This is a genomic window from Pseudomonas sp. S34, assembly GCF_009866745.1.
Classification (GTDB): domain Bacteria; phylum Pseudomonadota; class Gammaproteobacteria; order Pseudomonadales; family Pseudomonadaceae; genus Aquipseudomonas; species Aquipseudomonas jessenii.
In genome coordinates this window covers 3,124,308-3,181,978 of sequence record NZ_CP019398.1, presented here as the reverse complement: position 1 = coordinate 3,181,978, position 57,671 = coordinate 3,124,308, and the positions used below count along the sequence as shown (strand labels likewise).

Here is a 57,671-nt window from a genome sequence, read left to right as displayed (position 1 = left end):
TTATTATTGTCTCCGTTTACAGTTCAGAGGCTTAGCAACAGCATGCACGTCCCCGACACGGCGAACATTGCTAAGAAGATGACGACGGTGAAGCCCATGACCCGCCCCATTCCTACCCTTGCAATGGCTAGCAATGGGATGACCCACATCGGCTGGATCATATTGGCTGCACCTTCACCCAGAGCTACGGCTATGGCGACGGCTGATTGGTGGACACCCAGGTGCTCTGCAGCCGGAACGACAAAAGGCGCCTGGACTATCCAGTGGCCGCCAGCACTCGGTACGAAGAGGCTAATCAGTACCGAAGAAGCATATGACCAGAAGGGCAGGGTCTCGGTAGTCGAGAAAGTGATGAACCATTTTGAAATCACGTCAGCGAGCCCTGTTGCGGACATGATTCCCATGATCCCGCCATACAGCGGGAACTGCAGGAGAATCGGCCCAGCGATGCGTGCCGCATTTTCGATGGCTCGCAGGTAGGCTTTCGGGGTTCTATGCAAGGCCATGCCGGAAAGTAAGAACACCAGAACCAGCATGTTCAGATCCATTTTGAAAGCACCTTCAGCTAGCTTCACGCCGATATAACCGACACCTGCCGCGATAAGAATCATGCTTATCCAGAACCCATGATCCAGGCGTCCGGCTAAGGTGTCAGGGCGCGTTTCTGGCACAACAGTATCCTCTTCGATCAATCGCTGAGGATCAGCTGCAACGGTTTGGTCTGGAGTCGGCATCATCATCCGAAGGATCATCGGAAGTAGAATTGCCAGCAGCAGCAGAGGGACAAAATTCAAAGGTGAGGTCAGGAACTCGCTCATGGGAAGCACCTTGCCGGTGACCGACTCAATGATGTTCATTGGTGATCCCGAAGTAGCGCTGACCAGAGCAATCGAGCTGGATATACCGCATACGTAGAATGACCAGCCGGCGTAGGACGCCGCCACCAGCCAGGCAAAATCGACGTGAACGCGTTTCGCCACCTCCCGTGCGAACAGCCCTGCCACGACCAATCCGACTGCCCAGTTGAGAAGTCCCGCTGCCATCGACACAAAGAAGGTCAAGGTCATCGCGCCCGCCGCAGTCTTCGGTAAAGACGCGAAGTACTTCAACAATCTGGCGATGGGCCGTGAGGTTGAGAGCGCATGGCCTGTCACCAGCGTAAGTGCAACCAGAAAGGCGAAGCTTGAGATCTTGAATACACCGTCGTACCAGCTTGTCACTACCTGCGGTGCTGAAGCGGCTGGAGCAAAAAGGAACGCGAGTAGGGCGGTTAGAAGGGTGAGAAGAATGGCGATTACGAATGGGTCAGGAACCGCTTTTTCGACAATCAAGACGCATAACCGAGTGAAACGCTTCACTCCAACAGAAAACAACACGGTGGACCTTGCATTGGTCGCGCTCAGATTTGACTTGGGCATAAGAGCCTCCACTGGCCATGAGGCCAATTTTTATTGTTGTTTTTGCGGTGCTGATCAGTCCGGCGATTAAGATATAGTCAGTAGTTGACTGGTTGTCTAGTACCTTTTGGAGGATAGTTGACTGGTTGACTATCAGCGCGTTTTGACTAAAGTAGAGGCAACAGAGGGCACTGGTTTCGGTGGGAACGCTCTCGATCACGTCAAAAATAAGCGGCCCTGAATTTGGAAACGCAAACTTTTGTACCCACTAGCGCCTCATCGTCAAGGGCGAGCAAAGCAGTCCGGACGATTGCTCTGGCACCGCGGTTTGGTGCGCCTCTATGGTTCAGTGCCGACAGCGTGATGCCTGAGGTGCAGCGTGCGCGGAGTCCCAGCGCTTTGGATATCGACGCTGGCGCGGTTGGGTGTTTGGTTGGGGGGCGGACTTCTCGTTACGTGGGGATTTCTGCCTGTGCAATATTCGTTACAACTGGCCTTTATGAATTTATGGCAGCCAACCTTCGTTGGCGATTGCTAGAAGGTTTTCTACTCGGCCAGATAGCAATGCGCCCACTATTATCCCGCAAGCCAGGATGGAAAATCCCTCTATGACTAATCTACCAGACTCCGCTTCAAGCACCGCCGCTTCTCCAGATGAGCAAAAACAACGAAATACGGGAAAACGTGCGGAACTCATTCGAATTGGTGTAGCGATTCTTACTGAGAAAGGCTTTTACAACACTCCTTTGGACGAGATCGTCAAGATCGCAGGTGTACCGAAGGGTTCGTTCTACTACTACTTCAAAAGCAAAGACATTTACACAATAGCGGTGATCGAAGCGTACTCGAACTATTTCATTAGAAAGCTCGACAAGCACCTGTACAACCACGAGCAGTCACCTTTGAATCGTATTCGTAGCTGGACGGAGGACGCAGGTGAGGGGCTGGCGAAGTACGACTTCAAGCGAGGTTGTCTTGTGGGCAACCTAGGTCAGGAGCTGGCGGCACTCGATGAGAACTATCGAGTTGTCCTTCGAGACGTTATCAATAGCTGGTGCAAGAAGATCCAGGACTGTCTGGACGAAGCTAAACAGGTTGGCGAAATCAGTCCAAACGCTGATACGGCGGCACTCAGCAAGTTCTTCTGGAATGCTTGGGAAGGTGCGGTGCTGTACACCAAGCTCGATAAGTCTCGAGCTGCTCTGGACTTGGCTCGCGACGCATTTTTTTCCCTGGTTCAAGTTCGGTCCTAAGGAGGTTGTAATGTTTAAAGCATTGCTCGTAAACAAAGATGATGCGGGCTATACGGCGACGCTGCAGGACCTTGATGATAATTCGTTGCCGGCTGGCGACGTCACCGTTAAGGTTCAATACAGCACCCTAAATTATAAGGATGCTATGGCCATCACTGGCAGAGGACCGGTTGTGCGCAAGTTTCCGATGGTGCCGGGGATTGATTTTGCCGGCATTGTGGAGCAAAGCGACAACCCCAATTACGCACCAGGCGATTTGGTCTTACTCAATGGGTGGGGGGTGGGCGAAACACATTGGGGTGGCTTGGCTTCTCGTGCACGGGTCAATGGCGATTGGTTGATCCCGATTCCGTCTGGGATTACTGCCGAACAGGCAATGGCTATTGGTACTGCAGGCTACACCGCGATGCTCTGTGTAATCGCTCTGGAACGTAACGGCGTTACACCCAGCAGCGGTCCTGTTCTTGTGACTGGGGCAAATGGCGGCGTAGGTAGTTTTGCCATCGCACTGCTGAACAAGCTCGGATACGAAGTCGTGGCCAGTACAGGTCGACCGCAAGAATTCAGATACCTTAAGGCTCTCGGGGCCTCTGAAATCATTGATCGCAATGAACTGAGTAGCCCAGGGAAACCGTTGGCGAAGGAGCGTTGGATAGGAGTGGTCGATTCCGTTGGAAGCCATACCCTTGTCAATGCCTGCGCCTCCACTCAGTACGGCGGGGTCGTCGCTGCATGCGGCCTAGCTCAGGGTATGGACTTCCCAGCGACTGTGGCGCCATTCATTTTACGGGGTGTTACCCTCGTTGGCATCGACAGTGTCATGCTCTCGCGTGAAAAACGAATCAAGGCTTGGGACCGACTTGCACAGCTTGTTGACCCTGAGCAACTCAAGCAAATTACGCGCAAGGTTAGCCTCACGCAAATCGGCCAACTAGCGCAAGAGCTGCTTGCAGGTGAAGTGCGAGGGCGCATTGTCGTGGAGGTCTGATCTACGCTTGCCCGTGTGACCCATTCCGACTTGGTCCACGATCACATACTGCGCATTTTAGTTGCGCGTTCATATCCCGGACCTCACAAACGGCTTAATGTCGTGAGGCGTGAAAGTTCAATGATAATATGAAGTTAAAACCCTGCCTGTCTAATGTCAGATCAGTCCGTGCTCTTAAGCTCTTTAGAGTTCTGTTTCCTGACTTGGCTTGAAGCGTGCTCGATACTCGCTGGGTTTGACGGCATAGTTTTTTATAAAGCTACGGATAAAGGTTGATTCGTTACCCAGGCCGCATTTTTGGGCCACTGTTTTAAGCGGGGAGTTTGAAGTGGCTAGCAAATGGCGGGCAGCTTCCAAGCGGAGCTGTTCGACCATCTTTCTCGGCGTAAAACCTGTGATTTCACTGTATTTACGCGCAAATGTTCTTTCACTCATGTTCATGAAATTTGCTAACGAAGAAACCGATAGATCGCCACCAAGGTTGTTGTTTAGCCAAGCGTGAAGGTCCGAGAATTGACTGCTTTTTGATTGTAGTGTTAATGACGAGCTGAACTGATTTTGATCCCCGGGACGCTTGAGAAAAACAACCAAGTGCCGTGCAACTTCGAGCGCAGCAGAGTGCCCCAAGTCAGCTTCAACCATTGCGAGAGCCAAGTCGATACCCGAAGTGACTCCTGCCGAAGTCCATAAGTCGCCATCGTTAATGAATATAGGCCCGCGCCTTACATTTATGGAAGGGAAGTCAAGTTCCAACTTGTCATAGGCCGACCAATGGGTCGTCACGTTGCGCCCGTTTAACTTCCCCGCCGTCGCTAGCGCAAATATCCCTGTGCAGACGGAAACCAGACGCTTGGCTTTTTCGGCGTGATTCACGAAGTTTGTAAAAAATTTTGGATCATCACAAAACTTATGTATCCCAGGCCCACCTGGAACGATAAGTGTATGCGCAGCCGGTGTTTTATCTACCAAAACCTCAGCGCTTAACGAGACGTTAGAGAGTACTTCCGTTGTTGGATTTAACGCGAGGATTGATAGGGAGTATGGCGGATGATTAGGGGGTGCAAAATAGTTAGCAGCAATAAATACATCCAGGGGGCCGGCCAGATCGAGCAGGCTAACTTCAGGGTAGGTAATGAACTGTATAGATTTAACTGGCATTTAGAGCTACTCCATCCTAAGAGAGCGCCGCTTGGATTTCGCTGATTTTGGCAGAAATCGTCAACGTTTTGGCATTTTTTTTTGTCAATTATGGTCTATTGTGATTTTAATCTGAATAGCTGTACGAGAGCACAATGGCACACAGGAGCTTCTTGGCATCGACTAAAGCAATACTTAAGCATCCTTTTGTCCTGCCTTGGTAGATAGCGCAGCTTAATCAACGGCTTTAGCTTGGAGTCAATTCGATGTCTGGTCTTATGAAAAGCGCTATGGGATTTGAAGTTAGTATGGATGATGATTTTGAGCGCAAGATCTCCAACATCCTTGGATTGGTCGAACGCAACGCTTTGGGTGTCGCCAAGTGTGAGTTGAAAAGGGTGGCTGAGACAAATAGCTGGGTCATCGAATGTTTGTGGCACGACCACCAAGCAATGCACGCTCATTTCTTGTCCTGTCAACTTCAAGATCTAATAGGCTTAGTAGTTTCGAAATCGCGTAAAATTGTGTTTAAGTGCGACAGTGAATGAGGCCCGTTGATGTCCTGGTTCAGTAGTTAGAACAGTGACAGGCAATATGTATTACTTCCCAACTATCTCAAAAGCCGCAAAATACCTACCTCCTTTGTCATCTGAGATGATGGGTGACGATTGGTACGCCACCTCACCCCCCCAAAAAAAACTGCTGAGACCAAAATGGCCTCAGCAATATCTGAATCAGAAGTCCACAGTCACTCCGGCGTAAAGCGCGCGGCCATCACCTGGGGAATGCAGGGATACCTGGGCACCGTCCGGGTCGTACCAGACGTATTCATAATATCGGTTGATGAGGTTTTTCAGCTGCAGGTCGACGCTCACTGCCTGCGTCACCTTGTACGTAGTACCAAGGTTCATCAGGACGTAACCGCCATAAGTTCCCTTCGTGTTCTCCCGCTCCAGGTAATAGTTTGTCTGGCCGTTCATCCAGGCAGTCAGCTTTAACGCAGGTGTAGCGTCATAGCTGATGCCGGCGTTGTAAAGGTGATGCGGAATGTGATCGATTTCCTGACCTTTGCTGTTGGGCAGCGTGGCACTCGGCTGGAGTATTTTCGAATACTGCCACGAGTAGGCCATCCATAGGTCAGTGCGGTCGTTAGGGTGCAGGTTCATCTGCAAGTCATAACCCCACCGCCGGGTTTCCCCCACGTTATCGGACTCGCCGCTCGGGTCGTTCAGCCTGCGACTGACTTCCCCTGAGGCCTCTTGCTGCCAATAGGCAACACGTCCATCTATCCAGTCAGCCGGCGTGAACTTGATCCCGGTTTCCCAGCCTTCGTTTATCGAAGCTGCCAAATCGGTATCCCTGGGCGGAATTTTATAAGCCGCGGCACCAGCGCCCACTTGAAAGGTACGTCCCCAGTTCGCGTAGAAGCTGGCGACGTCCCATGGGGAATAGACAACGCTAATCTTCGGCTGCTTGATCGGACCGTAGTCGTTGATGTCGTAGTCCGTGTCGGTGAGTTCATTGGTGAAGTCGCCCTGAATCTTGTCGACCCGGTAGGCCGGTACGATCTTCAGCGACTCGAAAGGTTTGATTTCTGCCTGAACGTAAGCGCCGTAGGTATCGAAATCGAACTGCTGGTCGCGGGTCGCTGCCAGGCGCGCACGGTCTTTGGTGCGATAGCGCTCGCTCGTGTTCTGCTGCTGTTGGACGTCTGCTCCGCCTTCCAGTGCGAAGTCATACAACCAGCTGACCTCCGGTCGCCATGTCAGGGAGGAGAGGGCGCCGTATTGGGTTTCATAGGCATCGCGTTCCTGCTGGGCGCTGATGCGCCAATACTGTGTCCAGCGTCGATCGTCGAAGGTGTTGACGTAGGTCTTCGCCGACCAGACGAGGTCCTCATTCAAGTCCGTATCGAAATGCAGACTAACTTGATTCATACGCCGAGTGCCTTTGCCCGTAGCGTTGTAGCTGTTGGTCATGCGCGGATGATGACGGGCATCGTCTTCAGTCAAATAGCCGGGCTCTTGAGCCTCGGTTTCGTAGTGCCGCGCGATAAGGCCAATGCGGTAACTGTCGTCGTCCGGGGTATAGAACAACTTGCCAGACATCGAAAATCTATTGGCTTCGGAGTGGTCGCGATAGCCATCGGATTTTTGGTAGACGAAGAAGTAGTTCTGAGTCCAGTTGCTACTTTCGATGCCCTTGGTCAGTTGTGTCTCTTGCGTGTTGAAGCTGCCGTAACGAACTCGCGCTTTGGTGTACTCACCTCCTGTACGAGTCAGCATATTCACGTTGCCGGCAATATTATTGAGTCCGTAGCGAGCATCACTGGTGCCGCGCACAATCTCGATGCTGTCCAGCTCCATGGGAAAAATCATGTCCATGTACGGCATGTTGCCGTCGTTGCTGTTGCTTGGGATTCCATCGATCAGCAATTTGACAGCATTCACTTCTCCTTCGCCGTTGAAGCCTCGAAAGGAAATTTTGCCGGAGGTGGTGCCCTGATTGAACTCAGTCAGCATCACCCCCGGTGCACGGCTGAACAGCTCCCAGCTGTAATTGACCGGCATCTTTTCCAGGATACCTCCCCCTAGAATATCCACCGAGCTGAGTACGCTGCTGGCGCTTAATGGGCCACTGGCCGCACCCTGAACATTTACCGTACCGAGGATCAAAGTCGAGTCTTCAACTTTGGCAACGTCGGCCAGCGCAGAGCACAAGGGGCTCATTGCGAATAGACCAGCCGACATCATCGGCCACATGGAACGGGACACAGACAAACGCTTTGCATGACGCAAAGTAAATGGAGCAGGCATAGCACGCACTTCCTGATGATCAAGAAACTTTAAGGGCGTTTAGCGTCCATCGCAGGCCGCTAAATGGATTTAAAGATGGCAGCACCGCAAGATGTCAGCGGTGTTGTGATCAAGCGAAGGGAGAAGCGCGTGGACTTAGACTGGGCCAACGAATCCTTGGGTGCAGCGTGGGTAGTTCAGGACTTTCGAGAGCGGTGTCGGGTGTGTACTGCGGCAGGAAATGCCGGTAGTAATTGGAGGGCAATGCTGCTGATCCTGCATGACCACAGCAGCAGGCGCCGTGTTGCATGACAGATTTCGACTGGGGCTTCTGCAAGGCGTCAATCACCTTGCCCAGGTCTTTAGGCAGGGCACTCGAGTTCCCACCTGAACAGAACCCACCCCAAAGTATCAGGCGTACGTCTGACGTCTGCATCGCACTACTCAGCGGCATGGCGAACAGGTTAAGCAAGACGGCCAGGCACGCAATCCAGGGGCTGATGCGTGTCAACGAACTCATTAATGAAATCGCCGCAAAGTGGGGATGGCATTTAGCCGGAATCGGTAACGATGTAAAAGCGTCGCAAATGCGCCATATTGCCGCGGACAAGTTGTCGCACACGTTACTGATTTTGACGAGACAGTACGTTGCAGTTCTGAATCCCTATGGTCTCGCCGTGCGGTCGTCAGTCATCGATTGAGGGCAAGACACTTAGGTCGAGGCCCGCTTTTCACTCATGATCAGCTGGAGGACGAGACGAATATGTCTGCAACCACATGGCGCAGCCATACATTCACCGCAGAGTGATGTAAACGCCCATGCCAGTATTGCTTGAGGTCATAAGTGGGAAGCTCTAGCGGCGCCTCCGTGGAGCGCACCTTGGCCTCATTGGCGTACAAGCTGGCGACGGTGCGCGGTAATACCACCACCAGATCTGAGTGTTCGATAATCGCTGGAACACTCATGTAATGCGAGATCTGTAGCGCAATCTTGCGCTGCACTTGCTGCTCTGTCAGATACGCCTCGAACATTTCCTGACTTCGACTGCCGTCCCTTACCTGCAAGTGCTCTGCTTCGCAAAATGCCTGCAGTGACAGGCGTTTGCTTTTGAGTGGATGTCCGGCCCTGACCATGCACACAAGGTCATGTGAGAACAGGCGCATCGGTTATCGGCGCGGTCGCAGGCTCCATCGCGAACTTCGTGCATCCGTATGTTATGCGCCAAAAGGGCTGGGTAGGGCCGCAACACAAGCGTGTTCAACGTAACGATTTGCTGTTTGCGGTGTTCGTCGGGATCGTCATCAACCTGGCTATCTGGATCATCGGTGCGGAAATTCTGCGGCCCAATGGCATCGAGGTAAAAACCCTGGGCGACATGGGCAAGGCGCTGGAAATCTTCTTTGGTCCAATCGGTTGGTAAGAGTACTTCATCGGCGTATTCGCGACACTGTTTGCCAGTATTTCAGGCAAGACCACCGCGTTCCCGATGCTGATTACCGATGCCTTCCAACACGTTCGCCCTGAACGTCGCGAAAAATACGGTAAGGAGTTTCATCATGATCCGATGCATAAATGGTTCATGCTATTCATCCTCTTGACACCGTTGGTTTGGTCGCTGCCAGGCACGCCGGATTTCGTGACCCTGACCATTGGTGTCAGCCCGTTGAACATCATTGGCTTGCCAGTCATTTCCCTGGGCCTGCTGATCATATCCAACCAGACGAAGCTGCTGGACAAGAAGTATCGCAACAACCTGTTTGAAAACCTCGCACTGCTCTTTGCTACAGGCCTCGCGTTGTGGGTTGCCTTCCTGTTGGTCGTCGATCTGTTTACCTGACATCCTGCCGCCGAGGGTACTCAACGTCTCCTCGGCGGCCAATGTTCAGTCAGTCAGAGAGCCCTTCGGTAGTCTCCCAGCGAAACTGTCCACCAGGCTCGCCACCACTTTCTCTCCCATCCGCGTGCGGGTTTGTAGCGTCGCACTCGCGCGATGGGGCTGCAGGACCACGTTCTCGTTACCAAACAGAGTCTCGGTGACGTTCGGTTCATCGACAAACACATCTAGCGCCGTTCCCACGATCTCGCCAGCAGCATGGGCCGTCACCAGATCGGCGTCATTGACCAGCTTGCCGCGTGCCACGTTGATCAGAGACCTGTCCTCGCCCGGCGCCTGCAGCACATCGGCATTGATGATGGCTCCAACCTTGTCGGCAGCGGCCGCGAGAATCAGCGCATCACTGTTGCTGCTCAGCTGCATCAGATCTGCGATTAAAGTGTTGTACACATCACTCATCGGCTGCAGAAGCCGCCCACTGGCGATCGGGGCGCTGAGAGATAGTTGACTGTCAGGTTCTGGCTCCTGTTGTAGATGCTTCAATTGTCCGTATTTAAGCTCCATTAAACCTCTATCGTGCTTCCTAAAGCAGTCGGTCAGTTAAATTTCTGACTGATTACCTATTCCTGTATGTACAAGTATGTATTTGCGCGTTAGAGTCGACCAGGCGTCTCGACACGTTTATCCGCGAATTAGGTTTTGTGTGTTCTGTGTAACGACACGCGTGCTCCATAACTGTACTCGTGCGCCACAAGCGCTTCTGTTGGTTATTAGGAATAAAAACAATGAAAAAATCTATTTTGACCCTCTCAGTATTGGCTCTTTGCGTGGCTGCTGGCGCTGCCATCGCCAAGGAGTACAAGGAGTTGCGCTTTGGTGTCGATCCCTCTTACGCGCCCTTCGAATCCAAAGCCGCCGACGGTAGCCTCATGGGCTTTGATATAGACCTGGGTAACGCGATTTGCGCTGAACTCAAGGTCAAGTGCAAGTGGGTAGAGAGCGATTTTGACGGCATGATCCCCGGCCTAAGGGCGAACAAATTCGACGGCGTAATTTCTGCCATGACCGTGACTTCTTCGCGGGAAAAAGTCATCGATTTCTCCAGTGAATTGTTTTCGGTGCCCACGTCCTTCGTGTTCAAGAAGGGCTCTGGCCTAAGCGAAGACATTACGACGCTGGCTGGCAAAACTGTGGGCTATGAACAAGGCACCACCGAGGAGGCCTACGCCAAGGCCGTGCTGAACAAGTCCGGGGTAAAAACCCAGGCCTACGCCAACCAGGATCAGGTTTATGCTGACCTGGTCACGGGTCGCCTCGATGCTTCGATTCAGAACATGCTGCAAGCTGAAATGGGTTTCCTGAAGTCCCCGCAAGGCGCCGACTTTGAAGTGAGCAATCCAGTCCATCACGAACTGCTGCCAGCAAAAACGGCGATCGGTCTGCTCAAAGGCAATGCCGAGCTAAAAACCCTGGTGGACAAAGGCATACAGGCGCTGCATGACAATGGCACGTACGCGGCCATCCAAAAGAAACACTTCGGTGATCAGAATATTTACAGCGGCAAATAACGACGCTGCGCCCATTCGCGGATGGGCGTTTTCCTGATTTACGAAGGGCTCCCCAATGTTAGAAAACATATTGCAGATGCTGGGGCTGTCAGGCTTCAGTCTCAAGGGCTTCGGCCCACTGTTGCTGCAAGGCTCCTGGATGACTGTCAAGTTATCCTTCCTTTGCTTGCTGCTAAGCGTGGTCTTGGGCCTGATCGGTGCCAGTGCCAAGCTTTCAAGGTCGGCACTCTTTCGCGTCCCCGCGCAGGCTTACACCACGCTGATCCGTGGAGTGCCGGATCTGGTTCTGATGCTGTTGATCTTCTACAGCCTGCAAACCTGGTTGACCAATCTGACCACAGCCATGGGCTGGGATTACATTGAGATCAATCCGTTCAGTGCCGGTGTGATAACTCTAGGCTTTATCTACGGGGCGTACTTCACCGAGACTTTCCGTGGCGCGATCCTCGCTGTGCCCCGTGGCCAGATGGAGGCGGCCACTGCTTACGGCCTGACCCGTGCCCAGCGTTTCCGCTTCGTGCTGTTCCCGCAGATGATGCGTTTTGCTTTGCCGGGTATTGGCAACAACTGGATGGTCATTCTCAAGGCTACCGCGCTGGTCTCGATCATTGGTCTGGCCGACCTGGTCAAGGTGGCTCAGGACGCGGGCAAGAGCTCCTATCAACTGTTCTTTTTCCTGGTGCTGGCTGCCTTGATTTATCTGGTCATCACCACCGCATCGAACTACGTCTTGCGCCGGCTGGAAATCTTCTACGCCGCAGGCACTCGGGAGGCCGTGCGATGATCGAGCTACTGCAGGAATACTGGAAACCCTTCCTCTATAACGATGGCTACCACATCACCGGGTTGGCGATGACGCTGTGGCTGCTCAGTGCCTCGCTCTTCTTCGGTTTCGTGATGTCGGTTCCGTTGTCGATTGCCAGGGTTTCGACCTGCGTTTGGGTGCGCTGGCCGGTGCAGTTCTATACCTATTTGTTCCGTGGCACGCCACTGTATATACAGCTGCTGATCTGCTACACCGGCATTTACAGCATCGCAGCGGTGCGTTCCCAGCCCATGCTCGACGCATTCTTCCGCGATGCATTGAACTGCACCATCCTGGCCTTCGCCCTGAACACTTGCGCCTACACCACGGAGATTTTCGCCGGGGCGATCCGCAACATGAACCACGGTGAAGTCGAAGCAGCCAAGGCCTTTGGGCTGCGCGGCTGGAAGCTATATGCCTACATCATCATGCCGTCTGCACTACGCCGTTCGCTGCCGAACTACAGCAACGAAGTGATACTGATGCTGCACTCGACCACCGTAGCGTTCACCGCCACTGTGCCGGACATTCTCAAGGTCGCCCGGGATGCCAACTCGGCAACGTTCCTGACTTTCCAGTCGTTCGGTATCGCCGCCGCGATTTACCTCGCAGTCACTTTCTCTCTGGTTGGCCTGTTCCGTTTGGCTGAACGCCGTTGGCTGTCTTTCCTCGGCCCGGCTCATTAATTCAGGATGTTTGAACATGTACAAATTGACCGTTGAAAACCTGCATAAAAGCTATGGCAACCACGAAGTGCTCAAGGGCGTTTCGCTCAATGCCAAGACAGGCGATGTGATTAGCCTGATCGGCGCCAGTGGATCGGGCAAGAGCACCTTCTTACGTTGTATCAACTTTTTGGAAACGCCCAACGACGGTGCCATGGGCCTGGATAACCAGCCAATTCGCATGATCCATGACCGCCACGGCATGCATGTGGCCGACGCAGATGAACTGCAGCGTCTGCGCACGCGCCTTGCGATGGTGTTTCAGCATTTTAACCTGTGGAGCCACATGACAGTGCTCGACAACATCACCATGGCCCCGCGCCGGGTACTGGGTGTTAGTAAGAAGGATGCAGAGGAGCGGGCTCGGCGTTACCTGGACAAGGTAGGTTTGCCGTCCCGCGTCGCCGATCAATACCCGGCCTTTCTCTCCGGCGGGCAGCAACAGCGGGTTGCTATTGCCCGGGCGCTGGCCATGGAGCCGGAGATCATGTTGTTCGACGAGCCGACTTCGGCACTGGATCCGGAGTTGGTGGGCGAGGTGCTTAAGGTTATCCAGGGGCTGGCCGAAGAAGGCCGAACCATGATCATGGTGACCCATGAGATGAGCTTCGCGCGCAAGGTGTCGAACCAGGTTTTGTTCCTCCATCAAGGTCTCGTGGAAGAGCAGGGTTGCCCTGAAGATGTCCTGGGCAATCCCAAAAGCGAGCGCCTTCAGCAGTTCCTCAGTGGCAACCTGAAGTAACCGGAATGCCTTCGAGCGACTGTTCGGTCGCTCAGATGCTCCTTCGCACGCGCTCTGCCCACTCGGTCGTGCGTTTGCGGTGGGAGGAGGCCGCTGTCCAGTTTGAGGAGGAGAGCCACGTGCCGAAGAAATCCAGGAATTTTCCTTTGCGGGTCGATCAGCTCAGTGATTCCCCCGCGCCGCTCTATGCACAAGTCAAGCAGATGATCACCCAATTGATCTTGAGTGGCACCTGGTCGGCTCACGAGCGTATCCCTTCGGAAAGTGAACTGGCTCAGGAACTTGGATTGAGTCGCATGACTATAAGTCGCGCTCTTAGTGAGCTCACCGCCGATGGTGTGTTAGTGCGCATGCAAGGAGTGGGGACGTTCGTAGCCGAACGCAAAGGTCAATCGGCTTTATTTGCCCTCAACAACATTGCTGATGAAATCAGCGAGCGTGACCATTACCACCACTGCAAGGTGATTCTCCTATGCGAGGAGGGGGCTAGCGCTGACCACGCCTTGTCGCTGGAGATGCGCGAAGGGCAGCGGGTGTTTCATTCTCTGATCGTGCACTACGAGAATAATGTGGCGGTGCAATTGGAGGATCGCTACGTGAACGCGGCAGTGGCTCCGGATTATCTGCGGCAGAGTTTCGTGATGCAGACGCCCTATGCCTATCTTTCGAAGGTTGCTCTTCTGACTGAAGGTGAGCATGTGGTCGAGGCGATCCTAGCCGACGAGGAGGAGTGCAGGCTGTTGCAGATCACGCGTCATGAGGCGTGCTTGTTGATTCGTCGGCGAACTTGGTCTGGCTATCAGTCTGTCACGTCTGCGCGCCTGATTCTGCCGGGTTCACGGCACCGTCTGGAGGGGCGATTCGGTGCATAACGTGGGGCTGACCTTGTCGCGCTCAGCGGTCGCGCGCGTCAATTCCCTGCCATAACCTGCGACAGCGCAGGACTGTCGAATTGCTGAATTCCATTGCTTCGCTGTCTTAACCACCTTTTCAAATAGCCTTGCCCTTCATCCGCAATAGGCACAACCCCGCTGGATGAACGGGTCACAAAAGACAAATTACAGGTGAGTAAAATTTTGCTTGATTATGGTTGTATATACATGATTATATTTATGTGCGATCTGTAGCGCTAAACCAATAAATAGGCTGAGAAAGTCATTTCGAGAGGATTACCGGTGAGCAAGCCATCCCATTTCCGTAATGTCGAAATCCGCGCCGCGCGTGGTAATAAGCTGACCGCCAAAAGCTGGCTGACTGAAGCGCCGCTGCGCATGTTGATGAACAACCTCGACCCGGAAGTCGCCGAGAACCCTAAAGAACTGGTGGTTTACGGTGGTATCGGGCGTGCGGCGCGTAACTGGGAGTGCTACGACAAGATCGTCGAAAGCCTGACCAACCTGAACGACGACGAGACCCTGCTGGTGCAATCCGGCAAGCCGGTCGGCGTGTTCAAGACCCACACCAATGCCCCGCGCGTACTGATCGCCAACTCCAACCTGGTGCCGCACTGGGCGAGCTGGGAACACTTCAACGAACTCGACGCCAAAGGCTTGGCCATGTACGGCCAGATGACCGCCGGTAGCTGGATCTACATCGGCAGCCAGGGCATCGTCCAGGGCACCTACGAAACCTTCGTCGAAGCCGGTCGCCAGCATTACAACGATGACTTGAAAGGTCGCTGGGTCCTGACCGCCGGCCTCGGCGGCATGGGCGGCGCTCAGCCCCTGGCCGCAACACTGGCCGGTGCCTGCTCGCTGAGCATCGAATGCCAGCAGGTCAGCATCGACTTCCGTTTGAACAGCCGTTATGTCGACGAGCAGGCTACTGACCTCGACGACGCTCTGGCCCGCATCGCCAAGTACACCGCCGAAGGCAAGGCGATTTCCATCGCGCTGCTGGGCAACGCCGCTGAAATCCTTCCAGAACTGGTCAAGCGCGGCGTGCGCCCGGACATGGTCACCGACCAGACCAGCGCCCACGACCCGCTCAACGGTTACCTGCCAGCCGGCTGGACTTGGGAAGAGTACCGCGCTCGCGCCAAGACCGAGCCTGCTGCAGTGGTGAAAGCCGCCAAGCAATCCATGGCCGTGCACGTTAAAGCGATGCTCGAATTCCAGAAAATGGGTATTCCAACCTTCGACTACGGCAACAACATCCGTCAGATGGCCCAGGAAGAAGGCGTCGAGAACGCATTCGACTTCCCAGGCTTCGTACCGGCGTACATCCGTCCTCTGTTCTGCCGCGGCATCGGCCCGTTCCGCTGGGCGGCGCTGTCGGGTGATCCGCAAGACATCTACAAAACCGACGCCAAGGTCAAAGAGCTGATCCCGGACGACGCCCACCTGCACAACTGGCTGGACATGGCCCGCGAGCGCATTAGTTTCCAGGGTCTGCCGGCACGTATCTGCTGGGTTGGACTGGGCCTGCGCGCCAAGCTCGGTCTGGCCTTCAACGAAATGGTTCGCAGCGGTGAATTGTCTGCGCCAATCGTGATCGGTCGCGACCACCTCGATTCCGGTTCGGTCGCCAGCCCTAACCGGGAAACCGAATCGATGCAGGACGGTTCCGACGCTGTGTCCGACTGGCCACTGCTCAACGCTCTGCTCAACACCGCGAGCGGCGCGACCTGGGTTTCCCTGCACCACGGCGGCGGCGTCGGCATGGGTTTTTCGCAGCACTCGGGCATGGTGATTGTCTGCGACGGTACGGACGAAGCGGCCGAGCGTATCGCTCGCGTGCTGCACAACGACCCGGCGACCGGCGTAATGCGTCACGCCGATGCGGGTTACCAGATCGCAATAGATTGCGCTAAAGAGCAAGGCTTGAACCTGCCAATGATCACCCCTGTTAAAGGAGCCAAAGCATGAACACACTCAACATTATCCCAGGCCAACTGAGCCTTGCCCAACTGCGTGATGTCTACCAGAACCCGGTGAAAATCACACTCGACAACAGCGCTTCGGCCCAGATTGAAGCCAGCGTTGCCTGCGTGGAACAGATACTCGCCGAGAACCGCACCGCCTACGGTATCAATACCGGTTTCGGCCTGCTGGCCTCGACCCGCATCGCCACCGAAGACCTGGAAAACCTCCAGCGCTCGTTGGTTCTGTCCCACGCTGCCGGTGTTGGCGAGCCGATCAGCGATGCGCTAGTCCGACTGGTTATGGTGCTCAAGGTCAACAGCCTGAGCCGTGGCTTCTCCGGCATTCGCCGCGTCGTTATCGAAGCGCTGATCGCGTTGATCAACGCCGAGGTTTATCCGCACATTCCATTGAAAGGTTCGGTCGGCGCATCCGGCGACCTGGCGCCTTTGGCGCACATGTCGCTGGTGCTGCTGGGCGAAGGCAAGGCCCGCTACAAAGGCGAATGGCTGGAGGCGACCGAGGCGCTAAAAATCGCCGGTCTGACTCCACTGACACTGGCCGCCAAAGAAGGTCTGGCGTTGCTCAACGGCACGCAGGTGTCTACCGCATACGCATTGCGTGGTTTGTTCGAGGGCGAAGATCTGTTCGCTGGCGCACTGGCCATTGGTGGTTTGACAGTTGAAGCAGTCTTGGGCTCGCGCTCGCCGTTCGACGCTCGCATCCACGCCGCTCGTGGACAAAAAAGCCAGATCGACACCGCTAGCGCTTACCGTGACTTGCTGGGCGAGCGCAGTGAAGTCTCTGACTCGCACCAGAACTGCGGCAAGGTTCAGGATCCGTACTCCCTGCGTTGCCAGCCACAAGTCATGGGCGCGTGTCTGACCCAGTTCCGTCAAGCCGCCGAAGTGTTGGTCGTCGAAGCTAACGCCGTCTCCGACAACCCGTTGGTCTTCGCTGCCGAAGGCGATGTGATCTCCGGTGGTAACTTCCACGCCGAGCCTGTGGCCATGGCTGCTGACAACATGGCATTGGCCATCGCTGAAATCGGTTCCCTGAGCGAGCGTCGCATTTCGCTGATGATGGACAAGCATATGTCGCAACTGCCGCCGTTCCTGGTGGCTAATGGCGGCGTGAACTCCGGTTTCATGATCTCCCAAGTCACCGCAGCGGCGCTGGCCAGTGAGAACAAGGCACTGGCGCATCCGCATTCGGTAGATAGCCTGCCGACTTCCGCGAATCAGGAAGACCACGTGTCCATGGCTCCAGCAGCCGGCAAGCGGTTGTGGGAAATGGCTGAAAACACCCGTGCCGTGCTCGCTGTAGAGTGGCTAGCTGCCTGCCAGGGCCTAGACTTGCGCGAAGGTCTGAAGACCTCGGCGAAGCTGGAGCTTGCCCGCACCAGTCTGCGCAGCAAAGTGGCCTACTACGAGAAAGATCGCTTCTTCGCGCCGGATATCAACGCGGCGAGCGAGCTGTTGGCTTCCCGTTGCTTGAACGAACTGGTGTTGCCGAAGTTGCTGCCAAGCTTGTAATCGTGGGGAGGGGCCTTTGGCCCCTGTCTCGGGTGAGCTGAATTTGTCGAGTCATTCCACACATTAGCTAGAATGTTTATGCAGTTTTTTGCTCTACAGCTATTGGCGACAGGCAGTCGTTGTAGCTGTGGAGCTTTTTTTGCGTTTGTAGTACATGAAAATTCACGACAGTCATGGCCTGAGATTTTGAGTCTCAGGGAGATGCCTATGACGGCCGCATTTTCGCTGAAGCGCTGTTACAGAATCTCTAAACGCCTGCCCGTTCCACCGGCAAACCTTGCGTCGGATTGTCGGCAGCAAGATCGGAGCTCTTGGCATTAGTTTCATCTGCCTGCTTGCCAAGCCTCCATCCCAGGCAGCCTCAGAGCAATGCGCGCACTCTACTGACAACTGCAAGCAGGCCGCCAACTTGTCCCAGCATATCAAGCGCACTATTGACCCAACCGCTAATGGCATCGACTGCGCGATAAACGACGGTATCGATGACGCTGTTGGCCTTGTATTTACTCTCGGCGTCGAGTGGCGCGAAGAGCATCTCCCAGCCCGGACGGGCGAAGGCATATTCGCCGATGCGACGCACGGTCATTAGGACAGTGAGGATGATAAAACTTGGCGCCAGCGCGAGCTCAATCAAGCCGATGCATATCAGCAGCGGCACGATCGCCAGAAGCATGCGCCCCCCCCCAACCTCTCCGCCAAGCGGCCAGTCAGGAATAGCTGCGAGAATAGGGCGCCAGCCTGGACAATGAAGTCGATGATTCCGAATACGCGAATCTGAGTCAGACGGTCAGGAAAAAGCTCGGCCATCAAACGTGCTTGTTCGCAGTAAAAATGTCGTGATAGTTGCGAGCAGCATCATAAAGCTGGATATACCCAGTAGGTAGGTCGACTTCAGGGCTCGCGTCAAGCCGCTGAAAGGAGGATGCTCGGACTGTCTATCGATGTGGCTCCGGGGCGTCCTGCACCGCCGATCTCATGCCAGCGCATTAACGGGTATTTTAGTGCCAGTGCTGCGCCAAGTAATAGACCCGCCAGCAGCATCAGACCTGTCTCTCCCGGTTGACCGACAAACAACGCGCTGAGTGCAGGCCCCACCAGCCCACCGACACTGGCGCAGGCCGCAATAAAGGCAAACAAGCGTCCGGGTTGCACGCCGTCGAATACGTCCGCCAACAGGCGTCAGGCGACCGAGACGACAAATAAGTTGTAGGCAGAGATCCAGACGTAGAAAACACGTGCCATCCACGGGTTTTCGCTTTGCACTTGGAAGAGTGCGGCGAGAATCATCAAGTTAACGCTGATGAACCCATAGACCCAATCGACAAAGTGCAGGTGTGCCCCCCGGGAACTGAGCCAGGCAAACATGGGAGCTACGGCGAGCATAACGAAGAAAGTTGCGGTGAACAGCCATTGCAAATTCTCCACCCCCACCATTATGCCCATGGATTCGCGGATCGGACGCAGCTTGAAGCAGCCGGTGAACAAGCAAAAAAATAGCAGGAAGCCTGAAGTCGCGGGGAGCAACTCCTGAGATTCGGCGTTGATACCTTGGCTCAAACGAAGCTGCAGGAATGAGGTGTTCATCCCAAATCATGATGGTTCAATTCATCAAGTGCCTTCAGGCCTCAACTGTCTCTGTGCGCCCCATTTACTGGCAGGCGGCTGCCTAGGCGATAGCGTGAGGACGGGTGTACTAAACGCACATAGGTGACGATTTTGCTCTGACTCCAGGTTCGGCGTATGAGCACGAGGCAAGGTTCATTAGCATCGATTTGCATGTGTTTGCTTTCCTCGTTGCTGGGGTGACAGGCTTCGACGATGTGTTCCATCTCGTCGGGCTTGATGACCCGCAACAGGTACTTGGCCGGTTGCAGGTGCTCGCCAAAGTCTTGCTTCAGAAATTCAGGCACCAGCTCGGGATTGACGTAACGATCCTCGAGTTGCACGGGCACGCCTTCTTCGCTGTGAACACAGATCAGGTGGAAAACTGAAGAACCGGTGGTCAGGCCCAATGCGGACGCCACCGGCATTGAGGCCGATTCGCGCCCCAGGTGCAGGACACGGCAGGTGTAACTGTGACCTCGAGCAAGGATTTCGTCGGCAATGTTGGTGATACGCAGCAAGTTTGATTGCGGTTTGCTTTCGGCTACGAACGTGCCAACGCCTGAAATCCTGACAAGATGACCCTCTTCGGTCAGTTCGCGTAAGGCCCGGTTGACGGTCATGCGCGAAATGCCCAGTTCTTGCACCAGCTGATTTTCTGAAGAAATCAGGTCACCAGGTTTCCAAACGCCCGCGCGAAGTTGGTCTTGCACATAATCCTTTGCACGCCGGTAGAGCGCTTGTGGTGCATTTTTGATCATTAGTCAGCCCGTGTCTCTAGTGCGGCAAGGACGCTTGCCAGTGCTTGGAGGAAAAGGTCGTTATCCTCACAGCTTCCGACAGAGACGCGCAAGTACTCAGTGTATCCAACTTCGCGCCACGGTTTGATGATAACCCCTTCACGCAGCAGTGCTTGGTTGATTACTTCGGCCGGATAAGGCGTGCTAAAAAACAGAAAGTTGGCCAAGGACGGTGCGGTCGTAATGCCTTGCTCGTGCAGTGCCACTTCCAGCCGCCGGCGTTCGCTGGCGACATGGGATAGGCAGGCGTTTAGATGACCATCATCTGCCAGCGCCGCAATCGCTGCAGCTTGTGCCACGCTGTTGACGTTGAACGGGGTGCGCAGGCGGTTAATAAGATCTGCCAGCAGTGGATCGCTGACGATACCGTAGCCGATGCGCAAACCTGCCAAGGAATAAGCCTTGGAGAAAGTCCGCAGCAGGATAAACGGTTTGCCGCTGGCCTGAATCAAACCGAGGCAATCCGGGTACTCGGCCTCCCACTGCGCGTATTCGTAATAGGCCTCATCAAACACCAGTAGACACTTCGAGGGCAATGCGTCGAGCAGCTGCTGCAACTCGTCGGCGCTTAAGGTGCAGCCGACCGGATTTGACGGGCATGAAAACATCAGCACATGGGTGTGGGGGGTGAGTGCAGCGATCATTGCCGCTACGTCGAAGGTGCCTCTGTCGGTCATGGGAACACCTACCACCCTGGCACCGGCTGCCATTGGGTATATGAAGTGCAACCCGAAAGATGGCACCACGGTAACTACTTCGTCATCGTGGTCTAAAAACACCCGGCTGATGACGCTCAACAAATCTTCCGAGCCGTTGCCGAACACCAATTGATTCTCGGGTACGTCGAGTTTTTCCGAGAGTGCAGAGCGTAATGCCTGGCAGCCAGCATCGGGGTATAGCGCAATTTCGCTGCAAGCTCGAGCCGTTGCGGCGCTAACGGCGGGTGCTGTGCCCATCGGGTTTTCGTTGCTGCCTAGTTTGGCAACGCGAGTCAGGCCGAAACGCTTGCGCACAGTATCCGAGGCAAGGCCGGCGTTGTAGCTGGCCAGTTCGCGCACTTCTGCGCGGGCGAGCAGGTTCAAGTCATTGGCATTCATACAGGGCTAACCTCATTAGTGTCTTGCTGGAAGGCATTACGATCTAGGTGGTTCTGCAGGAGTTGCTGCAGACGCGGCTATTCGGCGTTATGGCTGATCTCGTACGGCTGTTAGTTGAATGGGTCTGAGCGGTATCAGTACATTCATGAGTAACATCCTTGGGAATCAGGATGATTACGCAGCAGACATCTGTATGTGCCTGTATATACCAGTAAGGCAAAATGCAGGCCAAAATGTCTGAGCTGCTCTTGATTCCAAAGTACAGGCCTGTTTCTAGCGGAGTAGATCAGGCTGATGATCGCTGCCTTTTAGCTTTGTGTAACCAATGGTTGCGCTAGAGTGTTACCCGTGATGCCTGGTGGGGGAAAACGAAACCTTGAGTATCGGGGCACCTAAGGTGTCCTAATCGCTAGAGGAGGGTAAGTCGCTCTACCTCAGGCCCATGGCGTATTTTTGATCGAGCGGCATGGTAAATGCATAATCGTGTATATACAGGTTTAGTATTTCAGGCTAAAACATACATTCACCCCTCCTGAACGTATGAAGCAACGAGTCGACATGATCTCAAGAAGCTGTTCGCTCCTGATCTATGTGTCCGGTGTCCGCGAGGGGGATTACATGCTCAAGCGTATGCATGACTCAATGGCCTACCGTAAAAACCGCTGAAGTCGAATCGATGATTCACAACCGGTGCTCGTTGATGGGCGCCTCCTTGAAATACCCAAGAGAGAACTGCCATGACCGTTAGCAATCTGCCCTTTTCCAAAGTCCGCCACAGCCAGGGCCTGGTTTTTTTGTCTGGCGAATTGCCGTTTGGTGAGGACGGTAGCTTTCCTGAAGGTATCGAAGCGCAAACGCGTTTGACCTTGACGCGTATTGCCCAAACGCTGGAAGCCGAATCGCTGTCGCTGGACGATGTTGTCAGCGTTACCGTGTACCTGACCGACCGGAGTAAATTTGCCGAATTCAATCGGGCTTATGCATCATTCTTCACGACCAACCTGCCAGTGCGCGCGACTGTCTGCGCCGGCCTTGTGGTCGATGCATTGGTCGAGATCAGTGTCATCGCGCAACAGCGTGCTTGATTCGGAGGCAGCGTGAACGAAAAACAAGTGGTGGTACTGGGGGCCGGTATTGTCGGCGTATGCACGGCGTTGCATTTGCAACGCCGTGGCTGCGCGGTGACGCTGGTGGACAAAGGTTTGCCGGGGCGTGAAACGTCGTTCGGCAACGCAGGCATCATTCAGCGTGAGGCCATTGAGCCCTATGCGTTCCCAAGGGATTTTGTCAGCCTGATAAACGTTGCAGCCAAGCGCGACATTGGCGTCAACTACCATCTGCGCGCGATGCCTGAATACGTGCCTGCCTTGGTCAGGTATTGGGCCAACTCCGCACCTAGGCATTACCAGGCCATTGCAGATGCCTTTCGCACGCTGATTGAGCACTCGATCAGCGAGCACTCGGAGTTGATTGAGCAAAGCGGTTCGCAAAACCTGATCGTGCGCAAAGGGTGGATCCAGGCTTTTCGTAGCCCACAGCAATTCGATGAGGCGGTGGAGCGTGCGGTACGCGTGAGTGCATACGGCGTGTTGTCCGAGCATCTGGACGGTGTCGCGCTCAGACTGGCGGAACCAGCGTTGAGCGATGCATTGGTGGGGGGCATTCATTGGCTGCAACCCTGGACGTGCATTGAGCCGGGTGAGTTGGTGCAGCGTTATGCCGATCTGTTCGTGCGTGAAGGTGGGGAGATTTTGCGCGGCGATGCGCGATCGTTGCGTCAGTCGGGAGCCGGTTGGAGCGTCGACACCGATTCTGGATCGGTCGGCGCGTCGCAGGTGGTCGTGGCGTTGGGCCCTTGGGCTCACGAACTGCTTGGCGAGTTGGGCTACCGCATTCCGTTGTTCGTCAAGCGCGGTTACCACGCTCACTTTGCCGATGGCGCGACATTGAGCCGCCCGGTGCTGGATACTGAACAAGGCTACATGCTGGCGCCGATGAAGCGCGGTATCCGCCTGTCAACGGGGGCGGAATTCGCCAGCTTGAGTGCGCCTCCAACACCGGTGCAACTAGCCAAGGCCGAGCGGGCCGCACGGCAGGTATTAGCGTTAGGCCCCCAAGTGGAGCGCACGCCTTGGAGCGGCGCCCGACCCTGCACGGTAGACATGAAGCCGGTGATCGGCGCAGCGCCCTTGCATAAAGGACTCTGGTTCAATTTCGGCCATGCCCATCAGGGGTTCACGCTCGGCCCGGTCAGCGGTCGACTTCTAGCAGAGTTAATTATGGGCGAGACACCAGTGGTCGATCCGGCACCCTTTGCTCCAGGGCGTTTCTGAGCTCAGTAGCTGTGCATGAATGTTCTCGCCCATCTCCCTCGGAGTAGTGGGCGAGAACCTAACTTTCATGAAAATAAAACACTGATTTTTATCTACGGACGCTGCACTCGCAGATTTCGTGGCATTCGTCGTGGGCGTTGTTTTGATTTCATTCGGTATATCCGTTCTATCGGCTCGCCCTGACTACCTATAAATACCCGCTGGAGAAGTCATGAACATCAAACAAAAGCTGACATGGGTATTTGCTGCCGTCGCCTGCCTTCCGGTGATTCTGGTCGCTGTGCTCGTCGTATTGAACTTGCGCAGCGCAGCACAAGCGAATTTCCTGGATAGCAGCGGCCGTGAAATTCGTCAGATCGACAACGGCATGAAGCAGTTCTTTGAAAGCATCCGCCAAAACGTCGAATACCTTGCCAAGGATCCTCGAATTGCCACCGTCAAGGGATTGAAAAACTATACCGCTGCCAATGCTGAGCAAACCCCTGTGACCGAAGCCGATCAGCGACTCCAGGCTGTTTTTGATCAATTTGCCGAGACCCATCCGACCACCGCTTCCATTTCCTTGGGGCTCAACGACGGCGGTTTTACCGGTTGGCCCGACGACCAGAAAATGGCCAGCTACGATCCCCGAGTGCGTCCTTGGTACAAGACCGCCATGGCGGCCGCGCCAGGCTCAACTGTGCGCACGGGCGCTTACTACTGGGCGCCTGATGACATGGTGCTGGTCAGCACGGTTCGCGCTTTCGCCGATGCCAGCGGCAACCCGGTGGGTGTTGTCGGCGTGGATGTCTCGCTCAAACAACTGACTGAACTGGTTAAAACCATCAAACTGGGCGACAGCGGATACCTGATGATGGTCGAAGCCAATGGTAACGTTCTGGTCGATCCCGCCAATGCCAAAAATAGTTTCAAGCCCCTAGCCGACCTGGGCCCTGGCTATACCGAGCTGGCAAAGAGTGGCGATGGCATGACCCAGGTGGAGATCGATGGGGTGCCGTACATGGTTAATGTGGTCAGTTCCGAAAGCCTGGGCTGGCGCTTTATTGGTCTGATCAAGCGCGATGAAGTCATGGCTCAGGCCACCAGCCTGACAGGATTGATCGCGCTGATTGCCGCCGTGTTAGCCGTCATCTTTGCCATCGTCGGCGCGAGTTTCGCGAGCATGATTGTTCGACCGATACGTGGCGTTGCGGATGGCCTGCAAGAAATAGCCGAGGGGGAAGGCGACCTGACTCGCGAACTGGAAGTGCGGGGGAAGGATGAAACGGCGACATTGGCGGGTTTGTTCAACCAGTTCCTCGGAATGATTGCGCAACTGATGCGGCGAATCGGCAGCGCTTCTTCAGATCTGCAAGAGGTTGCGGCGGACACCAGTCAAGTGGCCAGCAACATGAACAACGCTGCCGTTCGACAACGCGAAGCGGTTGAGTTGGTAAGTACTGCGTTCAACGAGATGGTCGCGACCTCCAATGAAGTGGCGCGCTCTTGCAGTCAAGCGGCTTCAAGTGCGGACGTTGGTTATCGAGAAGTGCACGACGGACAAAAGCACATCGGCGAAGCCACGGGTAGCGTCCTTAAACTGAGCGATGATCTGCAACAGTCGGCGCGGACCATGCAGATGCTCGAGCAGGACAGCAAGAACATCAACGCCATCCTCGATACCATTCGCTCTATCGCCGAACAAACCAACCTGTTGGCGCTCAATGCCGCCATTGAGGCTGCCCGCGCCGGCGATCAGGGTCGCGGATTTGCGGTGGTGGCCGACGAAGTACGTGCCCTTGCGCGACGTACTGCCGACTCAACTGGCGAGATCGACAGCTTGCTCGGCAATCTGGCGCGACGAACGCAGGAAGTGACACAACAGATGCAGAAGAGTCTACAGGCGTCTCAAGGCAGTGTTGAATCTATCCAGCAAGCGCGCGACAGCTTCGACAAGATTCTTGGTTCGGTGGACTTGATCCGTGACCAGAATGCTCAGATCGCCACGGCAGCAGAAGAACAGCATCAGGTCGCCGAAGACATCAACCGGCATATCGCGCAGATTCATGCCGATGCCCAACTGGTCGAAGAATTCGCACGCTCGGCGCATGCGGGATCGGGCCACTTGACGAATATTTCAGGGCAACTGAAGGGGTTAGTGGGACGTTTCAAGTTCTAGCTTTCAATTGAACAGCCGTTGCGAATCAGCAGTTCGTCCACCCAGCGGCGGTCTGACGTGCCGGCTTTAATTTGCGCCATCAACCTCAATTCATCATCATGTTTTTTCAGCGCCAGCGCATGGACTTCCTCAACCTCATGACGCGGCACGCTGACCACGCCGTCGGCATCGCCGCAAACCAAATCACCTGGGAGAATCACCATTCCGCTCAAGGCGATCGGTAGATTGACTTCTCCAGGTCCATCCCGGAAAGGCCCTCTATGGGTAACACCCAAGGCGAAAACTGGAAAACTGCCAGCCAGCAATTCTTCGCTGTTACGGATGGCGCCTGATATGACCAGCCCGCCGAGTTTGCGACGGATCGCATGGGCGATCTCAAGTCATGAGGTGTTCATTCCCCATTCAAACCACCAGACAGCACCAGGGTGTCATCATGTCGGCGACGTGCTAGCGGCTTGCGATTATTGAAACGTGATTGGCGGTCCCCAACCTGTTTGCTGACGACCTTGAGATCGACATGCCCATTATGATGCTTTGCGGGGAAGCACCATTGAGAGTGTCCTGTGAGCTGACGAAGCTTGCTGAAATAGTGGGCTCCAAACGCAGATAGGAACACGTGGTGGTGGCCGAATTGCACAAGGGTTGTCCTTGTGAGTTATAGGTACAGCCCTGAAAGAGTTCTCGCAAGACAGCCCCCAAGACCATTCAGTCCACGAAAGCTGGGTGGTCTTGGGTTTCTAAATCAGGTGGTTTGAAGGTTTTCGCCAAACCGATCGACTGCATTTATCGTGATGCTGCCTGTCGCCATCGACAGTATTGGGTCGTTCCCTGCTGATCAAATCCGATGAAATCGGTGGTCTGCGACCCGTTTCTGGTCCAACCGGAGTTAGGTTCGCTGTCGTTCATGCGGTGCTCTACTGCGTTCCAGTCGTACCATTGGAAAAGTCCACTCACCGAAGGACCCTTCCGTGTGGATGACCACACCCGAATTTTCCATGGCGATTACTCGGTGGAAACCGGTAGCAACGCTCGAAACTGAGGCTGCTTGCAGACTGAGGGTACACATAGGTAGAAAAAATTTCGAACTAAAAATTTCCCTTTATTTTCAATAACAAAGAGAAAGGTTCGATTCCGGCTTCGCTTCTCAACCTCGTTCACCTGCTTATCACCGATGATGGGATACGCATAAGTGGTCAGTGTATTGGTCAATTGCTGGGCGTGTTTTGCATTTTTCCAGCCAGGTCAGTGAGCTTCTATGTAGTCTTCGGCGACTTCTCTGAACGTTTTGACAACTGTTTCGCTGTCTTCCTACGGTGGATCACTCAGAAGCTGACGGAGTTGAATGGGTCAGAGCCACTTTTCACAAGTATGCGAGCTTGCGCTGCCGAGTCTCGAGCATCGGGCAAGTCCAGTATCGTCGACTGTGTCTAGTCCCATGTCTCGCGTCTTCCCATTGAGCTTGAAGCGATAGATCCAACTTCATTGCCGGGTGCTTGATCGGTGGCTGCACTGATGGCGAGCGAGTATTACCAAAATGGTCAATTTGCTACGTCAAACGCCGCGTTTTTCCGCAATTGGTCCAGGTAGTCGGCCCATTGCTGGGCCGCCTCCCGCCGCTGTACCAGCAGCTGCGCACGGGCATACACGGCGCCCAGCGCGCCTGGCATGCGGTGCGACAGCGACAGCTCGAGCACAATGGGGTCAATGCCCAGATGCTCATGGGCAATGGTCCTGTAGGTCGCGCGAAAGCCGTGGGCAGTGATGTCGTACTCTGGCCAAATACGCTGAAAGGACTTGAGCATGGAGGTCGGGTTTATGGGGCGTCCCGGATAGACCGGCGAGACGAACACCCAACCCTTGCCGTCTGCATCCACCACACAGGTTTTGCGTAGCTTGCGCAGCAGGACCAGGGCTTGCTCGGGCAGCGGCACGATGTGCTTGCTCTTGTCCAGGTGCTTGGTCTTGCTGACCACGTAGCGCCAATCGGCGCCCACCAAGTCGACGTCCTCCCAGCGCATCTGCACCAGTTCGCCTGGACGGACCGGCAACATAACCAGCAGACGCATCGCGACGGCAACGCTGCCGTCGTTGCAGTCATCCAGACGCAGGAGAAACCTGCCTAGGTCGGCTGGCCTTTCGATCGCTGGGTTGCTGGTTACGACATGGCGGATCTTCAACTCCTCAATGTTGCTAAGCGCCACATTGCGCTCCACCCAGCCTCGTCCCTCGGCAAAGCCCAGGACGGCACGGATGATGGTACGCACGCGCCGGGCCATGGCCATGGTGCGCTGGCGACGCAACTCCGTAATGATTGTGGTGATGTGCTCCAGCTTGATCTCGCTGACCGGTTTTTTACCAATCGCGGGCAAGATGTGGTTGTTCAGCGCTCCGTTAAACCCCGAGATGGATTTGGTCACCAGGTCGGCAGACTTGAATACCAACCATTGCTTGGCTACGTACTCGAAGGTACGCACCTCGTTGAGCAGGTGTGCTTCGATCTTGGCGGTCTTGGCCTTGAGCGGTGCGGTGTGGTTAGCCACGTCGTGGCGTGCGCCGCGGGCAATGTCGCGCGCTTCTTTGAGACCAATGTCGGGGTAAGCGCCGATGGAGAAGCGGTTTTCCTTGCCATGCAGCCGATACTTCAATCGCCAAACCTTGGAAGGGGATTTGCCGACCTTGCTCGAGGCCCTCACCTCCAAGTAGAGACCAGGGACTTCGCCGTCAGCGTGTTTGCCGGGTTCGGTCAGCGAGCGGATCAAGGCGTCGCTGAGTTTTCGTTTGAAAACATCCGCATTATCTGGGGGCATCGGTGGGGGCATCCGTTTTAAGAACCGAAATTTGCCCCCAATTATGCCCCCATAAGCTCTGGAATCCATTGGATTTAGACAGGCGGCAGTAGACTGATAATTAAATTAAGCTGTTGTTATAAAACAGTTTTGTGGAATTTAGTGGAATTCCATTACAAGCTATCGGGGTCCCCAAAGAACATCTGAATCCGCGACCGCAACCAGCGCTCCCCCGGATCATTATCCTGAGACCCGCGCCACGCCATGTGCAACTCGAAACTGCGCACCGGCAACGGCGGATCTTCGGCCCGCACTCCGCCAGCGGCAGTCAGTGCATCGGCCGTGTAGTCCGGCACCGTCGCGACGATGTCGGTGCCCGCGAGCAGGGTGCTCAACCCGTTGAACTGCGGAACGGCGAGCACCACATGCCGTTTGCGCCCGAGCTTTTCCAGCTCTTCATCGATGAAGCCGCTGAGGTCGCCTGCGAACGACACCAGTGCATGGGGGCGAGCGCAGTAATCATCCAGGCTCAACGGCCCCGGCACGGTGTCGGCGCGCAACAGCTTCGGTTGGCTGCGACGCAGTACCTTGCGTTTGGCGTTGGCCGGCAGGTCGGTGGTGTAACTGACACCGATGGATATCTCACCGGATGCCAGCAACCCCGGCATCAGGATGTAGTTGACCCGACGTATCACCAGCACAATCCCCGGCGATTCGGCACGCAGGCGCTTGAGCAGCATTGGCAGCAAGGCGAACTCGACGTCGTCCGAAAGGCCGATGCGGAACACGGCAGTACTTGTGGCAGGATCGAACTCGGCCGCACGGCTGACCGCGGTGGAAATCGAATCCAGTGCCGGGGAGAGCAGGGCGAAGATCTCGACGGCCCTGGCGGACGGCTCCATGCTGCGGCCGGTACGCACAAACAAGGGGTCATCGAACAGGCCGCGCAGGCGCGAGAGCGCCGCACTGATGGCTGGCTGGCCGAGGAACAGTTTTTCCGCAGCACGGGTCACGCTGCGTTCGTGCATCAATGTTTCGAAAACGATCAACAGGTTCAGGTCGACACGACGCAGGTCATTACGATTCATCTGGAGTCCTGGCAGAGTCAGCAAGCTTGACGTGGGCGGCCATATGAGAACAATGGCCAGCAGGAATATTACGGGGAAAGACTGGTACTCTGCACCGGGTAATTCAGTTTTTCCTACATAGGCTGCTTCGGTTTCTTACGACATTTGACGATGTTGCCGCCGCTGCGGAATCAATGACAGGCATGTCGACTATTAATAGCCACAGATAGTGTTGGGTTGAAAGCCCGGCTAGAGTTCATGGCATTAGAGGTTTATTTGGCGAGGTTTGCGATGTCCCGCACGATACGTTTTCACAAGTTTGGTCCAGCCGAGGTGCTCAAATGCGAAGAGCATGCGACGGCTCTGCCTGCACCGGGCGAAGTGCAGGTGCGCGTCGAGGCGATTGGCATCAGTTGGTATGACACTCTCTGGCGTCAGAACCTGGCCCCGTCCCATGCCCGACTGCCTTCAGGCCTTGGCCAGGAGATGGCCGGTATCGTCACCGCTGTCGGTGATGGCGTCGATGACCTGGAGGTCGGTGACAAGGTCGCCAGCTTTCCGGCCCAAAGCCCGAACGACTACCCGGTCTACGGCGAGCAGATCGTTCTGCCGCGCTCGGCAGTCACCCGTTATCCGGATGTGCTTAGCCCGATTGAAGCGAGCGTGCACTACACGCCGTTGTTGATCGCCTATTTCGCCTATGCCGATCTGGCACGGGTCAAGCCCGGGCAATTTGCTCTGGTGACCGACGCGAGTCATTGCGCCGGACCTTCGTTCGTACAACTGGGCAAGGCCTTGGGAGTTCGAGTGATCGCCGCGACCAAGACCGAGGAGGAACGTGAATACCTGCTGTCGCTGGGTGCCGAGAAAGTGATCGTCACCGAGGAAGAAGATCTGCTGATGCGGATCAACAAAATCACCGATAACCGTGGCGTAGATGTGGTGTTCGATGGTTTGGGCGGTCCGCAGATGTCGTTGCTGGGCGATGTGCTGGCGCCTCGCGGCAGCCTGGTGCTGTACGGCCTGCAAGGTGGCAACCAGACACCTTTCCCGGCCTGCGCAGCGTTCCAGAAGAACATTCAGTTCTTCGTGCACTGCATCGGCAACTTCACGGGCAAGCCGGAACTGGGCATCACCCAGGACCAGGCCGCACTGCAACGTGCCTTGCGCGACATCAACCAGTTGACCGCCGACCGCGTTCTGCTGCCGCTCAAGACTCGGGTCTTCCCGTTTGCCGAGTTTGTCGAAGCACACCGCTACATGGACGAATGCCCGTGTCGCGAACGGGTCGCGCTGCAGGTCGAGCCGGCGTAGCACTTACAGTCCTCCCAAGAGTCCGTGCCCACACGGACTCTTTCGTTTGAGCCCCCCCCGAAAGCCATCGATCCGCAGGCCGGTCCAGCAACTGAACTGGTTTTTGCCCGTAATCTGTAGCTTCTAATCAGCCACTAAGCCCTGATAATTGAATGATTACTTTCATCTCAAGGAATGAGTCATGGCCGGGTGTCAGGCTGAAACTTTTCAATGTGCGCCATCGGTGCAAATCTCCAAATTAGTTGGCCGTTGGCTAGTTGCCAAAAAGACAGCTGCAACTTCCTTCCTTGTTTCTTGTATTAAGTGTCTGTGGGACTTTGTCGGATATTTCCTAGGACTCCGGTTTCAAATCAGCAAACCCTTGCCAGCAGGGCGCTCCAGCCTCACCTCTGTCGTTAAGTCGAGGGGGTGTTGCGATCGTTTCAAATGATTTCAAGAAAATTCAAGTGTTAGCATTTGGCAATAAAGTCCATGACTCCATTCGCGCCGACAGTCCAACGGGATTTGCTGTCTGCACGATATTGAACTTACGAGTATCAGGTAAATAAAGATGACCAGCATCCATGACCAAGCGATGAACTATGTCTATCAACAAGTGCTGCAGCGATTGCTGGGTTTTTTCTCCCGTGCCGAACGCACTGCATTGCAATTGTTGATTCAGCGCCTGGCAGTAGCGGCCGGGGGCATGGAGCACATTGGCGATTACAAGGTGTTGGCGATCCAGTCCGGGGCCCGTGACAACTGCTACACCCTGGCTTTGTTGCGTGCTGCACAGTTGACCATCGCCACGCGGACGCCGGCGACATTCCAGTTGCGCATCGCCTCGTTACGGTTGAACGGCACAAGCGGCGCGGCCGTGGAAAACATGCACCGGACCAACAGCGCATTGTTTGTCTATGACGATCCTCGGGTCGAGGTACTGATGGTCGATGATCGGGAAGTCTTGCCGTTCAACCACCTGACGCCGATCTCCGACGCCGGCCGCGAGTCCAGCCGCCTGAACCTGCTGCTGATCGGCCATCGCCGGGAGTGGCGAGGCGGGTTCGACCTTTGGGATGACGGTTATCTGGCCACGGGAGAGTTCTACGGACAAATCGCTCGCTGGGACGGCGGTGTCGACGCCTTGCTCATCAGTGACACGCCGCGTCAGCAAAAGCAGTTCATCGACGGCTTGAGGCGCGCCGCCACCAAGGCAGGGCTCAAGCCTTCGCCTGCGGGCGAGCCGGGTTATGCGGGGTTGTTTGCATTGCTCGATGAACTGGGCAGCGACTGTTATCACGGGTTCTACGCCGATTACGGCCAGGCCCGGTGGCGTCCGCAAGAGCGCTTCGAAACCTGCCGTCGTACGGCCTGCATCGACATTCACGACCTGCAGGTCAGCAACCTGGAAGAGCGTTGGCCATTGTTGACGGAATTTCTCGGGTTCCAGCCTGACGAACTGTCCGCGCAGATCAGCGACAACGAATTCGTCAGCCCGTCGATCACGGCGCACGTCCGAGGGTTGCACGCGTGCTTCGTGCAGAATCGCAATTACGAATCCGGTGTTGCGCAATACCTGCAACGGGCCTTGGTGATGATGCGCCGCAAGCACTTGCCCGAGCGATTGTGCGAGCAGGCCATCGAGGTCTTCGGCAATCCGGCGACACTGGTCGAACTGCGCGCCCGAGCGGCGGCCGAGGCACAAAAGAACCTGGGCCTGAGCGAAGCACAACTGGTGTGCCTGCTGTTTGCGCCCTTTACCGAAAAAGGTGCGGGGCTCGAGCGTTTTCTGCGTCAGTGCCACCCGGGCATGCTGGTGGCCATGCCCGAGTTGCACAAGGCCATGCAGGGGCATCCGGTCGCCGAACAGATCATGCAATGGATGATTGATGTCAGCGGATTGCCCGTCAGCCTGATTGGCCAGCTTTACCGCATGGAGCGGACGCCCGCAGACGCTGGCGGGGTGGCTGAAGCAGTCATCCCAAGGGCCGTGTCGCAAGATGCGCTGGGCGATCCTGATGCTGACAGCACGTTGGTGGATGAATGGTCAGCGGGTCACTGAACGTGGGTGGATTTTCAGTCAATGCAAATGGCCTTCGCCGATGAAAGGTCCACGAGAAACGGATTTCGCCTATCAAGCGGTTTATCGATACCTGGTCAGCCTGATCAACGAGTCTGAAGGGGATTCGCGCATCCGCCTGCCGTCGCTGCGGCACCTGGCTGAGCGTCTGAATGTGTCGATCTCGACCATTCAATACGCCTATTCGCTGCTAGAGAAAGAAGGGCGGGTCTATTCGGTGGCCAAGTCCGGTTACTACGCATTGCCAGTGTCCGCAATCAACCTGCAGGACAGCGGCAGCGACTTGCTGGAAGCGGTCTACGTCAATGCCAGGCGCCCGGGGATGCTGGTCATGAGCGCCGATGAACCGGCGTTATTGCAGCCACTGGACAGCCCGTTGTTGCTGCTGGAGCGGGAGTTGCTGCGCCAGTATCCCCGCCAGCCGCAGTCGCCTTCGCAACCCTGCGGCGAACTCGAACTGCGCGCCGCCCTGGCGGCACGCTACACCACATCTCCCATGCGTTACTGGCACGCCGATGATGTCTACATCGGCGCCGACCTGCGCGGTGTACTGGAAATCCTGATCGCCGTGCTGGGCTTGAAAGACGCCACGGTGGTGGTCGAATCGCCGTGCGACTGGACGATCCTGCGCTTGTTTCAAGCCGCCTGCGTGCGGGTGATCGAGTTGCCCGTGCAAGCCGATGCCTGTCTGGATCCGGAGCGTCTTGAAATGCTGCTCGATACCGAACCGGTAAGGCTGGTGATGCTGTCATCGGCCCTGAACATGCCCCGTGGCAGCCTGGCGCCTGACCACAACAGGCAGGCCATTGCCCGGCTGTTGGCCGCGCATGACAGTTGGGTGCTGGAAAACGACTGTTATGGCGAACTCGGATTCGACCTGGGCACCCTGCGCTTTCGAGACTTGCTGGACCCTGAACGGCTGATGGTGTTTTCCACGTTCGAGAAAATCATCGGACCTGAAGCGCCTTACGGTTTTCTGCTTTCAAGGCATTTGAGCGCGGAGTTGCAACGGCACTTTCTGCTGCGGTCCTTCCGACTCTCGCCGATACGCCAGAAAGCCATTGCCCGTTTGTACAGCAGCGGTCGCATTGATCAACACCTGCTGGTGCTGCGGCGGCTGCTCAATGACCGCAAGAATCAAATGACCCTGTTGTTGCAGGAGCGATTGGGTGATGCCTTGCATTTCGTCGAGCCGCAAGGTGGTGCAACGATCTGGATGCGCTCGTTGCGTCGGGTCAATGTCCGTCGTGTGTTCCAGCGCCTGCTGGCGCATCAGGTGGTCATCGCGCCGGGCGAGCTGTTCAGCCTCCACGGCCTGCACGGGCAGCATCTGCGCCTGAGTCATACCTTCGGCGGCGATCACAACCTGGCGGCCGCGCTGGGATTGCTGGGGGATGCGCTGCGCCTGGAATCAATCGAGTGAGTGAGACAAAAAATAACAACTTCCACTGTGCTGGATCGATCCCATCGCCTTGCGGTCAAACTGCCAGTAAACTGCGACCCAATTCCTGAACCACTCTATTCCAGAGGTTTTGCATGACACTCAGTCCTTTTGCGGGTAAACCGGCACCGGCACAATTGTTGGTCGACATCCCGCGACTGGTAACGGCCTATTACACCGGTCAGCCTGATGCCGCGATTTCGACCCAGCGCGTTGCCTTCGGCACGTCGGGGCACCGCGGCAGCTCGTTCGACTTGAGTTTCAATGAATGGCACGTTCTGGCGATCAGCCAGGCGATCTGCCTGTACCGCGAAGCTCAAGGCATCGATGGCCCGCTGTTTGTCGGTATCGACACCCACGCGCTGTCCACGCCGGCCGGCGCCAGTGCCCTCGAGGTACTGGCAGCCAACGGCGTGACCGTGATGATCGCAGAAGGTGACGAGTACACGCCGACACCGGCCATTTCCCATGCGATTCTCTGCTACAACCGTGGACGCACCACCGGCCTGGCGGACGGCATTGTTATCACGCCGTCCCACAACCCGCCGCAAAGCGGTGGCTACAAGTACAACCCAACCAACGGTGGCCCGGCCGATACCCACATCACCAAGTGGATCGAAGCCAAGGCCAACGAACTGCTGGCCAACAAGCTCGCCGGCGTCAAGCGCATCAGCTACGAGCAGGCACTGAAGGCCAGCACTACCCATCGTCACGATTACCTCAACACCTATGTCGCCGACCTGATCAACGTGATCGACTTCGACGCCATCCGCGATGCCAAGCTGCGCCTGGGTGTCGATCCGTTGGGTGGAGCAGGGGTGCGTTACTGGTCGGCGATTGCCGAGCATTACCGCCTGGACCTGGATGTGGTGAACAAAGAGGTCGACCCGACCTTCCGCTTCATGACCGTCGACTGGGACGGCCAGATCCGCATGGACCCGTCGTCCAGCCACGCCATGCAAGGCCTGATCGGCCTGAAAGAGCGCTTCGACGTGGCGTTTGCCTGCGATCCGGACCACGACCGCCATGGCATCGTCACGCCGTCCGGTGGCTTGCTGGCACCGAACAACTACCTCGCCGTTGCCATCGACTACCTGTTCCGGAATCGTCCGCAATGGCGCGCCGATGCCGCCGTGGGTAAAACCGTGGTCAGCAGCGGCTTGATCGATCGCGTGGCCAAGCGCCTGGATCGTCGCCTGTACGAAGTGCCGGTGGGTTTCAAATGGTTTGCCGACGGCCTGTTCGATGGCTCCCTCGGTTTCGGCGGCGAAGAAAGCGCCGGTGCCTCGTTCCTGCGCAAGGACGGCGGGGTCTGGAGCACCGACAAGGACGGTTTGATTCCGGCCCTGCTGGCCGCCGAGATGACGGCCCGGACTGGTCGCGACCCGAGTCAGGCGTATCGCGCCTTGACCGATGAACTGGGTGAGCCGTTCTCGGTACGGGTCGACGCCAAGGCCAATCCGGAGCAGAAAGCGCTGCTGAGCAAGCTGTCGCCGCAACAGGTCACCTCGACTCAACTGGCCGGCGAACCGATCCAGAGCATCCTCAGCCACGCACCGGGCAATGACCAGGCCATTGGCGGTCTCAAGGTCATGACCGAGAACGGCTGGTTTGCGGCGCGTCCGTCGGGCACGGAAGACATCTACAAGATCTACGCCGAAAGCTTTGTCAGCGACGACCACCTCAAGCAACTGGTGGCCGAGGCGCAAACGCTGGTGGATGGTGCCATTTCCTTGTAGGAGCGAGCCTGCTCGCGATGGTCGTCAACGATAACGCTGGCAGCCTGACACCCCGCGGTATCCTCGGGTTTTTCGCGAGCAGGCTCGCTCCTACATTGGACCGCATTCCCCATGTAGGAGCTGGCTTGCCAGCGAAGACATTTGAACAGGCACCCAAAAAAGGGGCGACCAACATGGTCGCCCCTTTTTTTGGATTGCGCTCAGCGAATCAAGCCAGGTCCACCAGAACAATCTCGCTGTCCTCGATGGCCGTCACCCGCAGCACCTGCTCATCGGCAACGGCTACACCGTCTCGAGCTTGTGCACGCAAGCCATTGACCTCAATGACCCCTGTGGCCGGTACCAGGTAGGCGCGACGACCGTTGTCCAGGTGATACTCGGCGGATTCGCCGGCCTTCAGGTTGGCCGCTACCAGCCGGGCATCGGCGCGGATACGCAGGCTCTGATCGTCACCTTCCTTGCCGCTGGCCAGGGTGACAAAACCTTCGCGGTTACCTTTCGGGAACGGCTTGGCGCCCCAGGACGGCGCCAGGCCGGACTCGTTCGGGATGATCCAGATCTGGAAAATCCTGGTCGGCGTCGCTTCCAGGTTGTACTCGCTGTGGGCAATCCCGGTGCCGGCGCTCATGACCTGGACGTCACCCGCTTCGGTGCGACCCTTGTTGCCAAGGTTGTCTTGGTGGGTAATGGCGCCTTCGCGGACATAGGTGATGATTTCCATGTCGCGGTGCGGGTGTTGCGGGAAACCGGTGCCGGGCGCGATCACGTCGTCATTCCAGACCCGCAGGTTGCCCCAGTTCATACGCTTGGGATCGTAGTATTCGGCGAACGAAAAATGATGGTGGGCATCCAACCAGCCGTGGTGAGCACCGCCGAGCGAGTTGAAAGGTCTGAGTTCAAGCATGATCGTCTCCAGAAAAGGTTCGTCATGGGGCCAGGTGCCTGAGCCACGAAGCGAGACCGGTGAGTGATGACGGCCATCATCCAACAGGCAACCATCGATAAAAAGCGTAAAAAATGCCGCATTCCTATCGAATGGATTGATATGAAATAACCTCGAAAGTTTCTCATCCAACCTTCACTTCATCGCATAAGCCAATGAGTCATAAGCAATTGACTAGAACTCAACGGCAAATGCAGACACCATAGCGCTCAACAGCCTCACACCCTGGAGTCAGTCCGCGTGCCGCAACACACCCCCGATCTCCCGCCTGAACTTCGCCCACTGGCCGAGATGCCGCTGATCAAGCGATTGCTCGCCCGATTCTTCGGTTACAGCCTGACCCGCCTGCACGCACAGCATCGGGCGTCGTGGTTGCATGGTCAGGCCGACGGTTTTCGCAGCGGTCACAGTGCCGGGGTCGATTACGGCTACAGGGAAGGCAAGCTCGAAGGTCTGGAGGAGGGTCGACAGGTCCTGCTGATCCGCGACTCGCGCTGCACTGAACACCGACCGCCGAATGTCGACGACCTGTTGTTCGACGACTGGCGCCTGCCGTTGAGCGCCGAGCTGAAGAAGCGCATGAAGGCCGATGTCGCCCGATTGTTGCCGGCCCATGCCCAACCCAGTGCCGCACAGTGGAAAATGATCTTCAGCGACACCCCGTCCACTTCGGTGATCGCGGGTGCCGGCGCAGGCAAGTCGACCACGCTGGTGCTGCGTATCCTGCTGCTGACCCATTACCTGGGCTACGAGCTGTGTTCGATGACGGTGGTGACCTTCACCCGCGAGTCGCGCAAGGACTTCATCAACAAGCTGATCGAACTGTTTGCGCTCTGGGGCCGCGGGATCAGTTTCAAGGAGGCGCGGGACCTGGTGCGCACCTTTCACTCGCGGATCCTGCCGATGGTGCGCAGCCTTCCGGGTTTCGAACGTTTACAGGCTTTCGAGAACCTCAGCCTGCGGGCTACACAGGGGGACGAGGAGGTCGACAGCAATCCGTTCGATCTGCGCATCAACGACGCCCAACGCCAACAGCTCAATGCCTGCTATCACCGTCTGCACCGTGACGATGAGCATTTTCGCGAGTTGATCAAGCCATTGTCCCGGCATGCCCTGCAACTCAAGGAGCTGGAGCGCGATCACCCGGATGTGCAAAAACGCATGGGCGTTACCGAGCTTGCGGCCAAACGCGATGAGGAGCTGTGCGACGCCATCGAGGACCTGTGGTTTCGCGCCGGTGCCTGGCCCATCAAGGGCATCGAACCGAAACGTCAGTCATTCGATATCAACGGTTCGACATTCCATTGTCACGGCTACATCCCGTCGCTGGATGCCTGGGTGGTGTTGGGGTTCGATCCTCGGGAGAACCCGCAGGTGACGCGACCAAACGCCAAGCTGACGGTGCGCGCAGAGTGGGCAGTAAAGCGCACACTGTTTCAAGCTTTCTGTCGTAAGCCATTGATATGGCTGGATAGTTATGAATCATCAAGACGTGTTCTGGCCTCACTCGCCGGTGATGCCAGCGCCGGGCCGGGTTTCGATTACAAGGTCAAGGGCGAGCTCGCTTCAGCGCCACTGCTCGATTGTTTTGTCGCCGCCGCCGGGTTCATCGAAAACCTCGGGCTGGACGTGCCGGGCGCCGTGGCCCGGATGAGTTTCGCCAAGGACGATCCCGACCGGTTCTTCTTCGAAGCCTTGAGTCTGTACTGGCGGGCGCTGGAAGATCATTTGCTGGATCAGAAACCGCCGATCATGACCTACAACCGAATGTTCGCCCTGTTCAGCGAACATTCGCCGGAGAACCTCAAATTGCTCGGCGATGAGCTGCTGCGGCCGCTGTCACACCTGATGATCGACGAATTCCAGGATGTCTCGCCGCAGATCGTCTCCTGGATCAGGGCCAGCCTGGCAGAGATCCGCAGTCGCGGGCCGGCCATGCACGTCGGGCGCGCAGCCCAACGTTCCTCGTTGCTCTGTGTGGGCGATGACTGGCAGTCCATCTATGGTTGGCGCGGCAGTTCGCCGACCTACTTCATGGAGTTCAACAAGGAGTTCCCGTCGCCGAGCACCACCAAGGTCATGCTCAGCGACAACTACCGCAGCCACCAGCACATCATCGATGCCGCCGAGCACATCGTGCGCGCAGCACCGGCGATTGCCGGGAAGAAAGCCAAGGCCAGCGGTGAACCCAAGGCATTGCTGCCGGTGAACGTCCTTGATCGTGATGACCAGGGCATGGCCCAACGCCTGATGGAGCATTATCGAAAGGGCGATTCGATCTTGATGCTTTATCGAAAAAGCAGCGATAAGTCATTGATAGAAGAGCATATTCAATCAGTACTTAATGTTGATTCCAGCTTGCCGTATGAGGCTCGCAGGCTCAAGCAGTTGACGTATCACAGCGCCAAGGGCCTCCAGGCCGATGCGGTGTTTTTGCTGGGCGACTGCCAGCACCTGACCAGTTCACCTTACAAGAATCAGGTTTACCGGATGGCGGGCCTGGGCAAGGCCGGCGACAGTGAGCCCTATGACAATGCCCAGAAGGACGAGATCCTGCGGTTGGCCTACGTGGGTATTACCCGCGCTGTCAGCCATTGCTACTGGTACGTCGACGCACAAGACACCCAGGCCGCGAACATGCCCAAGGCCTCCGACCGGATCGGCAAGGGCAAAGCGTTTTTTGTCGACCATCGTAAAAGCCAAATCACCGCCTGACTTTGTAGGAGCGAGCTTGCTCGCGATGGTCGTTAACAATAACGCGTATTTACTGGCTAAACGCGGCGCTCTTGAGTCCATCGCGAGCAGGCTCGCTCCTACAAGTGGGCTTTTCAGTCAGTGAGCCTTCAGGCATAACTCTTGAAGGCCTCCGGTGGGATGAAGGCTTCAAGCTCGTCCTCCACCGCTTCGATTATTCGTTCTACATCCGCGGCATTCATGACGGTGGCGCACGGAATACCGGCAATGGCGATCATGGTCTCGCCAGTGGCACGATCAAAAAGACGGGCAATCATGCTGCCCGGGGCGTCCATGCTCGCCTCGAAACCCATGGGATGAAAATGCCAGCGCATCAGCTGGCAGGCGTTTGGAAACGTAACCTTACTGAACCCTTTATTCATGTGTTGCCCGCCTTCATTATCGAGCGCGTCCGTTAGCTCATGGTAGGAGGGAAGAACCTTCATTGGTTCAACCAGTGACAGTTTTTAAAAGTAGCATCCGGATGTGAAAACAATGTGGAGTTTTCAGGTCGTTTGGCGATTGCCGGCACTTTTTTGATTCAGGTCACGCTTATCGGCCATTTGCGGGCACAAGTCATCATTGGTTTAGTCGTTGAAGACAAAACGGAAGTTGGGCAAGCTCGGTCTTTTCCCGTCGAGATGTTCAATGCACGCCGATGATGATGGCCCGCTGCAAACCCAGGCCACGGGCGAGACGGTCATGCGCTATCACTTGCGCTGGAAGCACCGGGATCTGGATGGCGTCATGGCGCTTTATCACCCTGAAGTCCAGTACAACGACTTTTTCCAGAACCGGGTCATGGGCCTGGCCGAATTGCGCGAGTATGTGCGCAGCAGCATGCCCCGGGATCCGGACGAAGCGCTGGAGCACTCCGACCGCATTCGACTGGACGGCAACACTGCGTTCATTCAGTACCGCATCACCTTGCGCGGTGGTGAGGGGTTGGTGTCGTTCCGCGCCAGCGAAGCGATCACCGTCAAGGACGGGCTGATCTGGCGGGTCAATGAATATGCTTCATTGGTGCATGAACAACCCGGCAGCAAAACGTCCGGCAACCAGCGCCCGGCGGTCAGCCGGCTCGGCCTGTCGCCTCGCCAGTTGAGCTTCATGGCCGATGACCTGCAGCAGTATTTCCAGCGCCAACAGCCTTATCTGGACCCGGAGCTCGATCTGCAACGAGTGGCGAAGGAGTGTGGCTACAGCCGCAACCAGATTTCCTACCTGTTGAATCAGGTGCTGGGCCAGAGCTTCTACCGCTACGTCAACCAGGCGCGCCTGCAACATTTGCTTGCGGCGCTGGATGCCGCCATGCCGCCAGTGCGCATCGACGAACTGGCCTTCGCTGCCGGATTCAATTCGCTGTCGGCGTTCTACAGCTGTTTCCGCCAGCACACCGGCCAGTCCCCCAAGGCTTACGTCAAACAAATTTCTTTGCGTGCACGCGCGCAAGACAGCGCCTGAGCCCACGCACTAGGATCGACGTCATCGAAGTTTGAGTGGCGGAGTCTTGCATGCCGGCGTGGCGCACTATCAGTTTGTGGATGGACCAGCTCGACGAGCCCCTATTGGCGCGTCCGGCGCTGGAGCGGGACCTGGATGTCGACGTGGCGATCATCGGCGCGGGTTATACCGGACTCTGGACCGCGTACTACCTCAAGCGGCACAAACCTGACCTGAACATCGCCATCGTCGAAGCGCAAACCGCCGGTTTCGGCGCGTCGGGGCGCAATGGTGGCTGGCTGATGGGCAATTTGCTGGGAGAAGACCGCCTGCTGGCCAAACTGTCGGCCGAAGCGCGCCGCGCCTCCTACGATTTGTTGCACAGCATTCCGGATGAAGTGGAAATTGTCCTCGAACGTGAGGGAATCGACTGCGACTACCGTAAAGGCGGGGTGCTGTATTGCGCCGCACGCTATCCGGAGCAGGAGGCCAGCCTGCGTCACTACCTGGACGATCTCCACCGCCAGGGCCTCAACGACAGCCACTATCGCTGGCTGACCCCGGAACAACTGGCGCAACAGATCCGAGTCGCCAAACCCTACGGCGGTATCTACGCGCCGCACGTGGCGACCATTCACCCGGCCAGGCTGGTACGGGGGCTGGCCCGGGCGGTGGAGCGCCTGGGCGTCAGAATCTACGAAAACAGCCCGGTCACCCATTGGCAATCCGGCAGTCTGCGCACGGCCAAAGCTTCGGTGCGCAGTCGCTGGGTGGTGCCGGCGGTAGAAGGCTACTCCGTGACGCTGCCGCCATTGGGGCGTTATCAAATGCCGGTGCAGAGCCTGATCGTCGCGACCGAGCCCTTGTCGGCGGCCACCTGGGACGAAATCGGCCTGAGTCACGGCCAGGCATTCAGCGAGGCCAGTCGCCAGGTCACCTACGGTCAACGCACCGCTGACAACCGATTGATCTTTGGCGCCCGTGGCGGGTACCAGTTCGCTGGCAAGCTGCGCCACGACTTCGACCTGAGCGCTGACGAAATACACCTGCGGCGTTATCTGTTCGGCGAACTGTTCCCGCAGTTGAAGAACGTGCAGATCACCCATTCCTGGGGCGGCAACCTGGGCATGTCCCGGCATTTCCAGCCACACATGCTTTGCGACCGGGCCAACGGCATTGCCCTGTCGGGCGGTTATGGCGGGGAGGGCGTTGGCGCCAGCAACCTGGGAGGCCGCACGCTGGCCGACCTGATCCTGGGGCGCGACACCGATCTGGTACGCCAACCGTGGGTCATCCCCCAGCGCGGCCTCGACGCACTGCGGGCCTGGGAGCCGGAGCCGATCCGCTGGCTCGGCTACAACGCGATCATCCGCAGCTTTGTCCACGAGGACCAGACCCTGGCCAACCCGGCTACAGCGCCCTGGCGGCGCAGGCTGGCCAGCGGGGTGGCCGGTTTCATGGAAGGTTTCATGCACTAAACAGCGTCTCTACATCGACAGGTATCCCCATGAGCATCACGCAATTCAAGAACACCGCAACACTGAAACTGGACGAATCCAATCCGGTCGCCGTGCCCCTGGGAACTCCCGTGGCCGTGGCTTCGACCACCAGCGTCGAACGCGACGACGGCGTCGAGACCGGTGTCTGGGAATGTACCCCCGGGCGCTGGCGGCGGCAGATCGTCGCCCAGGAATTCTGTCACTTCATTCAGGGCCGCTGCACCTTCACCCCGGACGGCGGCGAGCCCCTGCACATAGAAGCCGGCGACGCACTGATGTTGCCGGCCAACAGCCTCGGTATCTGGGACATCCAGGAAACCGTGCGCAAGACCTACGTGCTGATTTTTTGAGTTTTCAATTCTTTGAAATTTGAAAGCTGATCCTTTGATTGCCTGCCAACAAAAAAAAACCTACAGGAATCGACTCATGCTCCGAAAGACACTGACTCTGGCCCCGCTGATGCTGGTTGCATCGATCAGCCAGGCCGCCGAAACCGTCAAGATCTACAACTGGTCGGATTACATCGCGCCAGACACCACGAAAAACTTCCTAAAAGAAACCGGCATCGACGTCACCTATGACGTCTATGACAGCAACGAAACCCTCGATGGCAAGTTGATGACCGGCAAATCCGGCTACGACGTGGTGTTCCCGTCCAACCACTTCATGGCCCGGCAGATTGAAGGCGGCGCCCTGAAGAAACTCGACAAGAGTCAACTTGCGAACTGGAAGAACCTCAACCCTGTGTTGCTCAAGGCGTTGCAGACCAACGATCCGGGCAACGAACACGGCTTCCCGTACCTGTGGGGCAGCACCGGCATCGGCTACAACATTGCCAAGGTCAAGGCCGTGCTGGGGGACAACGTCCCGGTGGATTCCTGGGACTTGATCTTCAAGCCCGAGAACATGCAGAAGTTGCACAAGTGCGGCGTGGCCATCCTCGACAACGGCCCCGAACTGCTGCCGGCCGCGTTAAACTACCTCGGGTTGCCCCATCACAGCAAAAACCCGGAAGACTACAAGAAGGCCGAAGCCCTGCTGATGAAAGTGCGGCCGTATGTCAGCTATTTCCACTCGTCCAAGTACACCAGCGACCTGGCCAACGGCGATATCTGCGTCGCGGTCGGCTTCTCCGGTGACATCCTGCAGGCGGAAAACCGCGCCAGGGAAGCCAACAACGGCATCGACATCGGCTACTCGATTCCCAAGGAAGGTGCCGCGATCTGGTTTGACATGGTTGCCATGCCGGTCGATGCCCCTGATGAAAAGGCCGGTTACGCCTTCATGAACTACCTGCTGCGCCCGGACGTCATGGCCGGCATCAGCAACCATGTGCATTACGCCAATGGCAATGAACAGGCCGACAGCCTGATCGACCCGGCGATCAAGAACGACACCAAGGTTTACCCAAGCCCGGAAATGATGGGCAAGCTGTTTGCCCTGGAAGCCATGCCCTTGAACATCGACCGGATTCGCACGCGAGTGTGGAACAAGATTCGCACCGGCAGCTGAAGACCTGGTCAGGCGATCGGGACAGGACGTCCCGATGCCATCGTCATCAGCCGACCGGCTCGGCTGCGCAACTCATCTGGCCTGAGCCGGGTATCTGGAAAAAAACGTCATCGTCGATTTGCCAGAAGCTGTAGCTGCCTTTGTAATCCTTGCCCGTGTACTGGGTTCCGGCATTGTTCGGCACCTGGTTCAGCGTCACCGAGGTGTTGGCCCATTTCAGGAACACCACGCCCGGTTCGACCGTAAAGAAGGTAGCGGCAACCAATGCGTTAAACCCTGCGCAACGATAAGCCAACGGGCCTTCCGTGAGCCTGCTGGGGTCCTTGGTTCTGGCAATGGCCGACCCCTGGCGCAGTTGGAACGCACGCTCGGCATAACTTCGCACGATGCACGCCTTGTCTTGAGTCCCGCCACCACACTGGTTGCGGGACTCAATCCAGAACCGCTGATCAATCTCGACTTTATTCGGGCGCGGCACCGAATGGTCGTCGCTGAGAGCCAGGAGATAAAGGCGATTGAGTTCCAGATCCATACGCGCCAGTTGAGCGTCGTGACAGATCAGCTTTTCGGCGGATGCCTGGGGGTTGGCGCAATCGAAACTGGTTTTGTACGTTGGCAAGGGCTTTGGCTTGGCCTTTGTGGCAGCGTCACACAGGCTCGCCGTCATGCACGCGCTGACGGCGAGCACAGAGGCAAGAAGTGGCATGACCATTTTCATTTCGGCGTCACCTGAGTCTTTGCGTGATGCCCGTATTGCAACGCATGTGTCGAAGCGTTGCACAGTCATTCGGTCGCACGGGGTCTATCGAGTGTAAAGCAGTGCTCGAAACCTGCCACATCGTGCCAGGAGAAACGTCAGTCTTCCTCACGAATCGTCGCCACTTCATCGGCCCTGACTTTCACCATCGCTCCGGAAATGTCCTCAAACTCAAAGAACCCGTCCTTGGTTTTGGTCTTCGGCATGTCCTTGGTCAGGTATTGAGTGCCGTTCTGCAGCGTCACCACCGTTGGCGTCGAGCAACCGGCCAGCGCCAGCAGGGCCGCTGCAGCCAGGGGCAAGCCCAATGTCTTGATGTCCATAATCACCTCCCGTTCGTTTAAAGCAGCGCCATCAGCCCGAGGCTGTCACTGCACCCGTATGGCGGTTGGTGCCGCCAGGGGGCAGAAAGTTCTACTGCCCGGGAAAAATTCCGTACCGCGCCGCCATTTATCCTTTTCCGATTGCGCCACGCGGGCTGGAACTGGTATCTGTATGCATAACCAGTATCTCTCGCCATGGCCCATTTTCCAGTGACCGCAAATCCCCTCGACGACCCGTTCTACTACTTGAACAACTTCATGCAAGTGCTTGATTGGCTTGAGCAGCGCTTTGCCGATGTGTTGAGCGTCGACGAGCAGCGTTTCATTCATGAGTTTAAGCGCTTACCCCGTGAGTCGCAGGCACTGCTGGTCAGAATGGTCATGCGCAAGGGTGTTCATTTCAGGGCGAGCAAACTGCACTATGACGAAATCGGCGATACCGGCTGCGCCGTCGGGCCGCTCTTGGCGCTCGGCTGGGTCGATGAGCGAATGCCGTTGGCGGTCGAAGCGCTGTTCGAGGTGCTTCTCAAGGGTGAAATCCTCCAGGCCTTTGGCCCGGTCATCGATCAACCCAAAGGCAGGAAAGCCGATTGGTTGCCGGCGCTGTGCGAGCAGTTTCCCCAGGTGCAAAGCTTCAACGACTGGTGTCCGAGCCTGGACGAGCGCCTGTTCAGCCTGACCATCATGCAATTGTGCGATCGCCTGCGCCTGATGTTTTTCGGCAACCTGTATCAGGACTGGTCGGAGTTCGTATTGGCCGACCTCGGTATCTACACCTACGAAAAAGTCGAATTCTGTGCCGAGTCCCGTGGCTTGCGCAGCCGGGAAGACGTGGATGCCTGTGTCCTCCTGCATGCATATCAGCAACAATTCGAGGCCGGTGAAGCGCTGGAAGAGGTGGCCGAGCGGATCAAGGGCCTGGCGCTGGACAATCCGTGGTTGCAACGCCGGCGCGGCAAGCTGCTGTTCCAGATGGCCCAGTACTGCGAACGCATTGCCGATTTCTCCATGGCCCTGAACCTGTACCGCGAATGCGCTTTTCCCGGCGCGCGTGCGCGGCTCATTCGCGTGCTGGAACGCAGCGGCCAGTTTGAACAGGCGATGGACCTGGCCGTGCAGGCCGAACAGGCACCGCAAAGCGCCGCGGAACGCCAACAGTTGCTCCGAGTCCTGCCACGTCTGCGGCGCAAGCTCGGCGGGCCGCCCATCAAGCGGGCGGCGCCTCGGGAAATGCAGCGCCTGGACCTGCAATTGCCCAGGACAGACCCGGCATTATCGGTGGAGTTCTATGTTCAGGCGCATCTGGCGCAAGATTCGGCGCCGGTGCACTACGTGGAAAACAGCCTGGTCAATTCACTGTTTGGCCTGCTGTGTTGGCCCGCGATCTTCGCGCCTTTGCCGGGGGCGTTTTTTCACCCGTTCCAGCGCGGGCCGGTGGATTTGCTCAGCGAAGACTTCCATGTCCGCCGAGCCGAACTGTTTCAGGCTTGCCTGGCCGAACTCGACGACGGGCGCTACCGGCAGACCATCCGCGAACGTTATGCCGCCAAGTGGGGCGTGCAGTCGCCGTTCGTGTACTGGAGCGTGCTCAGCGAAGAGTTGCTGGAGCAAGCCCTCGATTGCCTCCCGGCCGAGCACCTCAAGCACTGGTTCAACCGCCTCTTGCTGGACATCAAGGCCAATCGCGCCGGCATGCCGGACCTGATCCAGTTCTGGCCGCAGCAAAAGACCTACCGCATGATCGAGGTCAAGGGCCCGGGCGATCGCCTGCAGGACAACCAGTTGCGCTGGCTGGAGTTCTGCCATGAGCACCAGATGCCCATCGCCGTGTGCTACGTGCAATGGGCGGAGCAGGGCGATTGAGCTACAGCATTGCGGTGCGGGCGCTGTGCGAGTTCACCGCCAAGGCCGGCGACCTTGATCTGCGCTTCACGCCGTCACCGACCGCGCTGGAAGGTATCGTCGGGCACCGTACGGTGGCCTCGCGGCGCAGCGAGGGTTACCAAAGCGAAATTGCCCTTGAGGGCCAGTATCAAACCTTGACGGTCAAGGGCAGGGCGGATGGCTATGACCCCGGGCAAAACTGCCTGGAGGAGGTCAAGACCTATCGCGGCGACTTGAGCAAACAACCGGCCAACCACCGTCAATTGCATTGGGCCCAGGCCAGGATCTACGGCTGGTTGATGTGTCGGAAACTGGACCTGTCGCGGATCAGTCTGGCACTGGTGTATTTCGACATCGTCAGTGAAAAGGAGACCTGCCTGGTCGAGTCTTTCGACGCCATCGAGCTGCAACAGTTCTTCGAACGGCATTGCGCGCGGTTCCTGCAATGGGCCGAACAGGAAGTCGCCCATCGAGAAGGGCGAAATCTGGCTGCGCAGGGCCTGGCCTTTCCCCATGCCGGTTTTCGACCGGGGCAGCGTCATCTGGCCGAATCGGTATTCAAGGCCGTCAGCACGGGGCGCTGCCTGATGGCCCAGGCGCCCACGGGCATCGGCAAGACCCTGGGCACCTTGTTCCCCATGCTCAAGGCGCTGGCGCCGCAGCAACTGGACAAGGTGTTCTTCCTTACGGCGAAAACCCCGGGACGGCAACTGGCCCTGGACGCCGCGCACGTGATGCTTGCCAGCGCCGATGCGCCGCCGTTGCGGGTGCTGGAGATGATCGCCCGGGACAAGGCCTGCGAACATCCGGACAAAGCCTGCCACGGCGAGTCCTGCCCACTGGCCCGGGGGTTCTACGATCGCCTGCCCGCCGCACGGCAGGCGGCCAGTCAACTGAGCCTGTTGAACCAGAGCGCCTTGCGCGAGGTCGCCCTGGCGCACGATGTCTGCCCGTATTACCTGAGCCAGGAAATGGCGCGTTGGGCCGACGTGGTGGTTGCCGACTACAACTATTATTTCGATTTCAGCGCGTTGCTGTTCGGCCTGGCCCAGGCCAACAACTGGAAGGTCGCGGTGCTGGTCGACGAAGCCCACAACCTGGTGGAGCGCGGCCGCCAGATGTACAGCGCCAGCCTCGACCAGGCGACCTTCAACGGCGTGCGCAAAACCGCGCCCGAAGCGCTGAAAAAGCCGATGCAACGGGTCAGCCGCGAGTGGAATGCCCTGCATAACGCGCAAACCGGCGCCTATCAGGCCTATGACAAGGCGCCGGAAAAGCTCCTGCAGGCGCTGTCATCGTGCAGCGCCAACATCGGTGACTACCTCAACGATCACCCTCAAGGCCTGGACAGCGCACTGCAGGGATTTTACTTCGACATGCTGCACTTTTGCCGGGTCGCGGAACTGTTCGATGAGCAGTTCCTGTTCGACATCAGCAAGCGCGACCTCGAGCGCCAGCGCAACCTCTCGCAACTGTGCCTGCGCAATGTAGTCCCCGCCGGCTTCATCCGCCCGCGCCTGACCGCCGCGCGTAGCACAGTGCTGTTTTCCGCGACCCTCAGCCCCCGGCACTATTACGCCGATTTACTGGGAGCGCCGCAGGACACGGTGTGCATCGACGTCGAGTCGCCGTTTCACGCCGATCAACTGCAAGTGCACATCGTCGACCAGATCTCCACGCGGTTCGTTCATCGCCAGTCCTCTCTCGAACCGATCGTGGACTTGATCGCCAGACAGTTCTGCAAGCGCCCCGGTAATTACCTGGCGTTTTTCAGCAGTTTCGATTACTTGCAGCAGGTGGCGCAGTTGCTGGCCGAGCGGCACCCGCGGATCAAACTGTGGTCGCAATCCCGTGGCATGGGCGAGGCACAACGCCAGGACTTTCTCGACAGGTTCACCGAAGACGGCGAGGGCGTCGGCTTTGCAGTGCTCGGCGGTGCGTTCGGCGAAGGCATCGATTTGCCCGGCGCACGGTTGATCGGTGCGTTCATCGCCACCCTGGGGCTGGCCCAACTGAACCCGGTCAACGAGCAGTTGAAACAGCGCATGGCTGCGATTTTCGGCGCTGGCTACGATTACACCTACCTGTTTCCCGGCGTACAGAAAGTGGTTCAGGCCGCTGGACGGGTCATCCGTACGCAACAGGATCAAGGGGTGGTGATGTTGATCGACGACCGTTTTGGCGAGCACAAGGTCAGGCAATTACTGCCGCGCTGGTGGTCGATTGCGCCAACGAATCCTCGCTCTGCGCTGTAGGAGCTTTTACCTTTAAAAACAAATACATACCTTGATTAAAACAACGAATTGAACAATCAACGCCAGCACGCTTTATTGGAAAGGCTAGATATCACAACCCAATTCTTTGATAAGGAAATCAAGGTATGTCAGAAGCACCGAAATACAACTATTCCTCAGACGACGTGATCAAGGCGTTCGACGAGATCTACCCTACGCTCTTCGTCGGCAAAACTGCTGAAGCCACCCCAAAGTTGCTGATCACCGCCGGAGTGGAGGGCTCGGGAAAGACTTACTTGTTGGAAAAGAGCTTGCTGCCATCCGGGAATTACGGGAACTACATTCGACTGTACCTGCCCGAATATCGAAAAAAACACCCGAATTACGCCGACATGATCAAACTCGGCGTTTTGCACGCCTACGAACATACAGAAGCGTTTGCCAGGGAGCTCGGTGAGAAAATCTTCGCCAACGCGCTTTCCCAAAGATGCAACATCATCATGGAGTGCGCGTTCGATGACATCGGTTTTGCCGGATTGGCAACATTTGTTCCCGGGTATCAACTCGAAGTCCATGTCGTGGGCTGCAATCACGCGTTCGCCCATCTGTCCAGCATCAAAAGAACATTCTCCAGCCTGAAAAATCAGGAGTTGGAACGGTTTGTCAGCTATTCGAGACTCGAGAAGAGCATCAGTAACGCCCCGGCGGTTCTCGTTGCGTTCGAGTTCATCGCAAAGACGGTGAGCGGCTCGCAAATTTTCTTGTACGAGCGTGGTCTGGGCACGCTGAGCGAACGGGTACTGCGCGCTCATAGCGCCTATGCCCTGGACGCAAATGGGAATCTGAACGAAGCTTCAACGCTGCAGCCATATGCGTACCGCGCCTATGACACAATCCTCAGGAGGTCCGTCTATTCGAGGGAGGAGCGTGACGAAATGGTCAGGGAATGTCATCTACAGCTGCTTAAAACCAGTCAATATGACAAACAGGTTCCCGATTTCGTCTACAACGAGCTTTATTCCTACATCACCAAATACGTGTATCGCTAAGCCGGGATTGCAGGCGATGAAGCAAACTGCCGCAGGCATGGCTTTCCAAATTGGCAGTTTGTCTCATACTCCAGAAAAACAATCATGACGCGAGAACTCAATGAGCGAGGATCGAAACAGGCCGAATACCGTTGAGGACAAGCGCTTTCGCCTGTTGATCGATGCAGTGATCGACTATGCGATCTACATGATTGATCCCGACGGCATCATTACCAGCTGGAACGCCGGCGCCAGGCGTTTCAAGGGCTACGAGGAGGCCGAGATCCTCGGTCAGCATTTCTCGCGCTTCTACACCGATGACGATCGCCGTGCCGGCTTGCCCCAGAGGGCACTGGACACGGCGATTCGTGAAGGGCGTTTCGAGGGCGAAGGCTGGCGGGTGCGCAAGGACGGCACACATTTCTGGTGCCATGTGGTCATTGATCCGATCTTCGACCCGTCGGGCACGTTGCTCGGTTTCGCCAAGATCACCCGGGACCTGACCGATCGCAAAATGGCCGAGGAAATCCTCAAGCAAAGCGAGCAGCAGTTTCGCCTACTGGTGCAGAGCGTTACCGACTATGCGATCTACATGCTTTCCCCGGACGGCCGGGTGAGCAACTGGAACCCCGGCGCCCAGCGCATCAAGGGTTACTTGCCGGAAGAGGTCATTGGCCGGCATTTTTCGATGTTCTACACCCCGGAGGATCGCGATGCCCGCGAGCCACAACGGACGCTGGATATCGCCGTTCGTGAAGGGCGCTTTGAAAACAAGGGCTGGCGGGTGCGCAAGGATGGTACGCGGTTCCTCGCCCATGTCATCGTCGACCCGATCTGGGGCGACACCGGCACATTGCTCGGTTTTGCCAAGATCACCCGGGACATCACTGAAGTCACCCAGGCGCAGCAGGCGCTGGAGCAAACCCGTGAGGCCTTGTTCCAGGCGCAGAAAATGCAGGCCATCGGCCAGCTCAGCGGCGGGATCGCCCACGACTTCAACAACCTGCTGACGGTGATCCTCGGCAATCTGGAAATCGTGCGCAAACGGGTGACGGATGACCCCAAAATAACCCGCCTGATCGACAACGCCACCCAAGGTGCCTTGCGCGGTGTATCCCTGACCCAGCGCATGCTGGCGTTTGCCCGACGCCAGGAGCTCAAGTCGGTACCTGTGCGGATACCGGCGCTGGTGGAAGGCATTTCCGGGCTATTGCGCAGCTCCCTGGAGCCTTCGGTGAAAGTCGAAACACGCTTTCCCGGGGATCTTGAACCGGTGATGGCGGACATCAATCAACTGGAACTGGCCGTACTGAACCTGGCGACCAACGCCCGCGACGCCATGCCCCACGGCGGGACCATCATCTTCAGTGCCAGGACCGAGGAGGTCACCGGCGGCGCCTCATCCCTGGCCGCGGGGCGTTATGTGTGCCTGAACATTTCCGATACCGGCGAGGGCATGGATGAAACCACGCTGGCCTCGGCGATGGACCCCTTTTTTACCACCAAGGGCGTTGGTAAAGGTACGGGCCTGGGGTTATCGATGGTCCACGGTTTTATCGAGCAATTGGGTGGGCGCTTCATCCTCAAAAGCAACAAGGATCAGGGTACGACGGCCGAGTTGTGGTTGCCGGTTGCCACCCGGGGTTCGGTGGTTGAGCCTGTAGCGCAAACGCAGACCGTGGAAGTGCCCCGCCTGTGCGTACTGGTGGTGGACGATGACAGTCTGGTGTTGACCAGCACCAGTCTGCTGCTCGAGGACCTCGGGCATCGGGTCATCAGTGCGGCTTCCGGAGCCAGGGCGCTGGAGCTGTTCGGCAGTGAACCGGATATCGATCTGGTGATCACCGACATGGCCATGCCACAGATGAGTGGCGCGCAACTGGCCAACGCCATCAGGCTCATGCGGCCGAGCGTGCCGATCATCCTCGCCACCGGTTTTGCCGAACGCCTGGAAGGCATTGCCGCGCGTCTACCTCGTTTGTCGAAACCCTTTACCCAGCTCAACCTGGTGGAAGTCATTGCCTTGGCGATGAAGTGACGCGGCGGTTACGCCGTTCATAGCGGGCAAGCATCGGCTGGGTGCTGATGCCGTGGACCAGAATGCTCAGGGCCACCACCGAGAGCGTCAGGTCGGCACACACCGTTGCCACTGAAGGCAGCAGATCGTGGTTCAAGGCATAGAAAAGGTAGTAGAAACTCCCGATGCCGCGAATTCCGAACCAGCCAATCAACCAGCGTTGCGGGCCATTGAGCAGCGAACCCCATGGCATCAGCCAGACCGTCAGCGGGCGAATCATCCCGAACAGCACCAACGCGACCAGCAACGCCCGCCAGTCCCAGTGCGCGATCAGCACAATACCGAGCAAGGTGACCAGAAAAACCTCCATGGCCCGTTCCACCAGGCTGCCGAACGACAGCATGTCGCCCATCATGATCCCGGCGGCGACTTGCGTGTCTTCCAGGTGCTCCACATTGCCGAGCACGGCCGCCTCGGGTTCGACATGCTGATGACCGACCACCGCTTGAACCAGGTGTTCGGCCGGTGTGTGGGCGTCACTGCTTGTCCTGACCTCGGCCCGACGCAAGCCCAGGCCGGCGGCAAACACCGAGAGGAACCCGTAGCCGCCGATGGTTTCGGCCACGACGTAAGCCAGTGCGATCAAGGCCAGGGCAAGGTAGTCATTGGGGGAAAACGTGCTGTCGGCATTCTTGATGCGCATGAACAACGTCAGGTGACCAATACCGCGCCCCATCCAGTAACCGGTCAGCAGTCCGGCGGGCACGCCCCACAACAGGCGCTTGAAAAACCAGTCATCCAGACCGCTGCCAAAGCTGCCGTTTTGCTGCAAAAACAACAGTCCCAGAATCACGAACGGGAAAGCGATTCCGTCGTTCAGTCCTGCTTCGCCCGAGAGCCCGAACCGCACCGGATCATCATCCTTGGCGTCATTGACCTGAACCAGCGAGGCCAGGACCGGATCGGTCGGCGCCAGTATCGCCCCGATCAGCAGCGACGGCCCCCACGCCAGTCCGAAAGCGAAATGCAGCAGCAGGCAGACGCCGACAATGGTCAGCACCATCACCGGTCCCGCCAGGACGAACGCCACTCGCCATCGGCGATCACGAAGAGGAGGTCGCAGCTTGAGCCCGCAGACAAACAATGAAAACAGCACCGCGACTTCCGTCAGGTGCTCGATCCAGAACGCTGCCTCCTTGATATCCAGCCTGAGCATACCCAGGCCCGCCGGCCCGATGGCGATGCCCAGGACCAGGCACACCGCCGAAGTGGTGACCGGCATCCAGCGCAGGTACGACGAAGTCAGTGCCAGGGTCAGCAACACCGCGCCCAACACCGCCACCCAGGCAACGAAACTCATGGCTCAGATCCCGAAACAACCGTCAGTGCAGGGCTATAGGCTGTTGAGCATTGAAGGGCTGCATCGGTTCAATTATTACCTGCAGGAGTGAGCCTCCTCGCGATAGTGCCGTGTCAGGCAACACATTGCCGACTGACAGGACGCCATCGCGAGCAGGGTCACGCCCACAAGGGGAAAGGCTATGGCTAGAGAGCGGGTCAGGCCTTGAGATGACGCAAACTGCGTTCCATCCGCGCAATGCCTTCTTCCAGCAGCGACCGTGGGCAGCCGAAGTTCAGGCGCACGAACTGTTTGCAGCCATTGCCGAAGTCCAGGCCGGCGCTCAAACCCACCTTGGCCTGTTCAAGGAAAAACTGCTGCGGGTCGTCCAGCCCCAGTGCCGTGCAGTCGAGCCACGCCAGGTAGGTGCTTTGCGGCAGGTTCATGGTGATGCCCGGCAGGCGGGTGTGTACGGCCTCGGCCAGGTAATCCCGGTTGCCTTGCAGGTAGACCTTCAGCTCGGCAAGCCATGGTGCGGCTTCGCTGTAGGCGACGCGGGTGGCTTCCATGCCCAGCGGATTGACGCTGTCGACCATGCCGCAACGGGCGTGGTTGACCTTCTCGCGCAGGTGGCGGTCCTGGATGATCATGAAGGAGGTCTTCAGGCCGGCGATGTTGTAGGCCTTGCTCGCCGACATCAAGGTGATGGTGCGCTGGGCGACCTGCGGGCTCAGGGTTGCCATCGGAATGTGCTGGCGACCGTCGAAGCACAACTCGGCGTGGATCTCGTCGGAAATGATCCAGGCATCATGCTCAAGGCAAATGTCGGCAATGGCTTGCAGCTCTGTGCGGGGGAAGGCCTTGCCCAGCGGGTTATGCGGGTTGCTCAGCAGCAGTGCGCCACCACCTTGCAGCGACTGGCTCAGGGTATCCAGCGGCGTGGTGTAGGTGCCGTCGGCTTGCGCATCGAAATTCAGTTCGACCTTGTTCAGCCCCCAATGCCCGGGCGCATGACGCAGCGGTGGGTAGTTCGGCACCTGCACAACGACATTCTGTGGCGCCTGAACCAGTGCCTTCAGTGCCATGTTGAAGCCGGACTCGACGCCCGGCAGGAAAATCAGCTCCTGGGGCTCGACGCGCCAGGCGTACTTGTTCCAGAGGTCCGCAACGATTGCCTCGCGCAGGTCATCCTGGGCCACGCTGTAGCCGACCATCGGGTGTTCCAGTCGTTTTTGCAGGGCCTGGATGATCATCGGCGGCGCGGCGAAATCCATGTCGGCGACCCACATCGGCAACACATCGGCGGGGTAGCGGCTCCACTTGGTGCTGCCGGTGTTGTGGCGGTCGAACACCTGATCAAAATCGAAAGTCATGCGGGGTCTCGTAACGGCAGGGTTAATCATGCCCGCCATGATAAGCGCCAATCCTTGTAGGAGCGAGCCTGCTCGCGAAGGTGTGTCAGATACGGTGATGTCTACTGACACACCATCGCGAGCAGGCTCGCTCCTACAAGGATCTTCACCGCCCGATGGATTTGCCCGACGGTCGGTTTTCACACAGAACGTCAACCGGTTGACTACAGTTTCAAGTGTCGGCAGCCAGACTGCCGCGACCGTGGTTGTTCGAAAAAACCCGGCCATGTACCGGGTTCCACCTGATCAGGAGTGCACGATGGATCTCAGCCGTCGTCAGTTCTTCAAGGTCGCCGGCATCGGCCTTGCAGGCTCTAGCCTGGGTGCGTTGGGCATGGCCCCGACGCTTGCCTTTGCCGAACAGGTGCGTCACTTCAAGCTCGCCCACACCCATGAAACCCGCAACACCTGCCCGTATTGCTCGGTCGGTTGCGGCTTGATCATGTACAGCCAGGGCGATACGGCGAAGAATGTCGCGCAAAACATCATCCACATCGAAGGTGACGCCGACCACCCGGTCAACCGCGGCACCCTTTGCCCTAAAGGCGCAGGCCTGCTGGACTTCATTCACAGCCCCGGCCGCCTGCAATACCCGCAGGTGCGCAAACCCGGCAGCACCGAATGGACCCGCATCTCCTGGGATGAAGCCCTCGATCGCGTCGCCGACCTGATGAAGGCCGACCGCGACGCCAACTTCATCGAGAAGAACGCCCAGGGCCAAACGGTGAACCGCTGGCTGACCACCGGTTTCCTCGCGGCATCGGCGGCGTCCAACGAAGCCGGCTATATCACCCACAAGGTGGTGCGCAGTCTCGGCATGCTGGGGTTCGATAACCAGGCGCGTGTCTGACACGGCCCGACGGTGGCAAGTCTTGCCCCGACGTACGGCCGTGGTGCCATGACCAATACCTGGACCGATATCGCCAACGCGAATCTGGTCCTGGTGATGGGCGGCAACGCAGCAGAAGCGCATCCGTGCGGCTTCAAATGGGTGACCGAAGCCAAGGCGCACAACAAGGCGCGGCTGATCGTGGTCGACCCGCGTTTTACCCGGACCGCCTCGGTGGCCGACTATTACGCGCCGATTCGCACCGGCACCGACATTGCCTTCATGGGCGGGCTGATCAATTACCTGCTGACCGAAGACAAGATCCAGCACGAATACGTGCGCAACTACACCGACGTGTCGTTCATCGTCAAAGCCGGCTATGGCTTCGAGGACGGGATCTTCAGCGGCTACGACGCCGCCAAGCGCCTTTACACCGACAAGTCCGGCTGGGGCTATGAGCTCGGTGAAGACGGTTTTGCCAAGGTCGACCCGACCCTACAGGACCCACGCTGCGTCTATCAGTTGATGAAGCAGCATTACAGCCGCTACAGCAAAGAACTGGCGAGTCAGATCTGTGGCATGCCCGTCGATGCCATGCAAAAAATCTGGGAGGAAATCGCCACTTGCTCGACACCGGGCAAGACCATGACCATCCTCTATGCGCTGGGCTGGACCCAGCACTCGATTGGCGCGCAGATGATCCGCAGCGCGGCGATGGTGCAACTGCTGCTGGGCAACGTCGGCATGCCGGGCGGCGGCGTGAACGCCTTGCGCGGGCACTCCAACATCCAGGGGCTGACTGACCTGGGGTTGCTATCCAACTCACTGCCGGGCTACCTCACGCTACCCGGCGATGCCGAACAGGACTACAACGCCTACATCGTCAAGCGCACGCAGAAACCGTTGCGTCCGGGGCAACTGTCCTACTGGCAGAACTACGGCAAATTCCACGTCAGCCTGATGAAAGCCTGGTACGGCACCAACGCCACGGCCGAGAACAACTGGGCCTACGACTACCTGCCGAAACTGGACATTCCCCAATATGACATCCTCAAGGTGTTCGACCTGATGGGGCAGGGCAAGGTCAACGGCTACATGTGCCAGGGCTTCAACCCCATTGCCGCATTGCCCGACAAGAACCGGGTGATGGCGGCACTGGCCAAGCTGAAATGGCTGGTGGTTATGGATCCGCTGGCCACCGAGACCTCGGAGTTCTGGCAAAAGGTCGGGCCGTATAACGACGTGAACAGCGCCGACATCCAGACCGAAGTCATTCGCCTGCCCACCACCTGCTTTGCCGAAGAGGACGGTTCGCTGGTCAACAGCAGCCGCTGGCTGCAATGGCACTGGAAGGGCGCCGACGGACCGGGTGAAGCGCAGACCGATATCCGCATCATGAGCGAGCTGTTCATACGTCTGCGTCAGCGTTATCAGGCCAATGGCGGCAAATACCCCGACCCGATGCTCAAACTGTCGTGGCCGTACAAGATCCCCGAGGAACCTTCGCCGGAAGAGTTGGCCAAGGAAATCAACGGCTCCGCCACCACGGACTTCACCGACGCGACGGGCGCGGCGATCAAGGCCAATGCGCAACTGGCCGGGTTCGGCCAGCTCAAGGATGACGGCAGTACCGCGTCCGGTTGCTGGATTTTCTGTGGCAGCTGGACTGAACTCGGCAACC

43 protein-coding genes and 4 pseudogenes (1 of these 47 only partly in view) are annotated in these 57,671 nt (G+C 57.4%); 28 read left to right on the top strand and 19 right to left on the bottom strand.

The window, feature by feature from the left end; translation table 11 throughout:
• Positions 1–23: 23 nt before the first annotated feature.
• Positions 24–1,418, bottom strand: a complete 1,395-nt coding sequence (locus PspS34_RS14145; RefSeq protein WP_159389972.1) for a TIGR00366 family protein — start codon at positions 1,416–1,418, stop codon at positions 24–26.
• Positions 1,419–2,005: 587 nt separating this feature from the next.
• On the opposite strand from PspS34_RS14145, the gene PspS34_RS14140 reads away from it, so the two are divergent.
• Together PspS34_RS14140 and PspS34_RS14135 are read left to right on the top strand one after the other, a co-directional pair.
• Complete coding sequence (locus PspS34_RS14140) at positions 2,006–2,650, top strand: TetR/AcrR family transcriptional regulator (protein WP_159389971.1); 645 nt, start codon at positions 2,006–2,008, stop codon at positions 2,648–2,650.
• A 10-nt stretch (positions 2,651–2,660) separates the two neighbouring features.
• Positions 2,661–3,638, top strand: coding sequence for an MDR family oxidoreductase (locus PspS34_RS14135; RefSeq protein WP_159389970.1), 978 nt, complete (start codon positions 2,661–2,663; stop codon positions 3,636–3,638).
• A 183-nt stretch (positions 3,639–3,821) separates the two neighbouring features.
• Here the strand turns inward: PspS34_RS14135 and PspS34_RS14130 are convergent, their stop codons facing one another.
• The gene (locus PspS34_RS14130; RefSeq protein ID WP_159389969.1) at positions 3,822–4,796 is read right to left on the bottom strand and encodes a helix-turn-helix domain-containing protein; all 975 of its coding nucleotides are present in this window, start codon (positions 4,794–4,796) and stop codon (positions 3,822–3,824) included.
• Positions 4,797–5,041: 245 nt separating this feature from the next.
• On the opposite strand from PspS34_RS14130, the gene PspS34_RS14125 reads away from it, so the two are divergent.
• The gene (locus PspS34_RS14125) at positions 5,042–5,323 is read left to right on the top strand and encodes a hypothetical protein (RefSeq protein WP_159389968.1); all 282 of its coding nucleotides are present in this window, start codon (positions 5,042–5,044) and stop codon (positions 5,321–5,323) included.
• A 186-nt stretch (positions 5,324–5,509) separates the two neighbouring features.
• On the opposite strand, the gene PspS34_RS14120 is transcribed toward PspS34_RS14125, so the two are convergent.
• From PspS34_RS14120 to PspS34_RS14110, 3 genes are all read right to left on the bottom strand, one after another.
• Positions 5,510–7,504 carry a TonB-dependent receptor gene (locus PspS34_RS14120; RefSeq protein ID WP_238786610.1) on the bottom strand — a complete coding sequence of 665 codons (1,995 nt, stop codon included), beginning with the start codon at positions 7,502–7,504 and terminating at the stop codon, positions 5,510–5,512.
• 196 nt (positions 7,505–7,700) lie between these two features.
• Positions 7,701–8,090 (bottom strand): DUF2946 domain-containing protein, encoded by a 390-nt coding sequence (locus PspS34_RS14115; RefSeq protein ID WP_159389966.1) that lies wholly within the window; start codon positions 8,088–8,090, stop codon positions 7,701–7,703.
• Positions 8,091–8,311: 221 nt separating this feature from the next.
• Entirely contained in the window at positions 8,312–8,704 is a 393-nt protein-coding gene (locus PspS34_RS14110; RefSeq protein WP_238786578.1) for a LysR substrate-binding domain-containing protein, read from the bottom strand.
• 29 nt (positions 8,705–8,733) lie between these two features.
• Between PspS34_RS14110 and PspS34_RS14105 the strand changes: the two are divergent.
• Positions 8,734–9,408, top strand: a pseudogene (locus tag PspS34_RS14105) (divalent metal cation transporter); the annotation flags it as partial.
• 45 nt (positions 9,409–9,453) lie between these two features.
• Here the strand turns inward: PspS34_RS14105 and PspS34_RS14100 are convergent.
• Positions 9,454–9,837 (bottom strand): annotated as a pseudogene (locus PspS34_RS14100) (NAD(P)-dependent oxidoreductase); the annotation flags it as partial.
• Between the two features lie 353 nt (positions 9,838–10,190).
• On the opposite strand from PspS34_RS14100, the gene PspS34_RS14095 reads away from it, so the two are divergent.
• The 7 genes from PspS34_RS14095 to hutH all read left to right on the top strand — a co-directional run bounded on the left by PspS34_RS14095 (position 10,191) and on the right by hutH (position 17,641).
• Positions 10,191–10,973: a transporter substrate-binding domain-containing protein gene (locus PspS34_RS14095; RefSeq protein ID WP_159389964.1), complete on the top strand. Its 783-nt coding sequence runs from the start codon at positions 10,191–10,193 to the stop codon at positions 10,971–10,973.
• A gap of 55 nt (positions 10,974–11,028) precedes the next feature.
• Positions 11,029–11,757 carry an ABC transporter permease gene (locus PspS34_RS14090; RefSeq protein ID WP_159389963.1) on the top strand — a complete coding sequence of 243 codons (729 nt, stop codon included), beginning with the start codon at positions 11,029–11,031 and terminating at the stop codon, positions 11,755–11,757.
• Positions 11,754–12,464: an ABC transporter permease gene (locus tag PspS34_RS14085; RefSeq protein ID WP_149630897.1), complete on the top strand. Its 711-nt coding sequence runs from the start codon at positions 11,754–11,756 to the stop codon at positions 12,462–12,464. Before PspS34_RS14090 ends, PspS34_RS14085 begins: the two co-directional genes overlap by 4 nt.
• Before the next feature lie 16 nt (positions 12,465–12,480).
• Complete coding sequence (locus PspS34_RS14080) at positions 12,481–13,245, top strand: ATP-binding cassette domain-containing protein (RefSeq protein WP_159389962.1); 765 nt, start codon at positions 12,481–12,483, stop codon at positions 13,243–13,245.
• Positions 13,246–13,391: 146 nt separating this feature from the next.
• Complete coding sequence (gene hutC, locus PspS34_RS14075) at positions 13,392–14,117, top strand: histidine utilization repressor (protein WP_275113810.1); 726 nt, start codon at positions 13,392–13,394, stop codon at positions 14,115–14,117.
• Positions 14,118–14,420: 303 nt separating this feature from the next.
• Positions 14,421–16,112 carry a urocanate hydratase gene (gene hutU, locus PspS34_RS14070; RefSeq protein WP_159389961.1) on the top strand — a complete coding sequence of 564 codons (1,692 nt, stop codon included), beginning with the start codon at positions 14,421–14,423 and terminating at the stop codon, positions 16,110–16,112.
• Entirely contained in the window at positions 16,109–17,641 is a 1,533-nt protein-coding gene (hutH, locus tag PspS34_RS14065; protein WP_159389960.1) for a histidine ammonia-lyase, read from the top strand. Before hutU ends, hutH begins: the two co-directional genes overlap by 4 nt.
• Positions 17,642–18,002: 361 nt before the next feature.
• Here the strand turns inward: hutH and PspS34_RS14060 are convergent.
• The 3 genes and pseudogenes from PspS34_RS14060 to hisC form a co-directional block, all read right to left on the bottom strand.
• Positions 18,003–19,225 (bottom strand): annotated as a pseudogene (locus PspS34_RS14060) (MFS transporter).
• 41 nt (positions 19,226–19,266) lie between these two features.
• Complete coding sequence (hutC, locus tag PspS34_RS14055; RefSeq protein ID WP_159389959.1) at positions 19,267–20,004, bottom strand: histidine utilization repressor; 738 nt, start codon at positions 20,002–20,004, stop codon at positions 19,267–19,269.
• Positions 20,004–21,140 (bottom strand): histidinol-phosphate transaminase, encoded by a 1,137-nt coding sequence (gene hisC / locus PspS34_RS14050; RefSeq protein WP_159389958.1) that lies wholly within the window; start codon positions 21,138–21,140, stop codon positions 20,004–20,006. The genes hutC (PspS34_RS14055) and hisC overlap by 1 nt, the downstream gene beginning before the upstream one ends.
• Before the next feature lie 737 nt (positions 21,141–21,877).
• Here hisC and PspS34_RS14045 point away from each other — a divergent pair.
• The 3 genes from PspS34_RS14045 to PspS34_RS14035 all read left to right on the top strand — a co-directional run bounded on the left by PspS34_RS14045 (position 21,878) and on the right by PspS34_RS14035 (position 25,631).
• Entirely contained in the window at positions 21,878–22,225 is a 348-nt protein-coding gene (locus PspS34_RS14045) for a RidA family protein (protein ID WP_159389957.1), read from the top strand.
• A gap of 12 nt (positions 22,226–22,237) precedes the next feature.
• The gene (locus PspS34_RS14040; RefSeq protein ID WP_159389956.1) at positions 22,238–23,473 is read left to right on the top strand and encodes an FAD-binding oxidoreductase; all 1,236 of its coding nucleotides are present in this window, start codon (positions 22,238–22,240) and stop codon (positions 23,471–23,473) included.
• A gap of 211 nt (positions 23,474–23,684) precedes the next feature.
• Positions 23,685–25,631, top strand: coding sequence for a methyl-accepting chemotaxis protein (locus PspS34_RS14035; RefSeq protein ID WP_159389955.1), 1,947 nt, complete (start codon positions 23,685–23,687; stop codon positions 25,629–25,631).
• Here the strand turns inward: PspS34_RS14035 and PspS34_RS28810 are convergent.
• The 4 genes and pseudogenes from PspS34_RS28810 to PspS34_RS14020 form a co-directional block, all read right to left on the bottom strand.
• Positions 25,628–25,993, bottom strand: a complete 366-nt coding sequence (locus tag PspS34_RS28810; protein ID WP_275113809.1) for a hypothetical protein — start codon at positions 25,991–25,993, stop codon at positions 25,628–25,630. The two genes, PspS34_RS14035 and PspS34_RS28810, sit on opposite strands and share 4 nt — an antisense overlap.
• Positions 25,994–26,025: 32 nt before the next feature.
• A pseudogene (locus PspS34_RS28565) lies at positions 26,026–26,253 on the bottom strand (site-specific integrase); the annotation flags it as partial.
• Positions 26,254–27,169: 916 nt separating this feature from the next.
• Entirely contained in the window at positions 27,170–28,438 is a 1,269-nt protein-coding gene (locus tag PspS34_RS14025; RefSeq protein ID WP_159389954.1) for a site-specific integrase, read from the bottom strand.
• A gap of 152 nt (positions 28,439–28,590) precedes the next feature.
• On the bottom strand, positions 28,591–29,505 hold the full coding sequence (locus tag PspS34_RS14020; protein WP_154859968.1) for a LysR family transcriptional regulator: 915 nt from the start codon (positions 29,503–29,505) through the stop codon (positions 28,591–28,593).
• A 270-nt stretch (positions 29,506–29,775) separates the two neighbouring features.
• Between PspS34_RS14020 and PspS34_RS14015 the strand changes: the two genes are divergently transcribed.
• From PspS34_RS14015 to pgm, 4 genes are all read left to right on the top strand, one after another.
• Entirely contained in the window at positions 29,776–30,798 is a 1,023-nt protein-coding gene (locus tag PspS34_RS14015) for a zinc-dependent alcohol dehydrogenase family protein (protein WP_057714783.1), read from the top strand.
• A 550-nt stretch (positions 30,799–31,348) separates the two neighbouring features.
• Positions 31,349–32,839, top strand: a complete 1,491-nt coding sequence (locus PspS34_RS14010) for a hypothetical protein (protein ID WP_159389953.1) — start codon at positions 31,349–31,351, stop codon at positions 32,837–32,839.
• A 40-nt stretch (positions 32,840–32,879) separates the two neighbouring features.
• A complete protein-coding gene (locus PspS34_RS14005) occupies positions 32,880–34,280 on the top strand; it encodes a PLP-dependent aminotransferase family protein (RefSeq protein WP_150812996.1) in 1,401 nt (466 codons plus the stop codon).
• 113 nt (positions 34,281–34,393) lie between these two features.
• Positions 34,394–36,037: a phosphoglucomutase (alpha-D-glucose-1,6-bisphosphate-dependent) gene (pgm, locus tag PspS34_RS14000; protein WP_154909079.1), complete on the top strand. Its 1,644-nt coding sequence runs from the start codon at positions 34,394–34,396 to the stop codon at positions 36,035–36,037.
• A 208-nt stretch (positions 36,038–36,245) separates the two neighbouring features.
• On the opposite strand, the gene PspS34_RS13995 is transcribed toward pgm, so the two are convergent.
• Positions 36,246–36,941, bottom strand: a complete 696-nt coding sequence (locus PspS34_RS13995) for a pirin family protein (RefSeq protein WP_102670283.1) — start codon at positions 36,939–36,941, stop codon at positions 36,246–36,248.
• A gap of 279 nt (positions 36,942–37,220) precedes the next feature.
• Between PspS34_RS13995 and PspS34_RS13990 the strand changes: the two genes are divergently transcribed.
• Positions 37,221–39,695, top strand: a complete 2,475-nt coding sequence (locus PspS34_RS13990; protein ID WP_159389952.1) for a UvrD-helicase domain-containing protein — start codon at positions 37,221–37,223, stop codon at positions 39,693–39,695.
• A 128-nt stretch (positions 39,696–39,823) separates the two neighbouring features.
• Here PspS34_RS13990 and PspS34_RS13985 read toward each other — a convergent pair whose 3' ends face one another.
• Positions 39,824–40,096 (bottom strand): DUF1652 domain-containing protein, encoded by a 273-nt coding sequence (locus PspS34_RS13985; protein ID WP_057716601.1) that lies wholly within the window; start codon positions 40,094–40,096, stop codon positions 39,824–39,826.
• Between the two features lie 265 nt (positions 40,097–40,361).
• Here PspS34_RS13985 and PspS34_RS13980 point away from each other — a divergent pair, with 265 nt between their 5' ends.
• The 4 genes from PspS34_RS13980 to PspS34_RS13965 all read left to right on the top strand — a co-directional run bounded on the left by PspS34_RS13980 (position 40,362) and on the right by PspS34_RS13965 (position 44,167).
• Positions 40,362–41,177: a helix-turn-helix domain-containing protein gene (locus PspS34_RS13980; RefSeq protein WP_150812999.1), complete on the top strand. Its 816-nt coding sequence runs from the start codon at positions 40,362–40,364 to the stop codon at positions 41,175–41,177.
• Between the two features lie 50 nt (positions 41,178–41,227).
• Positions 41,228–42,634: an FAD-dependent oxidoreductase gene (locus tag PspS34_RS13975; RefSeq protein ID WP_154946450.1), complete on the top strand. Its 1,407-nt coding sequence runs from the start codon at positions 41,228–41,230 to the stop codon at positions 42,632–42,634.
• Between the two features lie 29 nt (positions 42,635–42,663).
• Entirely contained in the window at positions 42,664–43,005 is a 342-nt protein-coding gene (locus PspS34_RS13970; protein ID WP_008050088.1) for a cupin domain-containing protein, read from the top strand.
• 76 nt (positions 43,006–43,081) lie between these two features.
• Positions 43,082–44,167 (top strand): polyamine ABC transporter substrate-binding protein, encoded by a 1,086-nt coding sequence (locus PspS34_RS13965; protein WP_154860051.1) that lies wholly within the window; start codon positions 43,082–43,084, stop codon positions 44,165–44,167.
• 46 nt (positions 44,168–44,213) lie between these two features.
• Here PspS34_RS13965 and PspS34_RS13960 read toward each other — a convergent pair whose 3' ends face one another.
• On the bottom strand, positions 44,214–44,885 hold the full coding sequence (locus PspS34_RS13960; RefSeq protein WP_154860052.1) for a lysozyme inhibitor LprI family protein: 672 nt from the start codon (positions 44,883–44,885) through the stop codon (positions 44,214–44,216).
• 137 nt (positions 44,886–45,022) lie between these two features.
• Complete coding sequence (locus PspS34_RS13955) at positions 45,023–45,247, bottom strand: YgdI/YgdR family lipoprotein (RefSeq protein ID WP_056724775.1); 225 nt, start codon at positions 45,245–45,247, stop codon at positions 45,023–45,025.
• Between the two features lie 195 nt (positions 45,248–45,442).
• On the opposite strand from PspS34_RS13955, the gene PspS34_RS13950 reads away from it, so the two are divergent.
• From PspS34_RS13950 to PspS34_RS13935, 4 genes are all read left to right on the top strand, one after another.
• The gene (locus tag PspS34_RS13950; RefSeq protein WP_159389951.1) at positions 45,443–47,110 is read left to right on the top strand and encodes a VRR-NUC domain-containing protein; all 1,668 of its coding nucleotides are present in this window, start codon (positions 45,443–45,445) and stop codon (positions 47,108–47,110) included.
• Positions 47,107–49,386: an ATP-dependent DNA helicase gene (locus PspS34_RS13945; protein ID WP_159389950.1), complete on the top strand. Its 2,280-nt coding sequence runs from the start codon at positions 47,107–47,109 to the stop codon at positions 49,384–49,386. Before PspS34_RS13950 ends, PspS34_RS13945 begins: the two co-directional genes overlap by 4 nt.
• Before the next feature lie 125 nt (positions 49,387–49,511).
• On the top strand, positions 49,512–50,414 hold the full coding sequence (locus PspS34_RS13940) for a zeta toxin family protein (RefSeq protein WP_159389949.1): 903 nt from the start codon (positions 49,512–49,514) through the stop codon (positions 50,412–50,414).
• A 100-nt stretch (positions 50,415–50,514) separates the two neighbouring features.
• Positions 50,515–52,431: a PAS domain-containing sensor histidine kinase gene (locus tag PspS34_RS13935; protein WP_159389948.1), complete on the top strand. Its 1,917-nt coding sequence runs from the start codon at positions 50,515–50,517 to the stop codon at positions 52,429–52,431.
• Here the strand turns inward: PspS34_RS13935 and PspS34_RS13930 are convergent.
• Complete coding sequence (locus PspS34_RS13930; RefSeq protein WP_159389947.1) at positions 52,409–53,770, bottom strand: sodium:proton antiporter; 1,362 nt, start codon at positions 53,768–53,770, stop codon at positions 52,409–52,411. The two genes, PspS34_RS13935 and PspS34_RS13930, sit on opposite strands and share 23 nt — an antisense overlap.
• Positions 53,771–53,967: 197 nt before the next feature.
• Positions 53,968–55,122 (bottom strand): PatB family C-S lyase, encoded by a 1,155-nt coding sequence (locus PspS34_RS13925; protein WP_154860058.1) that lies wholly within the window; start codon positions 55,120–55,122, stop codon positions 53,968–53,970.
• 298 nt (positions 55,123–55,420) lie between these two features.
• Here PspS34_RS13925 and fdnG point away from each other — a divergent pair, with 298 nt between their 5' ends.
• Positions 55,421–57,671 carry the 5' portion of a formate dehydrogenase-N subunit alpha gene (gene fdnG / locus PspS34_RS13920; protein ID WP_159389946.1) on the top strand. Its footprint extends 815 nt past the window's final position, so only the first 2,251 of its 3,066 coding nucleotides appear in the window; the start codon lies at positions 55,421–55,423; its stop codon lies beyond the right edge, outside the window.

Bases quoted from the DNA above. Each gene is read 5' to 3' on its own strand.
- PspS34_RS14145 (WP_159389972.1), bottom strand. From the start codon at position 1,418: ATGCCCAAGTCAAATCTGAGCGCGACCAATGCAAGGTCCACCGTGTTG.
- PspS34_RS14140 (WP_159389971.1), top strand. From the start codon at position 2,006: ATGACTAATCTACCAGACTCCGCTTCAAGCACCGCCGCTTCTCCAGAT.
- PspS34_RS14135 (WP_159389970.1), top strand. From the start codon at position 2,661: ATGTTTAAAGCATTGCTCGTAAACAAAGATGATGCGGGCTATACGGCG.
- PspS34_RS14130 (WP_159389969.1), bottom strand. From the start codon at position 4,796: ATGCCAGTTAAATCTATACAGTTCATTACCTACCCTGAAGTTAGCCTG.
- PspS34_RS14125 (WP_159389968.1), top strand. From the start codon at position 5,042: ATGTCTGGTCTTATGAAAAGCGCTATGGGATTTGAAGTTAGTATGGAT.
- PspS34_RS14120 (WP_238786610.1), bottom strand. From the start codon at position 7,504: ATGAGCCCCTTGTGCTCTGCGCTGGCCGACGTTGCCAAAGTTGAAGAC.
- PspS34_RS14115 (WP_159389966.1), bottom strand. From the start codon at position 8,090: ATGAGTTCGTTGACACGCATCAGCCCCTGGATTGCGTGCCTGGCCGTC.
- PspS34_RS14110 (WP_238786578.1), bottom strand. From the start codon at position 8,704: ATGGTCAGGGCCGGACATCCACTCAAAAGCAAACGCCTGTCACTGCAG.
- PspS34_RS14095 (WP_159389964.1), top strand. From the start codon at position 10,191: ATGAAAAAATCTATTTTGACCCTCTCAGTATTGGCTCTTTGCGTGGCT.
- PspS34_RS14090 (WP_159389963.1), top strand. From the start codon at position 11,029: ATGTTAGAAAACATATTGCAGATGCTGGGGCTGTCAGGCTTCAGTCTC.
- PspS34_RS14085 (WP_149630897.1), top strand. From the start codon at position 11,754: ATGATCGAGCTACTGCAGGAATACTGGAAACCCTTCCTCTATAACGAT.
- PspS34_RS14080 (WP_159389962.1), top strand. From the start codon at position 12,481: ATGTACAAATTGACCGTTGAAAACCTGCATAAAAGCTATGGCAACCAC.
- hutH (WP_159389960.1), top strand. From the start codon at position 16,109: ATGAACACACTCAACATTATCCCAGGCCAACTGAGCCTTGCCCAACTG.
- hutC (WP_159389959.1), bottom strand. From the start codon at position 20,004: ATGATCAAAAATGCACCACAAGCGCTCTACCGGCGTGCAAAGGATTAT.
- hisC (WP_159389958.1), bottom strand. From the start codon at position 21,140: ATGAATGCCAATGACTTGAACCTGCTCGCCCGCGCAGAAGTGCGCGAA.
- PspS34_RS14045 (WP_159389957.1), top strand. From the start codon at position 21,878: ATGACCGTTAGCAATCTGCCCTTTTCCAAAGTCCGCCACAGCCAGGGC.
- PspS34_RS14035 (WP_159389955.1), top strand. From the start codon at position 23,685: ATGAACATCAAACAAAAGCTGACATGGGTATTTGCTGCCGTCGCCTGC.
- PspS34_RS14025 (WP_159389954.1), bottom strand. From the start codon at position 28,438: ATGCCCCCAGATAATGCGGATGTTTTCAAACGAAAACTCAGCGACGCC.
- PspS34_RS14020 (WP_154859968.1), bottom strand. From the start codon at position 29,505: ATGAATCGTAATGACCTGCGTCGTGTCGACCTGAACCTGTTGATCGTT.
- PspS34_RS14015 (WP_057714783.1), top strand. From the start codon at position 29,776: ATGTCCCGCACGATACGTTTTCACAAGTTTGGTCCAGCCGAGGTGCTC.
- PspS34_RS14010 (WP_159389953.1), top strand. From the start codon at position 31,349: ATGACCAGCATCCATGACCAAGCGATGAACTATGTCTATCAACAAGTG.
- PspS34_RS14005 (WP_150812996.1), top strand. From the start codon at position 32,880: ATGAAAGGTCCACGAGAAACGGATTTCGCCTATCAAGCGGTTTATCGA.
- pgm (WP_154909079.1), top strand. From the start codon at position 34,394: ATGACACTCAGTCCTTTTGCGGGTAAACCGGCACCGGCACAATTGTTG.
- PspS34_RS13995 (WP_102670283.1), bottom strand. From the start codon at position 36,941: ATGCTTGAACTCAGACCTTTCAACTCGCTCGGCGGTGCTCACCACGGC.
- PspS34_RS13985 (WP_057716601.1), bottom strand. From the start codon at position 40,096: ATGAATAAAGGGTTCAGTAAGGTTACGTTTCCAAACGCCTGCCAGCTG.
- PspS34_RS13980 (WP_150812999.1), top strand. From the start codon at position 40,362: ATGCACGCCGATGATGATGGCCCGCTGCAAACCCAGGCCACGGGCGAG.
- PspS34_RS13975 (WP_154946450.1), top strand. From the start codon at position 41,228: ATGCCGGCGTGGCGCACTATCAGTTTGTGGATGGACCAGCTCGACGAG.
- PspS34_RS13970 (WP_008050088.1), top strand. From the start codon at position 42,664: ATGAGCATCACGCAATTCAAGAACACCGCAACACTGAAACTGGACGAA.
- PspS34_RS13965 (WP_154860051.1), top strand. From the start codon at position 43,082: ATGCTCCGAAAGACACTGACTCTGGCCCCGCTGATGCTGGTTGCATCG.
- PspS34_RS13960 (WP_154860052.1), bottom strand. From the start codon at position 44,885: ATGAAAATGGTCATGCCACTTCTTGCCTCTGTGCTCGCCGTCAGCGCG.
- PspS34_RS13955 (WP_056724775.1), bottom strand. From the start codon at position 45,247: ATGGACATCAAGACATTGGGCTTGCCCCTGGCTGCAGCGGCCCTGCTG.
- PspS34_RS13950 (WP_159389951.1), top strand. From the start codon at position 45,443: ATGGCCCATTTTCCAGTGACCGCAAATCCCCTCGACGACCCGTTCTAC.
- PspS34_RS13940 (WP_159389949.1), top strand. From the start codon at position 49,512: ATGTCAGAAGCACCGAAATACAACTATTCCTCAGACGACGTGATCAAG.
- PspS34_RS13935 (WP_159389948.1), top strand. From the start codon at position 50,515: ATGAGCGAGGATCGAAACAGGCCGAATACCGTTGAGGACAAGCGCTTT.
- PspS34_RS13930 (WP_159389947.1), bottom strand. From the start codon at position 53,770: ATGAGTTTCGTTGCCTGGGTGGCGGTGTTGGGCGCGGTGTTGCTGACC.
- PspS34_RS13925 (WP_154860058.1), bottom strand. From the start codon at position 55,122: ATGACTTTCGATTTTGATCAGGTGTTCGACCGCCACAACACCGGCAGC.